Here is a 54,745-nt window from a genome sequence, read left to right as displayed (position 1 = left end):
GACGGTGCCTATCATGACGTCGATTCGTCGGCGCTGGCGTTCGAAATCTGTGCCCGCGGCGCAATGCGCGAAGCGGCCCAGAAGTCGGGCATCAAGCTGCTCGAGCCGATCATGAAGGTCGAGGTCGTGACGCCTGAGGATTATCTGGGCGACGTCATCGGCGACATGAACAGCCGTCGAGGCCAGATCCAGGGCACCGACAGCCGCGGCAATGCGCAGACGGTCGACGCGATGGTCCCGCTGGCCAACATGTTCGGCTATGTGAACTCGCTCCGCTCGTTCACCCAGGGCCGCGCGCAGTACAGCATGCAGTTCTCGCATTACGACGAAGTGCCCGCAAATGTGGCCGACGAAGTGAAGGCCAAGCTGGCGTAACCCCAAATGACTCGCTAAGGGGCCCCGTTCGCGTGGCGCCCTGAAGGCCGCGAATCAGATTCCAGAAGGTAGGAAATAATGGCGAAGGCAAAATTTGAGCGGAACAAGCCGCATCTCAACATCGGCACCATCGGTCACGTCGACCATGGCAAGACGTCGCTGACGGCCGCCATCACGAAGGTTCTGGCAGAGACCACCGGCGGCACCGCCGTCGACTTCGCCAACATCGACAAGGCACCGGAAGAGCGCGAGCGCGGCATCACCATCTCGACCGCGCACGTCGAGTATGAGACCGACGCACGGCACTATGCGCACGTCGATTGCCCGGGCCACGCCGATTATGTGAAGAACATGATCACCGGCGCGGCGCAGATGGACGGCGCGATCCTGGTCGTGTCGGCCACCGACGGCCCGATGCCGCAGACCAAGGAGCACATCCTGCTCGCAAAGCAGGTCGGCGTTCCCACCATGGTCGTCTTCCTGAACAAGGTCGATCTGGTCGACGACGAGGAAATCCTCGAGCTGGTCGAAATGGAAATCCGCGAGGAGCTCTCCAAGCGCGAATTCGACGGCGACAACATTCCGATCATCCGCGGTTCGGCAACCTGCGCGCTTTCGGGCTCGAACGACACGTTCGGCAAGGACGCGATCCTGGCGCTGATGAAGGCGGTCGACGAATCGATCCCGCAGCCCGAGCGTCCGCTCGACAAGCCGTTCATGATGCCGATCGAGGACGTGTTCTCGATCTCGGGCCGCGGTACGGTCGTCACCGGTCGCGTCGAGACCGGCATCATCAAGGTTGGTGAAGAAGTCGAGATCGTCGGCATCCATCCGGAAGTCCGCAAGACCGTCGTCACCGGCGTCGAGATGTTCCGCAAGCTGCTCGATCAGGGCCAGGCTGGCGACAACGTCGGTGCGCTGATCCGTGGCGTTGGTCGCGACGAAGTCGAGCGTGGCCAGGTTCTCTGCAAGCCGGGCTCGATCAAGCCGCACACCGACTTCCAGTCGTCGGTCTATGTCCTCTCGAAGGACGAGGGTGGCCGTCACACGCCGTTCTTCGCCAACTATCGTCCGCAGTTCTACTTCCGCACCACGGACGTGACCGGCACGATCGATCTGCCTGAGGGCACCGAGATGGTCATGCCGGGCGACGAAGTTGCCCTCGGCATCAAGCTCATCGCACCGATCGCGATGGACGTTGGCCAGCGCTTCACGATCCGCGAGGGCGGTCGTACCGTCGGCGCCGGCGTCGTCAGCGCAATCGACAAGTAAGCTTCGCCCGCAAGGGCTGAGTTCGATAAGCCCGGTCTCCGCAAGGAGGCCGGGCTTTTTCGTGTCTATCCGGCGCGAGGTTGAGGCTGGGTGGCTGATATCGTACTGTGGATATCTCGATGCGACGCTATGCCACCTTATTGCCGCTGGTCCTGCTTGCGAGTTGCGAAGAGCGGCGAAAGCCGCCCGCGGCGCTCTGGTTCGAGGGGCTGCCCGTACGCGGAAGCGCGGCCGAAGCGCAGGCTGCGGGGTTCACCCGCTGCGGCACGGTCGGACGGTCCTTGCGGTGCCGCCGGGAGGGCGTGATGGTGGCGGGGAAGGGGCCTTACGCCGCGGCGGTCGACCTGCTCTACAGCGACGGCAGCGGCGGCTTCGATCAACTGACCGTCTGGGACGACCGCGACCAGAGCGCGGTGAATGCCGTCGGCACGCTGCTCGAATCGCAGGGCTGGCAGCTCTGCCGCACCGGCCTGGACGATAATCGCGGCGACCAGGCGATCTACACAAAGGCGGGGGTGCCGGTCCGCTTCTCGATCGACTTGAGCTATTGGGGCAAGCGCCGGCTGCGGATCCTGCCCGAGACGAACCAGCCGAAGGGCAAATGCTGGTGACCACATATGCTAGGGAAAAATCCCGGGCGCATACTTGATTCGATCGGCGCACGCGTGTAGTGGCCCGCCTCCAGTTTTAGTATCAACACAGCAAGAGCGCCGGCAACGGCGCCCGCTCTTTCGCATCGGTAGGGTCCATGGAAACGCAGAATATCCGCATTCGCCTGAAGGCGTTCGATCATCGGGTGCTCGATCAGGCTGCCGGCGACATCGCCGACACCGCGCGCCGCACCGGTGCGCTCATCCGTGGTCCGATCCCGCTGCCCACGCATATCGACAAGTTCACCGTCAACCGCGGCCCGCACATCGACAAGAAGTCGCGCGAGCAGTTCGAGACGCGCACCTACAAGCGCATGCTCGACATCGTGCAGCCGACCCCGCAGACGGTGGACGCGCTGATGAAGCTCGACCTCGCCGCTGGCGTTGACGTGGAGATCAAGCTGGCTTAAAGGCCCGCTTCCACACGAGATTCGCGTCTCTCTTTTTGAGATTCGCGCAGGCCGCTCGACCGGATCGATCCCGATCCAACGCAAGTGGCCAGAGGGCGCAGATCGCGCACTCAGGCATGAGATAGGGATACCGCCGAGCTTGCTCGGGTCTGCGTCCCCCGTCACCCCGGCTTCGGCCAGGGTTCAGCCCAGACGGGGGCTCGCATCATATTTTGGGCTGAGGCACGCACCCGAGGGAATGGTCCCGAGGGTGCCTCTGTATAGGAGCAACAGATCATGCGCACTGGCGTGATCGCGAAGAAGTTGGGGATGACCCGCCTGTTCCAGGACGACGGCCGCCACGTGCCGGTCACGGTCCTGGCGCTCGAAGGGCTGCAGGTTATCTCCATCCGCGAACAAGATCGTGACGGCTATACCGCCGTCCAGCTCGGCGCCGGTACGGCGAAGAGCAAGAACGTGTCCAAGCCGCAGCGCGGCCACTTCGGCAAGGCCGAAGTCGAGCCCAAGGCGGTGGTCCACGAATTCCGCGTCGACGCCGATGGCCTTCTCGAAGTGGGCGCCGAAATCTCGGCTGCGCACTACGTGGCCGGCCAATATGTCGATATCCAGGGCAAGACCCAGGGTAAGGGCTTCCAGGGCGGCATGAAGCGCTGGGGCTTCGGCGGTCTGCGCGCAACCCACGGCGTCTCGGTCTCGCACCGTTCGCTCGGTTCGACCGGTCAGCGCCAGGATCCGGGCAAGGTCTTCAAGAACAAGAAGATGGCCGGGCACATGGGCGACAAGTATCGCACCCAGCAGAATCTCGAGATCGTCGGCACCGACGTCGAGCGCGGCCTTCTCTTCGTCAAGGGTTCGGTCCCGGGCTCGAAGGGCGGCTGGCTGTTCGTCAAGGACAGCGTGAAGATCGCGCGCCCCGAAGGCGCGCCGTTCCCCGCAGGCATCCGCGATCCGGAGCATAAGGGCGAAGAGCATCACGTGGCCGAGGTCGAGCCCGGCGCGGTCCACGAGCTCGAGCCGTTGCCCGGTGCAGAAGAAGTTGCTGCCGGCGTTGCCGAAGCCGACGCGCACGGCGCCGGTCAGAGCGATGCCGAGATCGACGTGCCCCAGGGCGACACCACCGGCCAGGAGGGCTGACCATGAAGATCAAGGTTCAAACCCTCGACGCGGCCGAGAAGGGCGACATCGAGCTCAACGACGAGATCTTCGCCGTCGAGCCGCGTGCCGACATCCTGCACCGCGTCGTCACCTGGCAGCTCGAAAAGCGTCGCGGCACTGCCCGCGGCACCCGCGAGCGTTCGGATGTCGCGCGCACCGGCAAGAAGTTCGGTCGCCAGAAGGGCGGCGGTACGGCACGTCACGGCGATCGCCGCGCTCCGATCTTCATCGGCGGCGGTAAGGCGCACGGCGCCCGCGTCCGCGACTTCAATCCGTCGCTGAACAAGAAGATCCGCGCGCTCGGCCTCAAGATGGCGCTTTCGAGCCATGCCAAGGCGGGCTCGCTGGTCATCATGGACAGCCTGGCGGTCGCCGAGAACAAGACCAAGACGCTGGTCGGCAATCTCGAGAAGCTGAACTTCGGCAAGACGCTCGTCATCGACGGCGACATGGTCGACAACAGCTTCGCGCTGGCAGCGGGCAACCTGCACAAGGTCAACGTGATGCCGGCCGTAGGCGCCAACGTCTATGACATCCTGAAGCACGACACGCTGGTCCTGACCCGCGCTGCCGTCGAAAAGCTGGAGGCGCGCTTCAATGGCTAAGAAGCAACAGGCCGCGATCGATAACCGTCATTATGACGTGATCCTCGCGCCGCACATCACCGAGAAAGCCACGATGATGTCCGAGCACAACGCCGTTGTGTTCAAGGTCGCTGGCGACGCCACCAAGCCCGAGATCAAGGCCGCCGTCGAGGCGCTGTTCTCGGTCAAGGTCACCGGCGTCAACACGATCGTCCAGAAGGGCAAGACCAAGAAGTGGAAGGGCGCTCCCTACAAGCGCTCGGACATGAAGAAAGCGATCGTGACGCTCGCCGACGGCGACCAGATCGACGTGACGACGGGAATCTGAGGCGATGGCACTCAAAAATTATAATCCGACGACCCCGTCGCAGCGCGGCCTGGTCCTCATCGATCGTTCGAACCTGTTCAAGGGTCGTCCGATCAAGGCGCTTACCGAAGGCAAGAGCAAGTCGGGCGGCCGCAACAACAAGGGCCATGTCACCTCGCGCGGCATCGCCGGCGGTCACAAGCAGCGCTATCGCATCGTCGATTTCAAGCGCCGCCTGTGGGACGTGGAAGGCACCGTGGAGCGGATCGAATATGATCCCAACCGCACCGCCTTCATCGCGCTGATCAACTATGGCGATTCGCCCGAGGGCAAGTCGAACGTCGCCTACATCATCGCGCCGCAGCGCCTCGCCGTCGGCGACAAGGTGATCGCCGCGAAGAAGACCGACGTGAAGCCGGGCAACGCCATGGAGCTCGCATCGATGCCTGTCGGCACCATCGTCCACAATGTGGAGATGAAGCCGGGCAAGGGCGGTCAGATCGCCCGTTCGGCAGGCACTTATGTGCAGGTCGTCGGTCGTGATCGCGGGATGGTGATCGTTCGCCTGAACTCGGGCGAGCAGCGCTACATCCACGGCAATTGCATGGCGACGGTCGGTGCGGTGTCCAATCCGGACAACCAGAACACCAACCTCGGCAAGGCAGGCCGCAACCGTTGGCTGGGCAAGCGCCCGCTGACGCGCGGTGTCGCCAAGAACCCGGTCGACCATCCGCACGGCGGCGGCGAAGGCCGTACCTCGGGCGGCCGTCATCCGGTCACGCCGTGGGGCAAGCCGACGAAGGGTGCTCGCACTCGTCACAACAAGTCGACCGACAAGATGATCATCCGGTCGCGTCATTCGACGAAGAGGAAGGGCTAACATGGCTCGCTCAGTCTGGAAGGGTCCGTTCGTGGACCTCCATCTGCTGAAGAAGGCGCAGACCGCGCAGGAAACCAACGCGCGTGCGCCGATCAAGACCTGGTCGCGCCGCTCGACGATCCTGCCCGATTTCGTCGGCCTGACCTTCAGCGTCTATAACGGCCGCAAGTTCGTGCCGGTCTCGGTCAACGAGGACATGGTGGGCATGAAGCTCGGCGAGTTCGCGCCGACCCGTTTCTTCCCCGGCCACGCCGCGGACAAGAAGGGCAAGCGCTGATGTCTAAGCCTAAGGCACCCCGTCGCGTCGCCGACAACGAGGCTCTCTCGGTCGGCACGCAGATCCGCGGTTCGGCGCAGAAGCTCAACCTGGTTGCGGGCCTGATCCGCGGCCGCAAGGCTGGCGACGCGCTCAACATCCTGGCCTTCTCCAAGAAGGGCATGGCCGAGGAAGCCCGCAAGGTTCTCGCGTCGGCGATTGCGAACGCGGAAAACAACCACAACCTCGATGTCGACGCGCTCGTCGTCGCCGAGGCGTCGGTCGGCAAGTCGATCACGATGAAGCGCTTCGCGACCCGCGGCCGTGGCAAGTCCACCCGCATCCTGAAGCCGTTCAGCCGTCTTCGCATCGTCGTCCGCGAGCAGGAAGAAGCATAATGGGTCAGAAGAGCAATCCGATCGGCCTGCGCCTCCAGATCAACCGGACCTGGGACAGCCGCTGGTTCGCCGAGGGCGCCGACTATGGCCGGCTCCTCCTGGAAGATCTGCGCATCCGCAAGTTCATCGTCGATACGCTGCCGCAGGCGGCGATCTCGAAGGTCGTGATCGAGCGTCCTGCCAAGCTGTGCCGCATCTCGATCTACGCAGCCCGCCCCGGTGTCATCATCGGCAAGAAGGGTGCGGACATCGAGAAGCTGCGCAAGCAGATCGGCAAGATGACCTCGTCGGACGTCAGCCTGAACATCGTCGAGATCCGCAAGCCGGAAGTCGATGCCAAGCTCGTCGCGCAGGGCATTGCCGACCAGCTCGAGCGCCGTATCGCCTTCCGCCGCGCCATGAAGCGTGCGGTGCAGTCCGCCATGCGCCTCGGCGCTGACGGCGTTCGCGTCGCGTGCGGCGGCCGCCTCGGCGGCGCCGAGATCGCGCGTTCGGAAAGCTACCGCGAGGGCCGGGTGCCGCTGCACACGCTGCGCGCCAACATCGACTATGCGGAGGCGACCGCGCACACCTCCTACGGGGTTTGCGGCGTCAAGGTCTGGGTCTTCAAGGGCGAGATTCTCGGCCATGACCCGATGTCGCAGGACCGCCTCAACATGGAAGCTCAGACTTCCGGCGTGCGCCCCGCGCGCGACGATCGCCGCTAAGGCTAGGACAGAGACATGCTGCAACCGAAAAAGTTCGCGCACCGCAAGCAGTTCAAGGGCCGCATCCATGGCGATGCCAAGGGCGGCACTTCGCTGAACTTCGGATCCTATGGCCTGAAGGCCATGGAGCCCGACCGGATCACCGCGCGTCAGATCGAGGCGGCCCGCCGCGCGATCACGCGTCACATCAAGCGCGCTGGTCGCTTGTGGATCCGCATCTTCCCGGACGTGCCGGTGTCGTCGAAGCCGGCGGAAGTCCGCATGGGCTCGGGCAAGGGCTCGCCGGAATTCTGGGTGGCGCGCGTCAAGCCCGGCCGTATCCTGTTCGAGCTCGACGGCGTTCCCGGCCCGCTCGCGGCAGAAGCGTTCGAGCGTGCGGCGATGAAGCTGCCGATCAAGGTCAAGGTCGTCGCCCGTCTTGGCGACACCTCGCACCTGGAGGGTTGATAGACATGACCAAGGCAACCGATCTTCGTGCGAAGACCGAGGACCAGCTGGGCGAAGAGCTCGGCAACCTGAAGCGCGAGGCATTCAACCTGCGCTTCCAGGCCGCGACCAGCCAGCTCGAAAAGCCGAGCCGGGTTCGCGAAGTCCGTCGCGACATCGCCCGCATCAAGACGCTGCAGAACGAGCGTTCGCGCTCGTCTGCGAAGTAAGGAAGAGACCATGCCGAAGCGCGTGCTGACCGGGAACGTGGTTTCCGACAAGGGCGACAAGACGATCGTCGTGCTGGTGGAGCGTAAGGTGAAGCACCCGCTCTACGGCAAGATCATCCGTCGCTCGAAAAAGTATCATGCCCATGACGAGGGCAACGAGTATAAGGCGGGCGAGACCGTGCGGATCGAAGAGACCGCGCCGATTTCCAAGCTGAAGACCTGGAAGGTGATCGATCGGGTGAACACCCGCGCGACTCCCGAGCAGACTGCGGCGGAAGCTTAAGTCACAAATTAACGGGAACCCCCGGGCCAGTGTTGGTCCCGGTAGGCCAAGAGAGAAGGAACGGATCCTATGATCCAGATGCAGTCCAATCTCGACGTCGCTGACAATAGCGGCGCGAAGCGGGTGCAGTGCATCAAGGTGCTGGGCGGCTCGAAGCGTCGCGTGGCCGGTGTCGGTGACGTGATCGTCGTCAGCATCAAGGAAGCAGCACCCCGCGGCAAGGTGAAGAAGGGTGACGTGCATCGCGCGGTCATCGTTCGCACCGCCAAGGACATCCGCCGCGCCGATGGCACGGTCATTCGCTTCGACGGCAATGCCGCGGTGCTGGTCAACAAGAACGAGGAGCCGATCGGCACCCGTATCTTCGGGCCGGTCGTCCGCGAGCTGCGTGCGAAGGGCTATATGAAGATCATCAGCCTTGCGCCGGAGGTGCTCTGAACATGGCTTCCGCTAAGATCAAGAAGGGTGACCAGGTCATCGTCCTGTCCGGCAAGGACAAGGGACGCACCGGTGAAGTCACCCAGTCGCTTCCGAAGGACGGCAAGGTCGTCGTCTCGGGCGTCAACGTCGCCGTGCGCCACACCAAGCCGAGCCAGGGCGATCCCCAGGGCGGCCTGAAGCGTTCGGAAGCGCCGATGCATGTCTCGAAGGTCGCGCATGTGACCGCCGACGGCAAGCCGACGCGCGTCCGCTTCGAAGAGCGCGACGGCAAGAAGGTCCGCGTCGCCGTAAAGACCGGGGAGGTCATCAATGGCTGATTCCTATACGCCGCGCATGCGGACGAAGTACGACTCCGAAATCGTCAAGGCGATGACCGAGAAGTTCGGCTACAAGAACGTCATGGAAATTCCGCGGATCGAAAAGATCGTGCTGAACATGGGCGTCGGCGAAGCCACGCAGGACAAGAAGAAGGTCGAGCAGGCTTCCCAGGAAATGGAGCTGATCGCCGGTCAGAAGCCTGTCGTCACCAAGGCGAAGAAGTCGATCGCGCAGTTCAAGCTGCGTGAAGGCATGCCGATCGGCTGCAAGGTCACCCTTCGCCGCGAGCGCATGTACGAGTTTCTCGATCGCTTCATCACGATCGCGCTTCCCCGCGTTCGCGATTTCCGTGGGCTGAACCCGAAGTCCTTCGACGGTCGCGGTAATTATGCCTGCGGCATCAAGGAGCAGATCGTGTTCCCCGAGATCAACTATGACCGCATCGACAAGGTGCGCGGCATGGATATCATCGTCACCACCACCGCAAAGACCGACGACGAGGCTCGCGAGCTTCTCCGTCTCTTCGGCTTCCCGTTTCCTCTCGAGGATGACGGCGAGCAGAAGCAAGCCGCGTAAGAGAAGAGAGCTTAAGTCCCATGGCGAAACTGAGTTCGATCAACAAGAATGAGCGTCGCAAGCTTCTGGTGAAGAAGTATGCGCCGAAATATGCGAAGCTGAAGGCGATCGCGAACGATGAGAGCCAGGATGAGACCGAGCGTCTCATTGCGCGCCTCAAGATGGCGGAGATTCCCCGCAACGGTAACCCCACCCGGGTTCGCAACCGTTGCGAGATCACCGGCCGCCCGCGCGCTTACTATCGCAAGTTCCGTCTCGCACGCGTCATGCTGCGCGATCTGGCCAACAAGGGCCTGATCCCCGGTGTCACGAAGTCGAGCTGGTAAGGACCATATAGATGGCTTTGACCGATCCCCTGGGTGATATGCTCACCCGCATCCGCAACGGGCAGCGCGCGAAGAAGGACTCCGTCCTGACTCCCGCCTCCAAGCTGCGGGCCCGCGTGCTCGACGTGCTCCAGCGCGAAGGCTATATCCGTGGCTATAGCGAAGAGCAGATGGGCCCTGCCAACGGCATCCGCATCGAGCTGAAATATTTCGAGGGTCAGCCCGCGATCAAGCATGTCGCGCGCGTCTCGAAGCCCGGCCGCCGCGTCTATAGCGGTTCGCAGGAACTGCCGATCGTCCGCAACGGCCTCGGCATCACCATCGTCTCGACGCCACGCGGTGTTCTGTCCGACGCGGAAGCGCGCGAGCAGAATGTCGGCGGCGAAGTGCTCGCGGAGGTCTTCTGATATGAGCCGCATCGGCAAGAAGCCGGTCCCCGTACCGGCAGGCGTCACCGCCTCCATCGACGGTGGCACGCTCAGCGTGAAGGGCCCCAAGGGCACCCTCAGCCTCGTGCTGCGCGAAGAGATCAGCTATGAAGTCGAGAATGACGGCATCACCGTGAAGCCGGCGAACGACTCCAAGTCGGCGCGTGCCTTCTGGGGCATGCAGCGGACGATGGTGCAGAATCTGATCACCGGCGTGACCGAGGGCTTCACCAAGAAGCTGCTCATCACCGGCGTCGGCTATCGCGCGAATTCGCAGGGCAAGGTGCTCAAGCTCCAGCTCGGCTACTCGCACGACGTCAATTTCGACATCCCGGAAGGGATCGACATCAAGACCCCGGATACGACCACGGTCGAGATCTCCGGGATCGACAAGCAGAAGGTGGGCCAGGTGGCCGCCGAAATCCGTCGTTGGCGCAAGCCCGAGCCCTATAAGGGCAAGGGCATCAAGTATGACGGCGAGTTCATCTTCCGCAAGGAAGGGAAGAAGAAGTGATCAACACCAAGGGTCTTTCGCTTTTCGCCAAGCGCCGTCTCCGCAACCGCACTGCGCTCCGCAGCCGCGGTGCTGGCCGTCCGCGCTTGTCGATCCACCGGTCCGGCCGGCACATCTATGCCCAGGTGATCGACGACGCGGCGGGCAAGACGCTCGCTTCGGCATCGACGCTGGAGAAGGACGTGCGCGGCACCGCCGGCGCGACTGTCGCTGCGGCGCAGGAAGTCGGCAAGCGCGTCGCCGAGGCCGCCAAGGCCGCCGGCGTGACGCAGGTCGTCTTCGACCGCGGTGGCTTCCTCTATCATGGCCGCGTCAAGGCGCTGGCCGATGCCGCTCGTGAGAGCGGATTGGAGTTCTAAGACATGGCTGACGAGAACAACACGCCTGAAGGCGCTCCCGTCGAGGCCAGCGCTCCGGCGCCGGAGAGCACGGGTTATCAGGGCGGCGGCGGTGGTCGCGGTCGTGGCGGTCCCGGCGGCGGCGGTGGCCGTGGTCGCGGCGGTCCCGGCGGCGGCGGTGGCCCCGGCGGCAATCGTGGCGGTCGTGACAGCCGTGGCGGTCGCGACAATCGCGGCGGTCCGCGCGGCGCCGACGACGGCGGCGAAGAGCTGATCGAGAAGCTGGTCCACATCAATCGCGTCTCGAAGACGGTCAAGGGCGGCAAGCGCTTCGGCTTCGCGGCGCTGGTCGTGGTCGGCGACGGCAAGGGCCGTGCAGGCTTCGGACATGGCAAGGCGCGCGAAGTGCCGGAAGCCATTTCGAAGGCGACTGCGGCTGCCAAGAAGGCGATGGTCCGCGTTCCCCTGAAGGAAGGCCGCACGCTGCATCATGACGGCAACGGCCACTTCGGTGCCGGCCGCGTGACGCTGCGCTCGGCGCCGCAGGGAACGGGCATCATCGCAGGTGGCCCGATGCGCGCCATCTTCGAGAGCCTGGGCGTTGCCGACGTCGTGACCAAGTCGGTCGGCACGTCGAACCCCTACAACATGATCCGCGCAACCTTCGAGGCGCTGACCGAGCAGACTTCGCCGAAGTCGGTCGCTCAGCGGCGTGGCAAGAAGATCGCCGACCTGCTCGGCCGTGGCGGTTCGTCGACCGCCGAGGCCGATGCCCTCGCGATCGCGGAGTAAGCGACAATGGCTACCATCAAGATCCAGCAGATCGGTTCGCCGATCCGCCGTACCAAGGACCAGCGCGCGACTCTGATCGGCCTGGGCCTCAACAAGATGAACAAGGTTCGCGAGCTCGAGGACAGCCCCGAAGTTCGCGGCATGATCCGCAAGCTGCCCCACATGGTGAAGGTGCTCGAAGGCTGAGCCTTCGCCTTTTCCAGGTGACAGATACGGGGAGGGGGGCTAATGGCCCCCCTTCCATTTTCCAGCGCGACAAAAGCGAAAGCGAGTGCACGACATGAAACTCAACGACATCCGCGACAACCAGGGTGCCCGCAAGAGCCGCGTTCGCGTCGGCCGGGGCATCGGCTCGGGCCTGGGCAAGACCGCCGGCCGCGGCCAGAAGGGCCAGACGAGCCGCTCGGGCGTCTCGATCAACGGGTTCGAAGGCGGCCAGATGCCGCTCCACATGCGGATCCCGAAGCGCGGCTTCAACAACATCTTCGCCAAGGATTATTCCGAGGTGAATATCGGCGCGATCCAGAAGGCGGTCGACGAGGGCAAGCTCGATGCATCTGCGGTGATCGACCAGGCGGCGCTCGACGCAGCCGGCCTCACCCGCGGCGGCAAGAACGGCGTCCGCCTGCTCGGCAAGGGCGAGCTGACCTCGAAGCTGAGCTTCCACGTCGCCGGCGCGTCGAAGGGCGCGAAGAAAGCCGTCGAGAAGACCGGCGGTTCGCTCGACATCCCCGAGCTGGTGCCCGCCGCCGAAAAGCACAAGGCGAAGCATCGCGTCGCGCAGAATGCCCGCAATGCGGACAAGGCCGACAAGATCGCCAAGGCCAAGGGCTGAAACCCGCTGGCCCCCGGCTCCGGCCGGGGCCAGTTTCGGGCCGCTCGCATCTGGATCCCGGCCTCGCCGGGAAACTTGGCGCATGAGAGGTTAGACAAGCTCTCAAGCGTGCCTATATGAGCGGCGGGGGGCGGCAAACGCTCTTCCGCCGTTTTTGTTTCCGGGACGAACACACACATGGCATCCGCAGCCGACCAACTCGCCTCCAGCATCAGCTTTTCGAAGTTCAGCAAGGCGACCGACCTCAAGAAGCGCCTGTGGTTCACGCTGGGCGCGCTGATCATTTTCCGGATGCTGAGCTATGTGCCGCTCCCGGGCATCGATCCCACCCAGCTCAACCTGCTCGCGACCCAGACGTCGGGCGGCGTCCTCGATTTCTTCAACAGCTTCACCGGCGGTGCGCTCAACCGCATGTCGGTCGTGGCGTTGGGCGTGATGCCCTACATCACGGCGTCGATCGTCGTGCAGCTCGCGACGTCGCTCAGCCCCCAGCTCAACGCCATCAAGAAGGAAGGCGAGAGCGGCCGCAAGCGGCTCAACCAATATACCCGCTACGGCACCGTCGGCCTCACTGCGATCCAGGGCTGGTTCATCGCGGTCGGGCTCGAGAGCTTCGGCGCGAGCCAGGGGCTCCAGGCGGTCATCGAGCCGGGCCTGCTGTTCCGCGTCGGCGCGGTCATCAGCCTGGTCGGCGGCACCCTGTTCCTGATGTGGCTGGGCGAGCAGATCACCAGCCGCGGCATCGGCAACGGCATTTCGCTGATCATCATGGCGGGTATCGTCGCCGGGCTTCCCGGCACGATCGTGCAGCTGTTCGAGAGCGGCCGTACCGGCTCGGTCGATCCGATGCGGCTCGTGCTGATCATCGCGGTGGTCGTCGCGCTGGTGCTGTTCATCTGCTTCATGGAGCGCGCCCAGCGGCGCATCCTGATCCAATATCCCAAGCGCCAGACCGCAAGGGGCGTCCAGGCCGAGCGCAGCCATCTGCCGCTCAAGCTCAACACCGCCGGCGTGATCCCGCCGATCTTCGCCTCGTCGCTGCTGTTGCTGCCGCTGACGATCACCCAGTTCGCCGGCCAGGCGCCTGCGGGCGAGAGCTGGTGGGGCGATCTCGTGATCAGCCTCAACACCTATCTGCGCCACGGTTCGCCGCTCTACATGGCGCTCTATGGCGCCGGGATCATCTTCTTCTCCTTCTTCTACACGGCGGTCGTGTTCAATCCGGAGGAGACCGCGGACAATCTGAAGCGCTATGGCGGCTTCATCCCCGGCATCCGTCCCGGCAAGAATACCGAGACCTATTTCGATTATGTGCTGACCCGCATCACCGTGGTCGGGGCGGCCTATCTGACGGTCATCTGCCTGCTGCCCGAATATCTGGTGCTCTCGATGGGCATCCCGTTCCTGATGGGGGGCACTAGCCTTCTCATCGTGGTCAACGTAACGATGGACACGGTGACGCAGATCCAGTCGCATTTGCTGGCGCACCAGTATGGCGATCTGATCAAGAAGGCGAAGCTGAAGGGCCGCACGCGCTAAAGCGCGGCATGTTGTTAGGGGAGCCTGCGTTGAATATCATCCTGTTGGGCCCGCCGGGAGCCGGCAAGGGCACCCAGGCCAGCCGGCTCGAATCGGCACGCGGCATGGTCCAGCTCTCCACGGGCGACATGCTGCGCGCGGCGGTGAAGGCCGGCACGCCCACCGGCGTCAAGGCCAAGGCAGTGATGGAATCGGGCGGCCTCGTGTCCGACGATATCGTCTCGGGCATCATCGGTGAGCGGCTCGACATGGCCGATACCGAAAAGGGCGCGATCTTCGACGGTTACCCGCGCACCGCGGCGCAGGCCGAATCGCTCGATTCGTTGCTCGACGAACGCGGCCGTCAGCTCGATTTCGTGATCGAGCTGCAGGTGAACGAGGATGCGCTGGTGGATCGCGTCACCGGCCGCTTCACCTGCGCCCAATGCGGTGCGGGCTATCACGACAAATTCAACCTGCCCAAGGTCGCCGAGACCTGCGACGTCTGCGGCAGTCACGAGTTCAAGCGCCGCCCCGACGACAATGCCGAGACGGTGCGCACCCGCATGGCCGAATATCGCGCCAAGACTGCGCCGATCCTGCCGATCTACGAAGCCCGCGGGCTGGTCCGCCGAGTCGACGGCATGGCGGACATCGACGATGTCACCGCGCAGATCGCGGCGATCCTGGACGGCCGGGACTAGACTCACTTTATTTCTCGCGGCCAATGGTTGGGGGCACCGCCCCCGGCTCGTCGAACAGCGCGCAGCTCGTCTACAAGCTCCCACCCCGGCGGAGGCCGGGGCCCAGTTACGATCCACCCTCGAGGACCGGCTGCTGCCGCGGACTTCGTCGATGCCGGGCCCCGGCCTTCGCCGGGGTGGGATTAGAACTGGCCCCACCAGCAGCTGCGAAACAGTGGTTCCTGACAGGTGCTGGGCGAAAGAGAGGAGTGGGTTTCAGGAACGCCGGCCGTTATGATCCGCCGCCGCGATGAAGCCATGCCGCCACCGCTTGGCGGCGCCCGAATGATCGTGTATGGATTTGGTTCCGCCGATTGCGGCCACAGCGCTTGACAGCGCCCGTGCGGCTGCATATGTCGCGGCTCTTCCGAAACACCGGTTGCTCCGGCGACGCTAGAACGCGTCGTCGTGCTACTGCATTTTCGGCGCAACGCTATGAGATGGGGTGCAGGCAGCCATGCGGCGCCCCGTGGAGCTGGGAGAAAATATTCATGGCTCGTATTGCGGGTGTCAACATCCCGACCAACAAGCGCGTCGTTATCGCGCTTCAGTATATCCACGGCATCGGTCCGACCAAGGCCAAGGAAATCACGACCAAGCTGGGCATCGTCCCCGAGCGTCGCGTCCAGGACCTGACCGATCAGGAAGTCCTTCAGATCCGCGAAGCGATCGACGCCGATTATACGGTCGAGGGCGATCTGCGCCGCACCGTGGCGATGAACATCAAGCGTCTGATGGATCTGGCTTGCTATCGCGGCCTCCGTCATCGCAAGGGCCTTCCGGTCCGTGGCCAGCGCACGCACACCAATGCGCGCACCCGCAAGGGCAAGGCCAAGCCCATCGCCGGCAAGAAGAAGTAAGGGGGCGCTGAGAAATGGCACGTGAACCGCAGCGCATTCGCCGTCGCGAGCGCAAGAACATCACCTCTGGCGTCGCGCATGTGAACGCCAGCTTCAACAACACGATGATCACCATCACCGATGCGCAGGGCAACGCCATCTCCTGGTCGTCCGCCGGCATGATGGGCTTCAAGGGGTCGCGCAAGTCGACGCCTTATGCGGCCCAGGTTGCCGCCGAGGACGCCGGCAAGAAGGCCGCCGAGCACGGCGTGCGCACGCTGGAAGTGGAAGTGAAGGGTCCGGGTTCGGGCCGCGAGTCGGCGCTTCGCGCGCTGCAGGCGGTCGGTTTCCAGATCACGTCGATCCGCGACGTGACTTCGATCCCGCACAACGGCGTTCGCCCGTCCAAGCGCCGCCGCGTCTGATTTTCAATTTCGGCCCGATCGCGGGCTCGCGGGAGCGGGTTCGGATCGGGTCGGCTATATCGGCAGGATAGCCCCCTCCTGCCCAACTCAGGGGAAGCCCGTGTCTGTCAACTCAAAGAACTGGCAGGAACTCAAGAAGCCCAACGGCCTCGAGAAGAAGCCTGGTGGCGATCCCAAGCGCAAGCTGACCTTCGTGGCCGAGCCGCTCGAACGCGGTTTCGGCCTTACGCTTGGTAATGCGCTTCGTCGTGTTTTGCTGTCGTCGCTTCAGGGCGCCGCGGTCACGTCGATCAAGATCGAAAACGTGCTTCACGAATTCTCGTCGCTCGCCGGCGTGCGTGAGGACGTGACCGATATCGTCCTCAACGTGAAGCAGATCGCGATCCGCATGCAGGGCGAAGGCCCGAAGCGGCTCCAGCTTTCGGTGACCGGTCCCGCCGACGTCAAGGCCGGCGACATCGCCGTCTCGGGCGACATCGAGATCATGAACCCCGATCTGCTGATCTGCCATCTCGACGACGGCGCGACGCTCAACATGGAGCTGACCGCCGACACCGGTAAGGGCTATGTCCCCGCCGCGTCGAACCGTCCGGTCGATGCGCCGATCGGCCTGATCCCGGTCGATGCCCTGTACAGCCCGGTCCGCCAGGTTTCGTACAAGGTCGAGAATACCCGCGTCGGCCAGGAGCTCGATTACGACAAGCTCACGCTTTCGATCGAAACCGACGGCACGATCACGCCCGAGGATGCCGTAGCCTATGCCGCGCGCATCCTGCAGGACCAGCTGGCCCTGTTCGTTCACTTCGACGATAGCGCGATGACCCGTCAGGCGCCGGTCCAGCAGGGCGGAATGCCCGCCGCTGCGCCGACCGACATCGGCGACACCGCGCAGATCAACCGTTACCTTCTCAAGAAGGTCGACGAGTTGGAGCTGTCGGTCCGTTCGGCCAACTGCCTCAAGAACGACAACATCATCTATATCGGCGACCTGGTCCAGAAGACCGAAGCCGAGATGCTGCGCACGCCGAACTTCGGCCGCAAGTCGCTCAACGAGATCAAGGAAGTCCTCTCGTCGATGGGTCTCCGCCTGGGTATGGAAATTCCCGGCTGGCCGCCTGAAAACATTGAGGAAATGGCCAAGAAGCTCGAGCAGGAGATCATGGGGTAACACCGCTTTTGGTGCGACTTTCTGTGACTTTCGGGTTTTGGGCGGTGGCCCGTTTCGCACCGCCTGCTACGGGGTACCTCATACGGCCCCCTAACGAACGAAGGATCTAATCATGCGCCATCGCGTAGGCGGCCGTAAGCTTCAGCGGACCTCGGCCCACCGCATCGCTCTGTTCCGCAACATGAGCGCCGCGCTCATCAAGCATGAGCAGATCACCACGACCGTCGCCAAGGCGAAGGAACTGCGTCCCTATATCGAGAAGCTGATCACGCTGGCGAAGAAGGGTGGCCTGTCCAACCGTCGCCTCGCGCACGGCCGGCTGCTCGACGATGCGCAGCTGATCAAGCTGTTCGACGTGCTGGCGACCCGCTACGCCGATCGCAACGGCGGCTATACCCGCGTGATCAAGGCCGGCATCCGCAAGTCGGACGCCTCGCCGATGGCGATCATCGAGTTCGTCGACCGCGACGTCAGCGCCAAGGGCCAGGATTCGGGTCCGGTCTATAGCGACGACGATTTCGCCGACGCGGCCTGATTCTAAATCCTCCCGGCACGGGGAGGGGACCAGCGAAGCTGGTGGAGGGGGCTCGCCACAGGCGGGCCCTTTTCGTTTGAGAGGAGCACCTATGACGATCCGCTATCCCGACACCCGCCGCGAGGATCTGGTCGAGGAGCAATTCGGGCTGTCGGTCGCGGATCCCTATCGCTGGCTCGAAAACGACGTTCGCCAAGACGCCGAAGTCGCCGCCTGGGTCGCATCCCAGAACCAGGTCACCAACGCCTATCTCGCCACGCTGCCCGCGCGCGACTGGTTCCGCACCCGCATCCAGCAGCTCTTCGACTATGAGCGCTTCGGCCTGCCCCAGAAGAAGGGCAGCCGCTATTTCTACATGCACAATAGCGGCCTGCAGAACCAGGCCGTGCTCTTCGTCCGCGACCGGCTCGAAGGCGAAGGCCGTGTGTTGATCGATCCCAATGGCTGGTCGCAGGACGGCGCCACCGCGCTCGCCGAATGGAGCCCGTCGGAGAATGGCGCGCAGCTGCTCTACGCGATCCAGGACGGCGGCAGCGACTGGCGCGTCGCCAAACTGCTCGACGTCGCCACCGGCGAAGACACAGGCGACGAAGTCCATGGCATGAAGTTCGCGCTCACCGCGGCCTGGGCGAAGGACGGCAGCGGCTTCTTCTACGCGCGCTATCCCGAGGTCGCCGAGGACGAGAAGTTCCAGGCGCTCAACCAGAACCACCGCATCTTCTTCCACCGCATCGGCACGCCACAGAGCGCCGACCGGCTGGTCTACGAGACCCCCGCGGAGCCCAATCGCAGCCACTATCCGCAGATCAGCGACGACGGCCATTGGCTGGTCATCACCACCAGCGAAGGCACCGACGACCGTTACCAGATCACATTGGTCGACCTGAACGACCCGGCCTGGCCGACGCGGACGATAATCCATGGGCTCAACCACCACTGGTCGCTCGCCGGCAATGTCGGCACCCGCTTCTTCTGGACCACCAATCAACACGCCCCGCGCATGCGCATCGTCACGATGGACGTGGCGGAGAGCGACCATCCCGAGACGCACGAACTCGTCTCCGAGGATGAGGCCACGCTGGAAGGCGCCGCAATTGTCGGCGGCGTGCTGGTGGCGAGCTATCTGGTCGACGCCCGCACCGAGATCCGCCGCTATGGCCTCGACGGCAGTCCGATGGGCCTGGTCGAACTCCCCGGCATCGGCACCGCATCGGGCTTCGGGGGGGAGCCCGACGATCCCGAGACCTTCTTCGCCTTCACCAGCTTCAACGAGCCGACGACGATCTACCGGCACAATATCGCTACCGGCGAAAGCATCCCCTGGGCCGCGCCGCGCCTGCTGTTCGATCCCGTCGACTATCATGTCGAGCAGCGCTTCTATGCGTCGAAGGACGGCACGCGGGTCCCCATGTTCCTCGTCCACCGCAAGGACGTGACCGGCCCCGCGCCGACGCTGCTCTACGCTTATGGCGGCTTCGGCATCTCGATCACGCCGGCATTCTCCTCGTCGCGGATCGCCTGGATGGAGCAGGGCGGGGTGATCGCAGTCGCCAACATTCGCGGCGGCGGCGAATATGGCAAGGCGTGGCACGACGGCGGCCGCCTGGGGAACAAGCAGAACAGCTTCGACGATTTCATCGCCGCGGGCGAATATCTGATCCAGCAGGGCATCACCGGCCCGGGCCAGCTTGCGATCCAGGGCGGATCCAACGGTGGGCTGTTGGTCGGCGCGGTCGTCAACCAGCGCCCGGACCTGTTCGCCGCCGCCACCCCCGCGGTGGGTGTGATGGACATGCTCCGCTTCGATCGCTGGACCGCCGGCCGCTACTGGGTCGACGATTACGGCCGCCCCTCCGAGGAAAAGGACTATAAGCGTCTTCACGGCTATTCGCCGTATCACAATGTCCGCGAGGGGCAGGACTATCCGGCGATCCTGGTCACCACCGCCGACACCGACGATCGCGTCGTCCCAGGCCACAGCTTCAAATATACCGCGGCCATCCAGGCGGTCGACCTCGGGGCCAAGCCCCGCCTCGCCCGCATCGATACCCGCGCCGGGCACGGATCGGGCAAGCCGACCGACAAGGTGATCGAGGAGGCGGCGGATATGTGGGCGTTTCTGGCGGAATGGACGGGGCTGAAGGTCGGCTGACCCAATCCTTCTCCCGTGGGGAGAGGGAGGGAGCAGCGAAGCTGCGGAAGGGTGAGGGTGGCCGCTCACCCTCACCCTTCCCACGCCTGCGGCGCGGGCCCCTTCCCTCTCCCAAGGGGAGAGGGACACTCTACTTTACACCGCCAACCTCGGTATCTATCGCCCACCCATGTCGATCGAGCACAGCGAATCCATCCTCATCGTCGATTTCGGCAGCCAAGTGACTCAGCTCATCGCGCGCCGCGTGCGCGAGGCGGGGGTCTATTCCGAGATCGCACCTTTCACCACCGCCGCCGAGGCTTTCGAGCGGATGAAGCCCAGCGGCATCATCCTCTCGGGCTCGCCCGCGTCGGTGCTCGAAGAGGGCAGCCCGCGGGTGCCGCAGGTCATCTTCGATTCGGGGCTGCCGATCCTCGGCATCTGCTACGGCCAGCAGGTGATGATGGAGCAATTGGGCGGCACCGTGCAGCTCGGCGACTCGGGCGAGTTCGGCCTCGCCTTCATCGAGATCCAGGATAGCTGCGTGCTGTTCGACGGCCTGTGGGCCGAGGGCGAGAAGCATCAGGTGTGGATGAGCCACGGCGACAAGGTGACCGAGCTCGCCCCCGGCTTCCGCCCGGTCGCGGTCAGCCCCGGGTCGCCCTTCGCGGTCGTCGCCGACGATGCGCGACGTTATTATGCCACCCAGTTCCACATGGAGGTGGTCCACACCCCCGACGGCGCGAAGCTGCTGGCCAATTTCGTCCGCCACGTCTGCGGGCTGGAGGGCCAGTGGACGATGGCCGAGTTTCGCGCCGCCAAGGTGGCCGAGATTCGCGAACAGGTCGGCGACTGCAAGGTGATCTGCGGCCTCTCCGGCGGCGTCGATTCCGCGGTTGCCGCGGTGCTGATCCACGAAGCGATCGGCAGTCAGTTGACCTGCGTATTCGTCGATCATGGGCTGATGCGCTCGGGCGAGGCCGATCAGGTCGTCAGCCTGTTCCGCAACCATTATAATATCCCGCTCGTCCACGTGAATGCCGAGACCTTGTTCCTGAACGGGCTGGCCGGGCTCACCGACCCCGAGCTCAAGCGCAAATTCATCGGCAAGACCTTCATCGACGTGTTCGACGACGAAGCCCGGAAGATCGGCGGCGCCGAGTTCCTGGCGCAGGGCACGCTCTATCCCGACGTGATCGAGAGCGTCAGCTTCACCGGCGGGCCTTCGGTGACGATCAAGAGCCACCACAATGTCGGCGGGCTGCCCGAGCGGATGAACATGAAGCTCGTCGAGCCCTTGCGCGAACTGTTCAAGGACGAGGTCCGCGCGCTTGGCCGCGAACTGGGGTTGCCCGAGATTTTCGTTGGCCGGCACCCGTTCCCGGGGCCGGGCCTGGCGATCCGGATCCCCGGCGAAGTCACCAAGGAACGCTGCGATATCCTGCGGAAAGCCGACGCCATCTATCTCGAGGAGATCCGCAACGCCGGGCTCTACGATGCGATCTGGCAGGCGTTCGCGGTGTTGCTGCCCGTGCGCACCGTCGGCGTGATGGGCGACGGGCGGACCTATGATTACGTCCTGGCGCTGCGCGCGGTGACTTCGACCGACGGGATGACCGCGGTCGCCTTCCAATTCCCCGGCGATTTCCTGCCGCGCGTGGCAACCCGAATCGTCAATGAGGTGCGCGGGATCAATCGCGTGACCTACGACTATACCTCCAAGCCCCCGGGCACGATCGAGTGGGAGTGACGATGACCAGGCTGCCGCTGCTCACCGGACTTTGCGCGCTGGCCCTACTGGCCGGCTGCGACGCGACTGAACCTTCGCCCAATCCGGTCGACGACGTGACCAGCAACGAAGCGCCGGAAATCATCGCGCCCGTGCCTGCTGCGACTGCGGTCAACCTCTCGAGCGGCACCGGCGATGCGATGCCCGCGCTCAACCTTGCGCCCGACGGCGTCTCGGTGGTGCTGGACAGCGGTTCGGCCCGACACGCCACGTTCGGGATGGAGCAGGCGCTGGCGACGCAGATCGTCGAAGCCTCGCTTGGTAATCCGATGGAAGAAGGGGACAGCCAGGACTGCGGCGCGGGTCCGCTGAGCTTCGCCAGCTTCCGTGGCGGACTGACGCTCTATTTCCAGGAAGCCAAATTCGCCGGATGGGATGTCGACGGCCGCGACGGCGGCAAGTTCGCGACCGCCAACGGCATCGGCATCGGATCGACTCGTACGGCGCTCGAGGCAGCGGGTCCGCTGACGGTCGAGGATTCGTCGATCGGGATCGAGTTCGTGTCGGGCGAGATGTCCGGTTTGCTGAGCTCGCGCGCGCCCGAGGGAACGGTCACCAATATCTGGGCCGGGGTGAACTGCATCGCGCGTTAGCTGATTCCGCCGGCAATCCCTTCGACGACGTAAAGGGGGCTCAGGCCCGAAACCCGTCCGCCACCGCCGACTCGTTATACCGCAGCGCCTTCAGCACCGTCGCGACGATCGCATCGGCATCCAGCCCGGCATCGGCATATTGCTTGTCGGGCTTGTCCTGATCCTGGAAGATGTCGGGCAGCCGCAGCGTGCGCAGCTTAAGCCCGGCGTCGATCAGCCCCTGGTCGCTCGCCATCGTCAGCACATGCGCGCCCATCCCGCCGATCGCGCCTTCCTCGATCGTGACCGCCACTTCGTGGCTGGTCAGCAGCCTGCGGATCAAATCTTCGTCGAGCGGCTTGGCAAAGCGCAGATCGGCCACCGTCGTCGAAAGCCCGCGCGCTTCCAAAGCATCGGCCGCTTTGAGCGCCTCGGCGAGCCGGGTGCCCAGCGATAGGATCGCCACGGTCTTGCCCTCGCGCACGATCCGCCCCTTGCCGATCTCGAGCCGTTCGGCGACCTGCGGCAGCGCCACGCCGGTGCCGTTGCCGCGTGGATAGCGCAATGCGATCGGCCCGTCGTCATAGAGCGCGGCGGTGTGGGTCATATGAACCAGCTCAGCCTCGTCGGCCGCGGCCATCACGACGAAGTTCGGTAGCGTCGCTAAATAGGTGACGTCGAAGCTGCCGGCATGTGTCGCGCCATCGGCGCCAACGAGTCCCGCACGGTCGATCGCGAAGCGCACCGGCAGGTTCTGGATCGCCACATCGTGGACGACCTGGTCATAAGCGCGCTGGAGGAAGGTCGAGTAAATCGCGCAGAAGGGCCGCATGCCCTGCGCGGCGAGGCCCGCGGCGAAGGTGACGGCGTGCTGCTCGGCGATACCCACGTCGAAGGTGCGATCGGGGAAGGCCTTGCCGAAGCGGTCGAGCCCGGTGCCCGAGGGCATCGCCGCGGTGATCGCGACGATCGTGGAATCGCGCTCGGCATCCTTGATCAGCTGGTCAGCGAACACATTCTGGTAGGCGGGCGGCCCCGGCGGCGCCTTGTCCTGGGTGCCGGTGATGACGTCGAACTTCTGGACGCCGTGATATTTGTCGGCCGACGCCTCGGCCGGGCCGTAGCCCTTGCCCTTCTTGGTGACGACATGGACCAGGATCGGGCCATGCTCGCTGTCGCGGACATTTTCGAGCACCGGGATCAGATGGTCGAGATTATGCCCGTCGATCGGCCCGACATAATAAAAGCCGAGCTCCTCGAACAGGGTCCCGCCGGTCGCGAGGCCGCGCGCGAATTCCTCGGCCTTCTCGGCGGCATTATGCACCCGCTTCGAGATCTTGCGCATCGCCCGTTTGGCGAAGCTGCGCAGCCCGAGATATTCGGAAGACGACACCGTCCGCGCCAGATAGGCCGAGAGCCCGCCCACCGGCGGCGCAATCGACATGTCATTGTCGTTGAGGATCACGACCAGCCGGTTGCCCGCGGCCTCGGCATTGTTCATCGCCTCATAGGCCATGCCTGCGCTCATCGCGCCGTCGCCGATGACGGCGATCGCCTTGCCGGGCTTGTCGTTGAGCTTGTTGGCGATCGCGAAGCCCAAAGCGGCCGAGATCGAGGTCGACGAATGCGCTGCGCCGAACGGGTCATATTCGCTCTCGCTCCGCTTGGTGAAGCCCGAGAGCCCGCCGCCCATCCGCAGCGTGCGGATGCGGTCGCGCCGCCCGGTCAGGATCTTGTGCGGATAGCATTGGTGCCCGACATCCCAGATTAGCCGATCGCGCGGCGTATCGAAGACATAATGGATCGCCGTGGTAAGCTCGACGACGCCGAGGCCCGAGCCCAGATGCCCGCCGGTGACTCCCACCGCCGCAATCGTCTCCGCGCGCAGCTCGTCGGCAAGCTGTCTGAGGTCTGCGGGCTTGAGCTTGCGGAGGTCTTCGGGGGTGCCGGCCTGATCGAGCAGCGGCGTTTTCGGAACATCAGCCATTTAACCGTATTACTCCAGCACCTTCACGGTGTCGATTGCTAGCATGCCGATTGGCAAGATGCTGGAAGTTAGCTGCGGCCCGCGCCTCTCGTCATGAGCAAAGGATGAGCCTTTGCGGTGCCGCGCTCAGCTGTCGCAGTCGGCGCACCTGCCCCGGACTTCGATCACCGGGCGCACGGGCGCGAAGCCGGCGCTGCGGGCTGCCGAGCGCACGCCCTTGGTGATGACGTCGTCGTCGAGATGGGTGGTCTGGCCGCAGCTGTCGCAGACCAGGAAGATGCAGTCGTGCAGGCAATCGGGATGCGCGTTGGCGACATAGGCGTTGGCGCTCTCGACTCGCCGCGCGAGGTTCGCACCGACGAACAGATCGAGGATGCGATAGACGCTGTTGGCCGCGACACGCCGGCCTTCGGCCTTCGAGACCGCCTCCGCGATGTCGTACGCCGAAGCTGGCTTCGTGAACCCGGCCAGCGCCTCGAACACGCGTTCGCGCATCGCGGTCCATTGCTCGCCCGATCTCTCGAGCGTGGATTGCGCAGCGCGGGTAAGGTGTATGCCCTCATGCTCGTGATGGTCGTGCGCGTGCATCATTGCGATTTAGGGGCCCGCGACCGCCGCGGCAAGCTCAGCGGGTCGCGCGGCGGTTGAGGTCGTGGCCCAGTGCCACGAGGCTGACGCCGACCAGCGTCCAGAAAATCTCGAAATCGCCATGCGGCAGGGTCAGCGCTCCGCCCATAATGCCGATGCCGAACGCACCGACCAGCACGGGGGCCATATAGCCGTGCGACAAGAGTCCCTTGCCCAATGCGATGATGCCGAAGACGATCGCCAGGCTCAGCCCCACTTCATGGATCGCAGGATCGAGCAGCGCGCCGGCCGACGAAATCACCGTCAGCAAGATCGTCGTCGTCAGGCAGTGGACCAGGCACAGTCCGCTGAGTCCGATCGCGATGCGATCGAAACGTGCGTCGACGCCGCCCCAGAAGCGGGTGAGTGAAAGACTCGCTGGCATGGCCGCTATATAGGCTGGCGGAGGTGAAGGTACAACATATCATCGGCTCTTTTCGTCGCGTGGTCGTTCCGTACCATTGCGGCTAGGCCCGGGTCAGTAGGAGCCACCGATGCAATTGCTCACCCTCGCGCCGCTGGCACTCGCCATGCTCGCCTTCGCCGGCCCCGCCTGCGCCGACGAGGCCTATACCGGCTGCATGTCCACCGCGCGCACCAACATGGATTTTGCGACCTGCGGCCAGGCGATGCTCGGGCGTCGCCGTCGTGCTCAATCGGCTATGGAAAATCGCCTATGCGAGCTTGATGCGCCCACCCGCGCGGCGTTGCTGGCCGAGCAACGGCTATGGATCGCCTTCAAGGACAAGAGCTGTGTGTATTGGAGCGGCGGCGCCTATGGCCGCAAGGCCAGACCGGCCATTGCTTCACTTGCGGTGAACGCGTGATCGACGAACGGGTCGGCAATCTCGAAAAGGTCGGGGGTAAGCGATAGGCCGAGTGGCGCTCTAGGGGACGCCACTCGGCCACGCCCGCTGTTAATCTATGTAAGCAACTTTGCGCAGGGTTCCAACCCCATCTGCGTCGCCTTTGCCATCATCGTGCGGCACTCTTCGCCGCTCATGCGCCGGCCCCTAGATAATGCGCCTGCGCCGCATTGGTCGCGCTGATCGCGAGCAGCGATCGTGCATCGGCGGCGGAACGGAACTTGCCGGTCCGGTCCGATGCCGCGTCGAGCACCCGATCGAGCAGCGCTTGGCCTTCCTCCCACCAGCCGATCCCGCTGGCAGCGTTGAGGTGTCCCTGCGGTCCGGCATCGACGAAGAAGCTTCCCCACGCCCCGGCCAGTTCGCGCGCTTTCTCGGGGGCCACCCAGGGATCGTCGCTGCTGGCGACGACGATCGACGGGAAGGGCAGGGGCTTGGTCGGCGTGGGGTGGAACGCCGCCAGTTCCGGAGGCGCATTGCTACGGTCTACGTCGGCGGGAGCCACCAGCAGCGCGCCTGCTACCGGCCAGCCGAACGGTTGCGGCGAGAGTTCGGCCCACCAGGCGACCGCAAGGCAGCCCAGGCTGTGCGCGACCAGCACCACCGGTGCCTGCGCCTGGCGAATCGCCTGGTCGAGCTTGGTGACCCAGCTGTTGCGATGCGGGGTGTTCCACATGCCCAATTCGACTCGCAGCGTGTCGGGGCGCGATTGCTCCCACAGCGTCTGCCAGTGCGAGGGACCAGAGCCGCCCAGGCCTGGCACGGTGAGGACGATCGGCGAATGTTCGTCATGCGGCGAGAAGATCGACATGGAATCAGCTCCTGCTGAAAGGCCGGGCCATCAATTTATTCCCACTAAATTAGTATGCAATAGATTCGCGGCGGATCGACGTCCCGCTGCGACAGTGCGAGCGGACCGTTGCCGCGGCCCGGCGCACCTCCTATGCGGCGGCATGGCCAAGCAGCGCGCCGATCAGATGCTCGTCGACCGGGGGCTGGCCGAAAGCCGCACCCGTGCGCAGGCGCTCATCATGGCAGGACTGGTCTTCGCAGGCGACCGCAAGATCGAGAAGCCCGGCCAGTCGCTGACTGAGGAGACGATCCTCGATGTGCGCGGCCGCGATCATCCCTGGGTGTCGCGCGGCGGGATCAAGCTTGCGCACGCGCTAGACCATTTCGGCTGGGACGTGACCGACATGGTGGCGATCGACGTAGGCTCGTCGACCGGTGGTTTCACCGACGTCTTGCTCAGCAGGGGTACGGCGCGCGTTTATGCGGTGGATAGCGGCACCAACCAGCTCGCCTGGAAGCTGCGCCAAGACCCGCGCGTGATCGTCCACGAACAGACCAGCGCGCGCGTGCTGACCGACGCACATATTCCCGAGCCGGTCGATCTGATCGTCTGCGATGCAAGCTTCATCGGCCTTGCAAAGGTTCTGGAGGTGCCGCTCGGCTTTGCCCGTCCCGGCGCGCGACTGGCGGCGTTGATCAAGCCGCAGTTCGAGGCTGGGCGCGAGGAAGTGGGGAAGGGCGGGGTGGTGCGCGATCCGGAAATCCACAGCCGCGTATGCCGTGAAGTCTCAGAATGGATCGCTGCGAGGGGTTGGCGCGTCATCGGCGTGACTCAAAGTCCGATCACCGGCCCTGAAGGCAATGTCGAGTTCCTGATTGGGGCAATCGCCCCCTGACTGTCGCTTTGCTGCAACGCAAACTTTAGACTAGGGACCGTGCAAGTCGCCAACACGGATTTGGTGTTGATCGAGGAGATACGGGTTTTGAGGGAAATCGCGTCTAAGGGCCAGTTGCGGCTCGCTTTTCTTCGCTGGGCGGTGGTCACGGTACCTTTCATCCTGCTGCTCGGCTTCACTGCGGGCCGGCTAGCGCCGAGCGGCGACGACAATCCCTGGTTCGTCGCATTGACCAAACCCGACATCATGCCGCCCGGGATTGCCTTCCCGATTGCCTGGGCGATCATCTATGTCCTGCTGGGACTCGCGCTGGCGATGGTGATCAATGCCCGCGGATCGCGCTTCCGTGGTCCGGCGCTGCTGGCCTTCGCCCTCCAGCTCGTCATCAACCTCGCCTGGGCTCCGGTCTTCTTTGGCCTGCATCAGGTAGTGACCGCATTGTTCATGATCGCGGCGCTGATCGTGCTGGTGCTGCTGACGTTCCTTTTGTTCTGGCGCGTGCGCAAGGGCGCGGCGCTCCTTTTGCTGCCTTATTTCGCCTGGCTGTGCTTCGCCTTCGCGCTGCTATATCAGCTGCATATGCTCAATCCGAACGCCAGCTCCCTTGTACCGTCGCGTTCGGCGGACCAAATCCGTATCATCTGAAGTCGCTTAGGAATTCGAAATGCAGACCGACAACCGCCTGTTCGACGATTTCGTGAAGTTCGTGAACGGCGCGGCGGGTACCGCAGCCGGCATGGCGCGCGAGGCCGAGTCCGCAACGCGCGAGCGCGCCCGCGAGTGGCTGGGCGGGTTGGATTTCGTCGCCCGCGACGAGTTCGAAGCCGTGAAGGCGATGGCCGCCGCCGCGCGCGACGAGGCCGATGCGCTCAAGCTGCGTATCAATGCGCTCGAGGCCCAGCTCGCTGCAAAAGCAGCCAAGCCCCCCAAGCCGCAGGCCCCTGCTTGAGCCGCAGAATGAACCGATTGTCCACAGCTTTTAGACAGGGTTGCCCACCCCGCGCTTGTGTGGCTGCTGCGCGCTTGGCAGGAATCGGCACCGCCAATTCCGGCGCGTGGAGGTCGTGATGCTCGACGAGGCGGAGTATGACCGCGACGACGCCGCGCCCATCGACATGCTCGAGAATTATTTCTCGGCGCATGGCTGGACCCACACGCGCGAAGACGAAGAGATCGTCGCCAAGGTAAAGGGCAGCTGGACCGAATATGAGCTGCGCGCGATCTGGCGCGAGGATGACGGCGTCCTCCAGTTCCTGGCCTTCCCCGACATCCGCGTTCCGGACGAGCGCCGCGCTGCGCTTTACGAGACCATCGGGCTGGTCAACGAGCAGCTCTGGATCGGCCATTTCGAGCTCTGGTCAGCCAGCGGCATCCTGTTGTTCCGCCACGCCGCGATGGTGGACGGTAGCGGCGAACCGACGCTGACGCTCGCCCAGGCCGAGCTGCTGGTCGAGAGCGCGATCGACGAGTGCGAGCGCTTCTACCCTGTCTTCCAGTTCGTCCTGTGGGGCGGAAAGAGCCCGGCCGACGCGATTGCCGCCGCGCTGATCGAGACGCAGGGCGAGGCCTGATCGTGGCCGCGCCGCTGCGGCTCTGGCTCGTCGGGTGCGGCAACATGGCCGGGGCGATGCTTCGACGCTGGATCGAAAGCGGCACGGTCGCTCCCGCGAACGTTTTCGTCGTCAACCGCCACGATCGCGAACTTCCCGTCGGCGTCCGCCAGGGCAGGACCTTTCCGCGCGAACCCGCCCCGGACCTGCTCCTGCTCGGGGTTAAGCCGCAGCAGCTCGGCGAGATCGATCCGCTCCCGGCGGGTGAGTATCCGCTGATCTCGATCCTTGCCGGCGTCGATCTCGGGACGCTGCACGCGCGTTTCCCCGGTCACCCCGTCGTGCGCGCGATGCCGAACCTGCCGGTCGCGCTCGGCAAGGGCGTGGTTCCGTTGTACGGCGCACGCGTGCCGGGTGTCGATGCGCTGATGGCGCCGCTCGGCCTGGTCGAATGGGTGGCGAGCGAATCGCTGTTCGATCGGGCGGGTACGTTGTCGGGCTGCGGTCCTGCCTTCGTCTACCGCTTCATCGATGCGCTGGCCGAGGGCGGAATTGCCATGGGCCTGTCGGCCGATCAGGCGCGTCGCCTTGCCTTGGCGACGGTCGAAGGCGCGGGGCTGCTCGCGGCGCAGGCCGACGTTTCGCCCGCGATGCTTGCCGATCGCGTCGCCAGCCCCGGCGGATCGACGCGCCAGGGACTCGATGTCCTCGACAAGGAGGAGGCGCTGCGGCGGCTGCTGCGCGAAACGCTTGCCGCATCGGAGCGCCGCACCGCCGAAATGGCCGCCGAAGCCCGCAAATAGCTGCGACTCGGAACGCCTGCGTCTCCAGTTGGTTATCCAGCCGACTCGAAATTCAATGGAGGCGGAAATGGCGACCAGCACGGCGACGCGCGACAGCAAGGGACGGTTCAAGGGCTCGGAGTCCGAAAAGGGCGGCAGCAACTTCGGCATGGTCGCAGGCGCCGTCGCCGGCGGCGCGGCGCTCGGCATCCTCGCGATGTTCGGGCGCAAGGCCGCGGTGCAGGCGCCGACCATGCTCGCGGGGAATTGGGACGAGGCGCTCGCGGCCGAGCATGCCGCCACGCTCAAGGTGTTCGACGCGATCGAGGCGACCGATGAGAAGGCTAGTGTCCGCCGCAACATGCTGCTCGCGCATCTCAAGCATGCGTTGATGAAGCATGCGATCGAGGAAGAGAATGTGATCTACCCCGCGCTGCGCGAAATCGGGCAGATCGAGGCCGCGGACGAGCTCAACAAGGAGCATGGCTATGTGAAGCAGTATCTCTACGAGCTGGAGAATACGCCCACCGCCTCGCCCGAATGGATCGCCATCGTTCGGAAGTTCCGCGCGGATATCGAGGAGCATATGCAGGAGGAGGAGATGAAGCTCTTCCCGATGCTCCGCGCGCAGCTGAGCGAAGAGAAGAACAAGCATCTCACCGCGACGATGAACAAGGAAGGCTTCAAGGTCGCCTGACCCGATTGCGTCGTCCCGGCGAACGCCGAATCTCGTGCCGCAAGCGTTTCGGTTTGTGGGATGAGGTTTCGGCTTCGCCGGAATGACGTTTTGGCCTAGCGCCCAGCTCCCGAAACCCGCCCGCGCTCGCTTTCGGGCACGAGTCCCTCCAGCACCGCCCAGAAGCCGCCGACCGCGCCTTGGCCCGCGCTGCTATAGGCGGCCGACATATTCTCGCGCAGCGCGTCGAACAATTCGCCCTCCAGCGCCGTACCCGCCGCGGTCAGCCGCAGCAGCCGCTGGCGCCGGTCCCGGTCGCCGGTGCGCGTCTCGACCAGCCCGCGCTCGGACAATTCGCCCAGCACCCGCCCCAACGACTGTTTGGTGATCGCCAGGATCGCCAGCAATTCGCTTACCGTCAGATCGGGCTTGCGCGCGATAAAATAGAGTGCGCGGTGGTGCGCGCGGCCCAGCCCCTGCGCCGCCAGCCCGGCGTCGATCGAGCGCGTCAGATTGGCGTAACCGAAATAGAGCAATTCGATCCCGCGGCGGATTTCGGGCTCGCGCAGGAAGAGGGGCGAGGCGGGAATTGGGGCAGCCATGTTGACCATTCTAGCCCTGCGCCCTAGTCCACGGCAACCCGCTCCGACACAGCCTTCAGGGACGCCATGATGCACGACGCCACGATCCTGGATTTCGAGTTTGAGGCGCATGCCAGCCCGGTCGCCGATGCCGACCGCGCCGCGCTCCTCGCCAATCCCGGCTTCGGTAAGGTGTTCACCGATCATATGGTCGTGATCCGTTACACGGCCGATCGCGGCTGGCACGATGCGCGCATCCAGCCGCGGGGCCCGATCCTGATCGATCCCGCCTGCGCGGTGCTCCATTATGCCCAGGAAATCTTCGAGGGGATGAAGGCCTATCGCACCCCGGATGGCGGCGCCTCTTTGTTCCGTGCCGACGCCAATGCCCGCCGCTTCGCCGAATCGGCCGAGCGGATGGCGATGCCGCCGGTGCCCGACGATCTGTTTCTCGCCTCGATCCGCGAGCTCGTCAGCGTCGATCGCGCCTGGATCCCGGAAAGCGAAGGCGGCTCCCTCTATCTTCGCCCCTTCATGTTCGCGAGCGAGACCTTCCTCGGCGTGCGGCCCGCGCAGGAATATCTCTATATGGTCATCGCCTCGCCCGCCGGCGCCTATTTCAAGGGCGGCGCGCCTTCGGTGACCTTGTGGGTCTCCGAACATTATACCCGCGCCGCGCCCGGGGGCACCGGCGCAGCCAAATGTGGCGGCAATTATGCCGGCAGCCTCGTCGCCCAGGCCGAGGCGATCCGCGAGGAATGCGATCAGGTCGTCTTCCTCGACGCGGTCGAGAATCGCTATGTCGAGGAACTTGGGGGCATGAATGTCTTCTTCGTCTTCGAGGACGGCTCGATCCAGACCCCGCCGCTGGGCGGCACGATCCTCCCGGGTATCACCCGCGAATCGCTCCTCACGCTGGCGCGCGACAGCGGCGTGACGGTGCGCGAGGAGCGCTACAGCATGGCCGACTGGCAGGCCGACGCCGAGAGCGGCCGCCTGCGCGAGGCCTTCGCCTGCGGCACCGCGGCGGTGGTCACGCCGATCGGCCGGGTGCGTGGCCGCGGCATGGATTTCGCGATCGGCAATGGTGGTCCGGGCATCCTTACCGAGCAGTTGCGCGAGCAACTCGTCGCAATCCAGCGCGGGACCGCGCCGGACCCACATGGCTGGGTTGAACGCCTCTTCTAAGTCCCTATAAGCGCGCTTCGCGCTGGGGCGTCGCCAAGTGGTAAGGCAGCGGCTTTTGATGCCGCCATTCGCAGGTTCGAACCCTGCCGCCCCAGCCAGTTCCGCCGATCGGCGGCCGACCTCCCGGGCGCTTGCTGCGCGAAGGGAGATTCGGTACCCGCGGGCGATGGATCGCCGCACCTTGCTAGCTTCGGGACTGGCCCTCGGGCTTCCCTGCTCCGCCCGCGCGCTGGAGTCGCCCGCGATCGAACGCGTACCGCTATGGCCCGGCATCCCGCCCGGCGGCGACGACAGTGTGCGCGACGAGACCGTGCTGCGTAGCCCCAACGGCGACCCCGACGACATTGCCTGGCCGCATGTCGGAACCCCGGCGATGACGGTCGCGCGGGCGCCCAAGCCCAATGGCGGGGCGATGCTGATCATTCCGGGCGGCGGGTTTGCGCGGGTTGCGATCGGCCGCAAGCCTGGGCGGATCGCGCAATTCTTCGCCGCGCGCGGCGTTACCGCGTTCGAACTCCTCTATCGCCTGCCGCACGACAAATGGCGCGACGGCCCGGCGACGCCGCTGCAGGACGCGCAGCGCGCGATGCGGCTGATCGGGGCAGGGGCCGCCAAATGGCGGATCGATCCGGCGCGGATCGCTGCCGCGGGCTTTTCGGCGGGCGGGCATGTCGTCGGGCAACTTGGCCGCGCCGCCGCATCGGCATATGCGCCGGTGGATGTTGCAGACGCATTGCCGACGCGCCCGAAGGCGATCGGCATGTTCTTCCCGGTGGTGACGATGCTCCCCCCGCTCGCGCATGGCCAGTCGCGCCGCGAACTGCTCGGGCCCGCGCCGTCCGACTCGCTGGCCCGGGCTTATTCTCTCGAACTCGACGTGCCGGCCGACATGCCGTCGACGCTCGTCTGTCATTCGGCCGACGACAAGACGGTGCCAATGGGGAACAGCCTCGCCATGTTCGCCGGGCTGCAGGCGGCGAAGATCCCCTCCGAGCTGATGATCGGCGAGAAAGGTGGCCACGGCGTCCCCTTGTTCGGCCCCGATGGCAAGCCGCATGTCTGGATGGAGCAATATTTCGCGTTCGCCGCGCGCCATGGCATGCTCGTTGCCTGAGAGGAGGGGGTGATGAAGGTCAGCAGGCGCGGCGCCTTTGGCGCGGCACTGGCAGGCGGCACCGCCGCGATGCTGCGCCCCGCCGCGGCCCTTTCGACGTCTGCCACGCTGGATTGGAAGCGCGGCTTCGACAACCAGCGCGTCCCCGATCTCGGCAACGGGAGCTTTCTCAACCCGCTCGTATCGGGCGACCGCGCCGACCCCGCCATCCTGAAGGACGGCGCCGATTATTACATGACCTTCTCGAGCTTCGATTCCTATCCGGGGCTCACCATCTGGCACAGCCGCGACCTTATCCACTGGCAGCCGCGCAAGGCTGCGCTCAGCCGGAACATCGGCTCGGTCTGGGCAGTCAGCCTGGAAAAGCATGGCAGCCGATACTTCCTCTACATTCCGGTCAAATCGAAGCCGAACTCGATCTTCGTGATCTGGGCCGATCATATCGACGGGCCGTGGAGCGATCCGATCGACTTGAGGCTGCCCAACCATATCGATCCCTGCCACGTCGTCGGCGAGGACGGCTCGCGCTGGCTGTTCCTCTCCGGGGGTGACCGCATCCGCCTTGCGGACGATGGCCTCTCGACGGTCGGCGCGGTCGAGCATGTCTACGATCCCTGGCGCTATCCCGACGAATGGGACGTGGAAAGCTTCTCGCCCGAGGGCCCCAAGATCCACCGCCACGGCGGCTGGTTCTACATGATCACCGCGGTCGGCGGCACCGCCGGCCCGCCCACCGGGCATATGGTGATCGCCGCCCGCGCGCGCTCCATCCACGGCCCCTGGGAACAGCATCCCGGCAATCCGATCGTGCGCACCGCCAGCGTCGGCGAGAAATGGTGGTCGCGCGGCCATGCCTCGCTGGTCGAGGCGCCTGACGGCAGCTGGTGGTCGATCTATCACGGCTTCGAAAACGGCTATTGGACGCTCGGCCGCCAGACGTTGCTCGATCCGATCGAGTGGACCAAAGACGGCTGGTTCAGGATGACGGGCGGCGATCTCTCGCAGCCGATCCGCAAGCCGAAGGGCGGCACCGCGCTCCCCCACGGCCAGCCGCTGTCGGACGATTTCAGCAAGCCGCTCGAGCTCGGCCAGAAATGGAATTTCTTCAAGCCGGGCCCCGACGAGGCGGGCCGCGCCCGCGTCGAGGGCGGTGCGCTTATCCTCAAGGCCAGCGGCGTCGCGCCCAGCACCTCCTCGCCGCTGCTGCTCATCGTCGGCGACCAGGCCTACCAATTCGAGTGCGACGTCGAGATCGCCCCCGGCGGCACCGCGGGGCTGCTGCTTTTCTACGACGAGAAGCTCTATTGCGGGCTCGGCTTCGACGAAAAGCGCTTCGTCACCCACCAATATGGCATCGAGCGCGGCCGCCCCGCCAATCCCAACGGCCGCCGCATGCGGATGCGCGTCACCAACAACCGCCACATCGTCGCCTTCCACACCAGCGCCGACGACGGGCGGACCTGGAAGCGGTTCGATCGCGGCATGGAAGTCTCCGGCTATCACCATAATGTCCGCGGCGGATTCCTGATGCTGCGGCCCGGGCTTTATTCGGCGGGGGAGGGCGAGGCGCGCTTCCGCGACTTCCGCTTCCGGGCGCTCTGAGCCGTGGAGCGCTACGAGGTCCTGATCGTCGGCGGCGGCCATGCCGGGGCGCAATGTGCGATCGCGCTGCGCCAGAACGGCTTTGCCGGCACGCTCGCGATCGTCGGCGAGGAGCCCGAATTTCCCTATGAGCGCCCGCCGCTCTCGAAAGACTATCTCGCCGGCGAAAAGCCGTTCGAACGGATGCTTCTGCGCCAGCCCGCTTTCTGGAGCGAGCGGAACGTGGAGATGCTGCGCGGGCGCCCCATCGTCTCGGTCGATCCGGCTGCGAAGGTCGTCACGGACGCTGACGGCAACCCGCTGACCTACGGCTCCCTCGTCTGGGCCACCGGCGGCAGCCCGCGCCGGCTGACCTGCGGCGGCGCCGATCTGCGCGGCGTTCACGCGATCCGCACCCGCGCCGATGTCGACCAGCTCCGCACCGAGCTTGCCGCCGCCGCGCGGATCGTAGTGATCGGCGGCGGCTATATCGGGCTCGAAGCCGCGGCGGTGCTGTCCAAGCTCGGCAAGCAGGTCGTCATCCTCGAAGCGCAAAATCGCGTTCTTGCCCGCGTCGCCGGCGAGGCGCTTTCCTATTTCTACGAATCCGAACATCGCGCCCACGGCGTCGAGATCCGCACAAGGTGCGCTGTCGAATGCCTCGAAGGCGAGGGCAGGGTGCAGGCTGTCCGCCTCGCCGGCGGAGAGCGCATCGCCGCCGATCTGGTAATCGTCGGCATCGGCATCGAACCCGCGGTCACACCTCTGATCGCCGCCGGCGCAACCGGCGGCAACGGCGTCCGCGTTGACGCCGAGTGCCGCACCTCGCTCGCCCACATCTTCGCGATCGGCGACTGCGCGCTGCACGAAAACCGCTACGCCGGCGGCGCCGCGATCCGCTTGGAGTCGGTCCAGAACGCCAACGACCAGGCCAATGTCGTCGCCAAATTGCTCACCGGCCAGGACGCGCATTACGACGCCGTCCCCTGGTTCTGGTCGAACCAATATGACCTCAAGCTCCAGACCGTCGGCATTTCCGCCGGGCATGACGCAGCAATCCTCCGCGGCGATCCCGACGGCCGCGCTTTTTCGACTGTCTACCTCAAGCAGGGCAAGGTAATCGCGCTCGACTGCGTCAATATGGTGCGCGACTATGTTCAGGGCCGCCGGCTGGTGGTGGAGGGATTGTCGCCTGATCCCGCAGCGCTCGCCGATCCGGCGGTGCCGCTAAAGGAGCTGACATGAACCTTGACGATCAGCTCAGCCGCTATTTCGGCACCACCGATTTCGCCGCGATCCCCCCGGATGCACTGGCGGCGGGGATCGAACGGATGCAGGTCGATTTCGGGCTGGAGTCCGATCGCGGTCGCCGTTTTGCGCTGTGGGCGCTGATGCAGATTTTCGGCGCCGCCCCCGCGCTCGACGTGGCCTTCAAGAACGAAGCCGATCGCGAGGCGGCGCGCAATTTCATGGACCTTTCGAGCGCCGCCTCCGAGGACTGAGCCTCACGCCTCGGCGGGCAGCGCCTCGCGCGTCTTGCAGCCCCATAGCGCGTAGAAGAGGACGTAAAGCTCGCACACCGCCGGGATCAGGAACGAGGTCTGCAACCCATAGGCGTCGGCGAACTGGCCCTGGAAATAAACGAGCGCGCCGCCCGCGATCGCCATGATCAGCAGTCCCGACCCTTCCTCGGTAAGCGGGCCAAGCCCCTTGATCCCCAGCGTGAAGATCGTCGGGAACATGATCGAGTGGAACAGCCCGACCGAGATCAGCGACCACAAGGCGATCGAGCCATGCGCAAAGCTGGTGATCATCATCACCACGAACGCCAGCGCCGCCGCCCAGGCCAGCACCGTCTCGGGCGCGACCGAGCGCATCAGATAGGCGCCGATGAAGCGACCCACCATCATCCCGCCCCACAGCAGAAACAGATAATGGCCGGCCTGCTCATGGGTTAGATTGCCGATGTCGGGCTGGGAAACGAAATTGACGAACAGATTGCCGACGCCGATCTCGGCGATCAGGTAGATCGCGATGGCCGGTACGCCGAACACCAGGTTGCGGTGCTGCCAAAGCGAATGGCCCTTGCGCTCCTCGCGCGAGTGACGCGAGGTAGCATTGCCCATCGCAGGCAGGTTGAAGCGGGCAATGACGATCGCGAGCACCACCAGCACCCCGGCGACGATCAGATAGGGCAGCTGGACGGTCTGTGCGTCGATCAGCCGCTGCTCCATGCTCAGCGTCGCGGCGCCGCCCTCGGTGGTGCCCGAAACGCTGCGCCCCAGGATCAGATAGGCGCCGAACAGGGGCGCGAAGGTTGTCCCCATCGAGTTGAACGCCTGGACCAGGTTCAGTCGCGACGAGGCGGAGTCCGCAGGCCCGATCACCGCGACATAGGGGTTGGCGGCGACCTGGAGCAGCGTGATGCCAGATGCGATCACGAACATCGCCGCGAGCACGATTGCATAGCTCAGATACATCGAAGCCGGGATCATCATCAGCGCGCCGACCGCCATCACGATTAGCCCGGTGACGAGAGACTTCTTGTAGCCGATCCGCTCGATGATCTTGGCCGAGGGAATCGAGGCGACGAAATAGGCGATAAACCACACGCTCTCGATCAGCGTGGTCTGGCTATAGCTGAGCACCATCACGCTGCGCAGATGCGGCAGCAGCGTGCCGTTGATGACGGTGATGAAGCCCCACATGAAGAAGAGCGTGGCTAGCATTGCGAGCGCGCCGCCATAGGCGCTGGGGGCCCCCGGTGCGCGGTGCGTGGCGGACGGTTCGACAGGAATACCGGCTGGCATCAGGGCTCCTCACCTCATTTTTTTACGGACGCTCAGGGTACCACCGGCGACGGTTTGATTATAAGTCTGACTAATCTGAAACATCAAGCCGGGAGAGGAACCGCGATGCGGCTCGTACAATTTCGTGATTCGGACGGGACCCGTGGCGTCGCTGCGCTGGAGGAGAGCGGCGCCCGTCGCCTGGACTCGGTACACAGCACCTACGACCTGGCGCTTGCTGCGATCGAGGAAGGCATTTCGCTCGATGCCGCCGCACAGGCACGGCTGGGCCGGCCCGTGGATCTCACCGCCGCGGAGGCAGAGGGCCGACTATTGTCGCCGATCGATCATCCCGATCCCGCGCACCTCTACATGACCGGCACCGGCCTCACCCATCTCGGCTCGGCGCAGGGTCGCGATCAGATGCACAAGGCCGCGGCCGGCGGCACGCTCACCGATTCGATGCGCATGTTCAACATGGGGCTCGAAGGCGGCAAGCCGACCGACGGCCAGCCCGGCGTGCAGCCCGAATGGTTCTACAAGGGCGACGGCTCCTCGCTGATCGGCCCGGGCGAACCCCTGCCTTCGCCCGATTTCGCGCTCGACGGCAGCGAAGAGCCCGAGATCGCCGGCATCTACATCATCGACGGCCAGGGCCGCCCGCGCCGGCTGGGATTCGCGCTCGGCAACGAATTCTCCGACCACATCACCGAACGTGGCAACTATCTCTGGCTCGCCCACTCCAAGCTGCGCGTCGCGTCGCTCGGCGCCGAGCTGCTCACCGGGACGCTGCCCGACGATGTCCGCGGCACCAGCAGAATCTATCGCGGCGGCCAGCTGCTCTGGGAAAAGCCGTTTTTGTCGGGCGAGGCGAACATGTCGCACGCGATCGCCAATCTCGAGCATCACCATTTCAAATATGGCCTGTTCCGCCGTCCCGGCGACGTCCATGTCCACTTTTTCGGCACCGCGACGCTGTCGTTCGCCGATGGGGTGAAGACCGAGCAGGGCGACGTCTTCGAGATCGCCGCCGCGCCCTTCACCATCCCGCTGCGCAACCCGCTGGGCGCGGAGACGCCTGGCGACTCGACGGTCATCCCGCTCTAACCGGTCGAAGCCGTTAGGGCGCGGAAGGGCGTCCTAACGGGCTTTGTCACCCTTCTCTCCTTGCTTGTCATTGGGCTTTGCCCGCCGTCCCCCGCATCTTCGCGTGCGAAACGAACTTGGGGACGGCGATGCTTGGAACGCGGACATTGGCACTGGCGCTGCTGGCCGGCACGGCGAGTTTGCCGGCCGTCGCACAGACCGATCCGGTAGGGGAGGCGCGCGCACTTCAGGGCCAGGGCAAGGCCGAAGAAGCATACCAGCTGCTCAAGCCGCTCGAAGGCGCCCGCGCCGGCGATCCGGCCTTCGACTATGCGCTCGGCGTCGCTGCGGCGGACAGCAATCGGCCTGGCGAGGCGCTGATCGCGCTCCAGCGCGTCCTCGCGGTCGAGCCGGGCAACGCACCCGCTCGCGCCGAACTCGCCCGCGTCTATGCGCTGATGGGCGATATCGATACGGCCCGCGCCGAGTTCGACACCGTCGTCGGCGATCCCACGGTCCCCGATCCGGTCCGCGAGCGCTTCACCCGGCTGATCCGCGGCTTCGATCGCCAGATCGCGGGCGGTGCAAACGAGGTTACCGGCTTCCTCGATCTCGAAGGCGGCTGGGACAGCAATATCAACGCCGCGACCGACGAGACCTCGATCCTCCTGCCCGCCTTCGCCTTCCTCGGGCCCGCGACGCTCAACGGCGCGGCGACCGAGCGCGGCGAGCCCTTTGTCCAGCTCCAGGGCGGCGTCTCCGCCTCCACGCCGCTCGGCCGCCAGACCCGCTTGTTCGGCTCGCTCCTCGGCAGCTGGCGCGACAATCTGGAATCGAGCTTCGTCGATCAGGGTTCGATCGTTGGCTCGGCGGGGGTCGCGCATACGCTCGGCAATCGCGACGTCATCTCGCTGGCTGGCCAGGCGCAGGAATTCCTGCTGGATGGTAAAAGCTATCGCACCAGCTTCGGCGCGATCGCGCGCTACACGATGCGCCTTCCCGGCAATGCCGCGCTGTCGTTCAGTGGCGACTATTTCCGGCTGAACTATGACAACAACCCGCTGGCCGACGCCAATCGCTTCGGCGCCAGCGTCACTTATTCGGGCCGCGAGATCTTTGCCGGCATCGGCGCGGGGCGCGAGCAGACGGTGCGCGCGCCGTTCGATCATCTCAGCAACAGCTTCATCAGCGCCCAGGCGGGCGGCGAATTCCTCGTTATGGAGCAGCTGTCCGTGATCGGGGGCATCGGCATCGAGCATCGCAACCATGACGGGGTCGATCCGCTGTTCCTCGCCGAGCGCAAGGACACCCGCTTCGACGCCAGCCTCGGCTTCCGAGTGCTGCTGACCGAGCGCGTCAGCCTCCGCCCGCGCCTCACCTACAGCCGCAACGAGAGCAATCTCGCGCTTTACGATTATGACCGCTGGACCGCTTCGGCGGGCCTCCGGTTCGAATTCTGACGGGAGCCCTAGCCCATGAAGACGCTTTCCAAAATTGCGATGCTCGCCGCCACCAGCGCGATCGCGCTGCAGCCGGTGCCCGTGCTCGCGGACGACGCCATCCTTTTCTCTACCGCCAGCGGCCCGAAGAGCGGCCCGATTCCCGCGGGCGAGCAGAGCCTGCCCGCCGGTCTTGTCCAGCTCCGCCTCAACGACGGTTCGATCGTCAGCATCATGGGGCCCGCCACGTTCGAGATGGTCGCTGGCCAGCTCGCGGTCCGCAGCGGCTCCTTCACGGTCATCTCGGCCCCGCGCAGCCAGACCTCGATCGTCGCCGGCAACGGCGTGCTGCTGCAATTCCACCAGAACAGCACCGGCAATTTCCAGGTCGACGCAGGCGGGGGCGTGAAGGGTTTCACCGGCGCGGGCCAGGTCAATGTCTCCAGCGGCGGCAGCGCCCCGCGCGCCTTTAGCTCGGGCATGTTCCTCAACGCCAACGCCGGCGGCACCAGTCAGATCGTCAGCGCCGGCGCGCAGCCGAGCCCCAGTCTGACCCAACAGGTCAACCAGCAGACCCAGGCCGCCAGCCAGTATCTGAGCAACCCCGGCCTGACCAACCCGGCGCTCCAGGGTTTCGCGGGCCTGTCGCTCGGCCAGAACCCGTCCCCGGCCGCGCTCCAGAATGCGGGCAATCCGGCGCAACTGCTCAACCTCCTCGGCAGCGTTCCGGGCTTCGGCTCGGTTGCCGGCCTGTTGTCGCGGCTCGCCAGCTATACCGGCAGCGGGCCCGTTCCGCTCAGCGATGCTGAAATCCAGACGCTGATCCGCACGCTCGAAACCTATGGGTTTCCGCCCGGCGTCGACGCCGCCCTTGGCGCGCAGATCACCCAGTGGCTTCGCACCGCAGGCTATTCGGTCGGCACGATCCCGGTAAACCAGGCCCTGACGCCAACGCCCACGCCAACGCCCGCGCCGACGCCAACGCCCACCCCGACGCCAACGCCCACGCCCACGCCCACGCCAACGCCAACGCCAACGCCAACGCCCACGCCCACGCCGACGCCCACGCCGACGCCAACGCCGACGCCGACGCCCACGCCGACGCCCACGCCGACGCCCACGCCGACGCCCACGCCGACGCCGACGCCAACGCCCACGCCGACGCCAACGCCCACGCCGACGCCCACGCCGACGCCGACGCCGACGCCAACGCCGACGCCGACGCCCACGCCGGCGCCGACGCCCACGCCAACTCCGACGCCGACACCAACACCAACGCCGACGCCTACACCTACGCCGAGCACCTATGTGCCCAACGGCGCCCGGCCCCCGGAGAGCAACAAGACCCAGACGATCGCCTACGCCATCCTCACCGAAACCGGTGACGAGACACGCATCTCTCCGGTCTATGATGCCAACGGGAAGTTCGTCGGCTGGGACAAGAATTACGACGCGACGAACACCTTTCGCCACGGCTTTGCCGGACGCACCGAAGTCGACGGCGGCGGCGACAAGAATCTGATCGGCTGGGCGCGCCTGGTCGGCGGTACCAGGGCGCTCGGCTTTGCCCGCGGCCCTGAGAGCGGCGATCATTTCGTCTGGGGCGTTCCGGCCACCAGCATCCCCACGGGGGGCACGGCATTGTTTGAGCTGATCGGTTCGACGCGTCCGACGATTCGCGACGAAAGCGTCGCCGCAGGCAGCTTCACCGGCCGGTTGGCGATCGCCTTTGCCAGCTCACGCATGGGAATCGACGCGACCGTGACGATGGGCGGCACAGCAATCCCGATCCTGTCGGCGGGCGGGCTGGCGGCGCCTTCGATGGGGATGACCAGCGGCACGATCAACCTGACGAACGGGGGACCCGCCTGCACCACCGGCGGCTGCCGCTTCATCTACAACGGCTTCCTGGCCGGCCCCGGCGCGGCTTATTACGGCATGGCCTATACGATCCGCGACAATGCCGCGAACACCTTCAAGTTCGTCGATGGCGTTGCGGTGTTCGGCAATCCCGGCCCGCTTCCCGGCACCGGCGGCAACTTCGCCACCGCCTATCGCGGCGTTAGCGTCGGCAGCGGCTTTGCGCAGCCCACGACCAGCTATCCCGGCCTGTCGACCATCGGCCTGATACGCGAAGTGGGTCAGAATGTGAGCAGCGACGGGACCGCGCTCCGGCCAAATGACGCAACGCGAGGCGGAAATGGCTTCACCCCCACCCTGACCGAGGTCCGCGTCAATGCGGGTGCGGGCCAGTCCAACCGCGGCATCGGCACCGCCAAGAATGCCGATACCGGCGGCCTGGGCAACGCGATCGGCTGGACGCGCTGGACCGAAGGCACGATCACCATGCTCAACACGCCGGGTCGAACGCTGACCGGCTCGACGTCGATCCATATGGTCTATGGCGGCAATCCTAGCGGCACCTTGCCCACCGGCAAGGCCAGCTACGCGCTTGCCGGCGGCACCCAGCCCACCCGCGCCGATGGCGTGGGGATGCCCGGATCGATCAAGGGCGAGCTCGCGATCGATTTCTCGACCAGCAAGGTCGGCTGGGACGTGCTGATCGCGATCGCCGACGATCGCTTCAACTTCGTCTCGTCGGGCGGTCTCACCACGCCGTCGGTCGCGCTCGGCGTGGTTTCAGGCAGCACAGTCTTCAACGGCGAAGGCGCGGTGCATTCCGAAAAGGGCCGATGCGGCGGCTGCACGGGTACCGCCAGCGGCTTCGTCTCTGGTGAAGGCGCGCGCTACGCGGGCCTCGCCTACAATATCGGCACCTTTGATTTTGGCGCGGTCCACGGCGTCGCAGTTTTCGACAAGATAAATCCATAAGCAGCTGAAACCAGGGGAAAATGCGATGAACAGGCAGGATCTATTGAAGATGAGCTGTGCGTTCGTTGTCACGATGTTCGTGGCATCGCCAGCCGCCGCCGACGACAAGGACGTGCAGCTCTCGAAATGCGAGAGCTCCATGGGCACCGTCGCCATCACCGAGGGCGATCAACAGGGCTGGAACCAGTTCAAGCTCGCCAGTCCGCGCGGCATGCTCGGCACGCTCATTGAGCAATCCGGCTGCTTCACGCTCCACAATCCTGCCAGCGGCGCGCCGGCCGACTATCTGATGAGCGCGATCGCCGGCTCGAAGGAGGATATCGATCAATCGATGAATATCGCCAAGGGCGCGCTGACCGAAGGGTTGGTGCGCTCGGGCGCTGCGGGCCAGTTGCTGACCAAGGTGCCGATGGGCGGCGCACTGTTTCGCGCCTTCGGCGGGCTCGGCGGCAAGAAGAAGACGATCCTCGCCGGGCTGCGCATCATGAGCCCCGGCACTGGCCAGACGCTGATCAGCGGCACCGGCGAGACCAAGAAGTCGTTCATCAAGATCATCGACACCGGCGGCTGGGGCGGGGCTGCAACCGGCGAAGATATGGGCGGCTACGCTTCTTCGTCCGACGGCAAAATGCTCACCGGCGCCTTCATCCAGGCCTATAACGGGCTGGTCGCCCAGCGCAGCATGCTCGCCACCGTCCGGCCGGCCCGCGCAGCGGCTGCTGCGGCGCCTGCCGGCTACACCGTCGCGGTCGACACCAAACTATGGGCCGCCCCCGCCGCTACCGGTGCCCCGCTGCGCGCGTTGCGTACCGCGACAACGCTGACCCCCACCGGCGCGCCGCGCCAGGGCATCTTCGTCCAAGTGACCGACGGTTACGGGACCAAGGGGTGGGTATCGGTAGAGGACCTGCGCTGACGCGACCCCTGCGCAGGTCCTTGAGGGGGCGTCGTCCGTGAAGGCGGGCGGCGCCCTTTTTTTTATTGGCCGACGATTACGAAGGGTGCCCACACCGCGGGATGCGATCCGCCCGGAACCTGCTTGTCGTCGATCAGCGACACCATCGCCGCTTGCAGAGCCCGTGCGCGGCTGAGCTGCCCGTTCTCAGAGTTGCGCACCGTATCGACCGTCAATCGCGCCGCAGCATCGTCGCGCACCGCCCAGTGGGAGAGGAGCAGCGATCGTCCTCCGGCGTGCAGAAACGCGCGCGCCAGTCCAGAGTAGCTTGGGCTGCCGCCGTTCGCTCCTGCGGCGGTGTTGCAGGCGGAAAGGATGATCCAGTCGGCGCTTAGGCGCAGCAGCGAGATCTCCGAGGCGGTCAGCAGGCCATCGTCTGCGCTGGAGGACGAGGCGGGAGGGGTGAACACGAGCGCGGGCTCGCCCAATCCATTCATCTCACCATTCACCAGACCGTGCGTCGCGAATGCGATCACCGATACATTTTCCAGATCGAGCCCCTTGACGGCCGCTTCGGTGGCCTGGTCGCCCACGATCACCCGGCTGTCCCCGCCGAATGCGATCGCCATGCTGCGCAACTCGCGTTGCGCATTGGGCAAGGAGGGCAGGTTGCGCACGGCCTCGAGGTTCACCGCCCCACCCCGAAAGAGGCTTGCAACTTCGAGCGGCGCCGAGGCCGGGGCGAGGGTCGGGCCGCCAATGCCTAGGAACTTGGTGTCTGCGATCGCGACGTGCTCTGGAGAGCGGGCGAGCGTCATCGGAATCGCCACCGCTTTGTCGCGAATCAACCACGCCGTCCGCCGCAATGCGGCCGGATCATCGTCGCGGCCCGAAGGTGTCCGAGTCACTAGTAGCCCCAGGGGCACCGAAGCCAATGCCTCGCCGCCATATAGCAGCAGCGTATCGCTCAGGGCGACATCGCGTTCCAGCGTCCGGGGCAACAGGTAGGTGTAAAGCCGGTGCGCCGCCCGGCGATCAAACGTCGCGAGGGCCCCCGCCTGGTCCACCGACGCGCGGATTGCACGGATCGCGTCCGCGACATCGCGTTCGGTACCTTCGCTTCGCGCCCAAGTCAGCCCATTGCGAGTAACGGCAACGGTTACGAGCCGTCCGTCGACAGTGAATGGCGCGATCAACGCGCTGCCCGGATCGAGCGTCGCCTGATACGCGGTGAGCTCGATCGGAGCAGGCCGGCTGAGCGCGCGATATTCCGGGAAACGAGTATCAAGCGCAGCTTCGGCACCGAGCAGCAGGGTGTCGTTGGCAGCAATCTCTCCCGACAGCCGCTCGATCGAGGCCTGACCCTTCGCGACCAGCGCTTTGCTGTGTTCCGATCGGAGTTGCTGACCCCGCCGCGCGCGGTCCTGCAGCGCTCGCGCCAGGTCTGCAACCTGCGGATCGCGCGTCGCCGCTCGCGCCGCCACGGCAGAGAGCGTGGCCGCTGTCTCGGTGAGATTTGCGAGTTGTAGCGCTTTGAAAGCGGCCTGTGCATGCCCTGTCTCGAGCGCGAAGGCTGCGAACCGACCCAAGTGGCGACGGTTGACCGGCCCCAGCGTGACCGCATCCTTGCTGGACGCTGCCGCATCAAGCATTCGCCGTTCAATTGATCGAGCCGCCGTCTCGGCCTGAGCAAAGCCGGCTGCAGTGTCACCCTTCGCCGCGACCAGCCGCGCATGGACGATTATTGCCCCGGTTCGATCCACATGGTCCTCTGGATACCCGGCTCGGGCTATATCGTTTGCCCGCGCGGCGAACGGCAGCGCCTCATCGACCTTGCCCTGAAGAAAGAGCAGGTTCGCGATTTCGGTGATCGGATCGACAAGCGCGACATGGCCCGCACCGGCGTTTTTCTCGAGCGTCGCAATCGCGGCGCGCAGTCGCGTCTCCGCTAGCGTCACGTCGCCCCGCGCGCTCGCCATCGTCGCGGCGCTGGAATAGATGACGCCCAGCGCGGTCGGGTCCGCCGTCTCCTTCGAGGCAACGTAGATCTCCGCCGCTCGCATCAGCAGCGCCTCTGCCTCTTCTCCTCGCCCGATTGCGAACAAGGGCGACGAGAGATTCTTCAGCGCGATTGCCGTGCTCGGATGCTGCTCACCATGGGCAGCCACCCGCACCTCCAGCGCGCGGCGAAACACGCCAACGGATTCGGCGAACTGGCCGCTCTCATTCAGTGCCTTCCCCAGATTGTTTAACGCGATTCCCAGCGTCGGATGATTCTTCGGCAGGTGGATCTCGGCATGATCCGCAGCCTTCCGAGCAGCCGCGATGGACTCCTCATATCTTCCCGCGGTCCCGAGCACCGATGCATAGGACGTCTGGCGCACCACCCCGAGCGGGTTCTCCGGTGCTCCAAACTCAAGCTGCATTTCCGCTCCGCGGCGCAGCCAATCGAGCGATTCCTCGACCTTGCCTTGTCGAAACAAAACGTAGCCGATGCCAAAGGTCGAGCTGCCGACCTCGAGGCTACGCTCACCCTGAGCCCTTTTACGGATCGCTAGCGCCATGTAATGCCGCTCGAGCGCTCCCAGATAATCGCCGCGGTCGGCCAATATCGTGGCGGTATTGGAAAGAAGAGAGGCGGCTTCTTCGCCATTGCCGAGCCCGGCACGGTTGAGGATCGCGCCGGCCGCGTCGAGCGCCTCCACCGCCTCGCCATATCGTCGTAGATAGAAGAGTGCTCCGCCGATATTGGCTTGAACCGTGGCAAGGGTCGCCGGAGCTACCTTCGGCGCGGCCTGCGCTTCCGCGAGCAGCGCCTTCATCTCGGCAAGCTTCGCTTCAGGATTTTCGGAAAGGTCGATCGCGTCGAGCGCTTTCAACCGAGTGTCGAGGCTCTCCCGCGGTGCCGGAACCTCCTGTGCAACTGCAGCGCCTTCAGCGTGCCCGGTTGCCAACAATGCGACCGCCAACAGTATATGCATGGTGCCCCCTGTGCCCGCCCTCATGCTAACCAAAGGCGAAGCAGACGCAAGTTTGCGCAGGCACAGATTTGCGTCGCCTAACAGCCTTTTTCACTGCAAAGCGTGCCGGACCTGATGTAGCTTCGCCAGAATGTCCGGGCTCAACCTCCTTTATGTCGAAGACGATGCCCGGCTTGCGCAGGATGTCGCCCAGCTGATGGCGGCGGAGGGCAACCGCCTGTCGTGGACCGCGAGTGGAGAGGAGGGGCTCAAACGCGCCGGCACCGAGGCATTCGATGTCGTGATCCTCGATCGCATGCTCCCCGATCTGTCGGGCATCGAGATAGTCCGCCGCCTGCGCGATGCCGGCATCGCCGCGCCGGTGCTGATGCTCTCCGCACTGGGCCGCGCCGAGAACCGGATCGAGGGACTCGACGCAGGGGTCGACGACTATATGGCCAAGCCGTTCGATCCACCCGAGCTCGTCGCCCGCGTCCGCGCGCTTCAGCGCCGCGCGGCGGGGCAGGCGCATAGCGCCGTCATTCTGTTCGGCGACCTCGAATGCCATATAAAGGCACGCACCGCGCATCGCCGTGGCCGCCACCTTGCGCTCAGCCCGAAGGAATTTGCGCTCTTCCGTTACTTCATGGAAAATGCCGGCGAAGTCGTCACGCGTGAGATGTTGCTGCGCAACGTCTGGAACCTCTCCTTCGACCCCCAGACCAACGTGATCGACGTCAATGTCGGTCGCCTGCGCCGCAAGCTCGAGGAAGGCTTCGACGCGCCGGTGCTGGAGACGATCTGGGGTACCGGCTATCGATTGGTGGCGGCTTGAACGAAAAGGATCGGATGCGGCGCCGAACTTCCTTGGTGGCCCGCGCGGCGCTGGCGGTGGCGGGTCTCGCGCTCGTCGCCATCGCCTTGCTGTACGCCGTCACCGTCTGGGTGGTGCGCCATGAAAGCGATGCGGCGCTCCAGCGCGCGGTCGATGTCGAGATCGCGGCGCTGGCCGATATCCATGCGTCGGGAGGGCGCCGCGAGCTGGTTGCGCGCATCCGCGATCGCCTCGCGATGCGCAACCAGGATCCCGATCAGACCCATTATCTCCTCGCCGATACCAGCGGCACCCGCATCGCCGGCGATATCGCGCGCTGGCCCTTGCTCTCGGCCGAGAACAGCCAAGCCGGCTTCGTCACGCTCGACGGGGGCACCCCCGTCTTCGCCCGCGCAACCCAGCTCGATCCGCAGCTCCGGCTGGTCGCCGCGCGCGAATATGGCGGGCGCAGCGACCTGCTCCGGCATATCGGCCTGGCATTCCTGCTCGCCGGCCTCGCCGTCGTCGCCGCAGCGCTTGGGCTGACGGTCCTCGCCGCCGCCCGGTTGCGCGCCCGGGTCGAGGGAATGAACGCCGCGTTCGACGCGGTCGAGCAGGGGGACTTGCAGGAGCGTATCCCGGGCGCTGATCACAGCGACGAGCTCGGCCAGCTCGCTTTGCACGCGAACTTGCTGCTCGATCGCCTCGGCGCGGTGATCCACGCCCAGCGCGACGTCACCGATCAGGTCGCGCACGAAATCCGCACCCCGCTGGTGCATCTCGACACGCGTCTGCTCCGGCTGATCGATCGTGCCGTCGATCCCGCGCTCGTCGCCGCGCTGGGCGCGATCCGGCAGGAGGGGCGGCGGATCGGCGAGCTGCTCGATTCGCTGCTCGACATCGCCGCCAGCGAAGCGCGCCGCGGCGATCGGACCGGGTTCGTCCCGGTCGATCTGTCCGAAATCGCGCGCTGCCTTGCCGATCTCTATGCCGATAGCGCGGTCGATCTCGGTCTCGATTTCCATACTGAGATCGCAGCCGACGTCACCTTGGCCGGCGACGCGATGCAACTCACCCGCGCCATCTCGAACCTGCTCGACAACGCATTCAAATATTCGGGGGCCGGCGCGCGCATCTTGCTCGCCGTCCAGCCCGGCCCGCGTATCATCGTCCGCGACAACGGACCCGGCGTTCCCGAAGCCCTCCGCGCGCGCATCTTCGAACGCTTCCAGCGCGGCGAAGCGGACCAGGACGGCCACGGCCTCGGCCTCGCATTGGTTCGCGCCATCGCCCGCCGCCACGGCCTCGAAGTCACCTGCCGCGATGCGCATCCCGGCGCCGAATTCACCATCGCGCAGGAGAAAGTGCAGTGAACCCGTTGCTTGCGCTCGCAGCCCCGATGCTGCTCGCCGCCGCGCATCCGCAGGAGCCGGTCGACGCGGTCTCGCTCGCGGTCGCCCGCGGCGCCGCAGCCGAAGCGGCCGGCGACGGCAGGGCGATGCTGGATGCCGCCCGAACGCTCGAAGCTCTCGGCGCCCGGCCCGACTCCGAGGGGGCGGACCTGGCCAAGCATTGGCGCGCCCTCGCCCAGGCGCAGGGCGTGCGCGACAAGGCGCCGCCCTTCCGCGGCCGTGCGCTCGGCCCGGCCTACCGCCAGGGGGTCCTCGCCCCCGGGGCCTCGCTCGCCACCGAACAGGTGTTCCTCGCCGGGCAGAAAGCCGTCGTCGCGCTCGTCCCGGAGCCCGCGCGTGCGCTGAACATACGCATCCAGTCGCGCGACCGCAAGAATATCTGCGAACGCGCCGCAGCGGCACCCCGCGTCAGCTGCGCCTGGCTGCCGCTATTCACCAGCCGAGTCGAAATCCGAGTCGTCAATCAGGGGCCGAGTTCCGCGCGCTACTATCTGGTCAGCAACTAGCCACCATGCACCGAGCGCCGCCACGGATTGAGCCTGCGGGCAAGGGCATCCACGTTCGACCTGCTCAGACGCCTTCGCGGATCAAGGTGCCGGGCTGCCCCGCGACACTGACCTCAAATTCGAACAGATCGCCGGCATGCGGCTCCTTGCTGAGGTCTGCCGAGGCGACATGCTTGTTCGCGGTGGTGGCGAAGACGGTCTTGAGGTCGGGTCCCCCGAAGGCTATCTTGGTGATCGCGCTGACCGGGAACTTGACAGTCTCGAGCAATTCCCCGGCGGCCGAATAACGGCGGACAGCCCACCCCATATAGAGCCCGATCCAGACGCAGCCTTCGCTGTCGACCACCGGGCCGTCGGGAAAGCCTTCGCTATTGGGGATGCGGACGAATTCGCGGCGATTGGCAAGCATGCCGTCTTCGTCGATGTCGGCGGCATAGACGACGCCGCCCAGCGTATCGACATGATAGAGGGTGCGGCCGTCGGGGCTGACCGCGGGCCCGTTGGTGATCGGCACCATCGGGGTGAGGGGGACGCAGCGGCCGTCGGCGGCGAGGCGATAGATGGTGCCGGTGGTGGCGGCCTCGCCATCGTCCATGCTGCCAAACCACAAGCGGCCCTTGGCGTCGACGGTGGCGTCGTTGAGGCGATTGCCGGGCTTGTCGGCCTCGGGCGTGACGATGGGCGTGAAGCTGCCGTCGCGCTCGTCGAAGCGGGCGAGGCCGCTCTGGAGGCCGGCGACGAAGCCGCCGCTTTCCACCGGCAGGATGAAGCTGACCTGGCCGGGTGTGTCCCAGCTGCGCGTGCCGCCGGTGGCGGGATCGTAGCGGTGGATCTTGTGGCTCTTGATGTCGACGAACCAGAGCGCGAAATCGCGCTCGACCCAGACCGGTCCTTCGCCGAGCGGCGCCCCGAGCTGCCAAATGCTGACCGGCTCGGAAGTCACCACGTCGCTCATTTCATCGCCATCCTGCATCCACGAAATATTCGTGGCCCGTTATCAGCCGGGCGTCGTCCGATGCAAGGAACAACGCCATCGCGGCGATATCGTCGGGCACCAACCGGCCCTTGAGGCATTGCGCGGCGACGATCTCGGCCTCGCCCTCGGGCGTGTACCATTTCTCCTGGCGCGGCGTCTTGACGTTGCCGGGGACGATGCAGACCGATCGGATGTTGTGGGGGCCCAGCTCGCGCGCGAAGCTGCGGGTGAGGCCCTCGATGCCGGCCTTGCAGGTCTGGTAGAGGACCAGTCCCTCGAGCGCCAAATGCCAGGAGATCGAGCCGAGATTGACGATCACGCCGCCGCCCTGCGCCTTCATCCCCGGGATCACCGATTGGGCGGAGAAGAACAGGTGCCTGAGGTTCACCGCGATGCGATCATCCCAATAAGCGGGAGTGACCTCCTCGATCGTGTGGCGATCGTCGCTGGCGGCGTTGTTGATGAGGATATCGAACGGGCCATTCTCGTCGATCAGCGCGGCGATCGCGGCCTGGACTGCCGCGACGTTGGTCAGGTCGCACTGCTGGAAGCTCGGAGGGCTCTCGGCGCTGGCCAGGCTTTCGACCAGCGCGCGGGATTCGGCTTCGGCGATGTCGAAAAATGCGACTTTTGCGCCCTGGCGCACGAACCCTTCGACGATGCCCGCGCCGATCCCCGAGCCCCCGCCGGTGACGAGAACGCGCTTGTCGCGCAAACTCGGATAGCTGGCCCGCTGGTCGCGCGCGAGAGGCTTTGAGGTGGGATCAGCTTCCGACATGGGACGTGTAAATTCCTGAGTGCCCGTGGGCGCGTGTGAAAAGTATGCGGAAAACGGGCAGGGGGCCTCAGGCGAAGGCCGGCTGCGCGAGCAGACCGCGCTCCGCCAGGTTTCGCATGAGATCGCGGATGCCATACTCCCAAGGCGCCGCCGCCTTGGAGGTTGTCACGCGGTTGACAAGGCTGCCCAGCTTGGGAGTCGAGATGCGGACCACGTCACCTTCCTTGTGGGTAAAGCCGCGGCCCGGATGGTCGCGGTCCTGCACGGGCGCAAACAAGGTGCCGAGGAAGAGCGCGAACCCGTCGGGATACTGGTGCTCGCTGAGCGTCTGGCGGATCAATTCCTCAGGATCGCGGCTGATCTCGCTCATCCGGTTGGTGCCCGTCAGGCGATAGCCCTCGGGACCCTCGATCTCGAGGTTCACCACTGCCGAACGAACGTCGTCCATAGAGAAATTCTGGTCGAAGATCCGGATGAAGGGTCCGAGCGCGGTCGAGGCGTTGTTGTCCTTTGCCTTGCCAAGCAGGAGGGCGCTGCGGCCCTCGAAGTCGCGCAGATTGACGTCGTTGCCGAGCATCGCACCGCGCGGCTTGCCCGCGCTGTCCGCCACCAGCACCACTTCCGGCTCGGGATTGTTCCAGTCGCTGTCCGAGCGGATGCCGATATCGGCGCCCCAGCCGACCGTCGAAAGCACCGGGGCCTTGGTGAAGACCTCCGCATCGGGGCCGATCGCGACTTCGAGATATTGCGACCACATGCCGGCATCGATCAAGGCGGCCTTGAGGCGCATCGCTTCGTCGCTGCCCGGCACGACCGAGCGTATGCCGGAGCCGACCTTGGCCTCGAGATCGCCACGGACCTCGGCGGCGCGGGCGGAATCGCCCCGCGCGCGCTCCTCGATCACGCGTTCGATCGCCGAGAGCGCGAATGTGACGCCGCACGCCTTGATGACCTGGAGATCGACCGGGGCAAGCAGGCGCGGGCCGTCTCGGGTGCCGAGCGCCTCGGTCGCGCAGATCGCTTCGCCGCGGAGGGAGGCGGGATCGACCTCTAGCAGATCCGACACAGTGGCAGCAGCGCGCGAGACGTCGAACACGCTTCCGTCGCGAACGACGACCGGAGTCGGGCCCGCATCCAACAGGAGACGGCCGACCAGGATCGCTTGTGCATGGTCAGATGGCAGCAATTCAGCCGCGGTTGCTTCCAAGATCCCCTCGCACCATTACGCTATTGATAGCGCTACCATGACGCTCGGCGGCGGAAAATGTCAAGGCGATGCACCCGCATTGCCGGTCAGATTTGTCCGAGCATCTCGGTGACGATGGCTTCGCGACGGCGCATCTGTCCGTCTTCGCTAGCCCGGACGACTTGCCAGGGCCCGAGCAGACTGGCCGCGACGATCGTTTCGTAATTTCCGCGGACGCGCTGCTGGAGGGCGATGTCGGCCTCATATTCGTCATAGGCGCGGTCGGTGTAGCTGCGCTGTGCCTTCTCCAGGATCAGCGCGCGGGCCAGGTCCCAAGGCGTGTCGAGATAGAAAGACAGATCGGGCGCGGGCAAGGCGAACTGGCCGGTTTCCAGCGACAGGATCCAGTCCATCATCGCGCGGACGTCGGTTTCCTCAAGGCGCGCGGCCTGATAGGCCATGTTCGAGGCGATGTAGCGATCGAAGATCAGCACGTCGTGGTGCTCGATCGCCTCCAGGATGCGGGGACGCCATTCGTAGCGATCGAGCGCATAGAGGATCGCGGCGGCGCCGGGCTTAACCGGCACGGGCATGTCGCCGGCGAGGAAGCGGCCGATCGTGACTCCGCCCACCGTCTCGCCATAACGCGGAAAGCCGATCACCACGGCCGTGCGGCCGGCGGCGTTCAGCGCGTCGCACAGCCCCTTGGCCGCAGTATTCTTGCCGACGCCGTCCGCGCCCTCGATCGCTACGATCTTGCCCATGGCTCCGCGTTTAGCAGGACCGTGGCTCGAGTCACGGCCGATCCGGCCCCCCCCGGCGAAGACCGGAACCGCGCACGAAGCGCCCGCTAACCTATGCAGCGCTAGACAGGGGCGTCGATTTTTGGAGTAACCCCTCGTGGCGCAGCTTCCGATGCTGGTCGTGTTGATCGTTCGAGACGAGACGCTGCGCAGCGTTTTGGCCGGGAGGCTTGCGCGCGCGGGAATCAACCTGCTCACGGCCGACAGCGGCGACGAGCGGCTGTTCCGGCGACGGATGGTGCGCGGCCCGACGATGCTGGTGATCGACGAGGCGGGGATCGCCGGGAACCCGGGGCAGTGGATCGAGGCGCAGTGGCGCAAGGGTTCGTGGCGGCGGATCGCCGTGCTCACCACGGTCGCGCCGATCCCCGCCAATGACGAGGACTGGCTCGTCTATGTCGACCGCGACTCGGCGACGAGCGAGCTCAATGCGCTGATCGATCGCTGGGCGAAGGTCGACGAGGGCGGCGCTATCCTGCCCATGCCGCCCTTTCCCTACGCGCCGCAGCCGATCAGTCCGGAATGATTCCCGCCGCGAACGCGATCCGTAGCGCTTCCGAAAGCGTCCGGACCTCAAGCTTGTCCATCAGGTTCGCGCGATAGATTTCGACCGTGCGCGGGCTGATGTCGAGCTCATAGGCGATAATCTTGTTGGAGCGGCCCTCGATCAGGCCGCGCAACGTATCGGTCTCGCGCGGGGAGAGCTTGGCGATCTTGGCCTTGGCGGCGGCGGTGCGGCGCTCGACCTCGCTCGCCTGATCGAGCCTGGTGAAGGCCGCGTCGATCAGCGTGAGCAAGGCATCGGGCACATAGGGTTTCTCGATGAAATCAAATGCGCCTGCCTTCATGCAATCGACCGCAACGGCAACATTGCCCTCGCCAGTGAGCACGATCGGCACGAGCCGGACATGGGAGGGAATTGCCTTCAGCACATCAAAACCGCCCGCACCGGGCATCTGGATGTCGAGCAGCAGCACGCCGGGATCCACTTCCCCGACTTCCTGGAGAAACGCATCTCCAGAGCGATAGCTTCGTACGATCAGGTTGGGGCGCAACGACAGCAGGCTGTGCAGCGATGCGCGGACCGCGTCGTCATCATCGACTATATAGATGGTCCTGCCCATCGATTTCTCCCCGTTTACGCCACAAGCGCGAGGACTTGCCGGCTCTCCCCCGGGAGGTTAGCCCCAAACTCCTGCGTCATTTCGGGGACGCTACGACGACTTGATGGAGGGTTCCATATCTTTATTGCACCAACATAGGTGAATGTCGGAGTCCAACATCTGTTTGGGCGTCCTGACGGGATGGTTACCAAACCACAGCCGCCGTCGCGGATTACGGAAATCGCCTCGAAACGACCACCGCTTCTCTTTCGCATAGTTTTGCAATCGTGCAGAATACTTGCTTT

General features: G+C 65.4%; 65 protein-coding genes and 1 tRNA gene (1 of these 66 only partly in view). 54 read left to right on the top strand and 12 right to left on the bottom strand.

Features of this window, described 5'->3' with window-relative positions:
* The 33 genes from fusA to OKW87_RS06680 all read left to right on the top strand — a co-directional run.
* On the top strand, positions 1-375 hold the end of the coding sequence (gene fusA, locus OKW87_RS06840) for an elongation factor G (protein ID WP_265543358.1). The gene continues 1,722 nt to the left of window position 1, outside the view; only the last 375 of its 2,097 coding nucleotides appear in the window; the start codon falls outside the window, past its left edge; it ends in the stop codon at positions 373-375.
* Positions 376-453: 78 nt separating this feature from the next.
* Positions 454-1,647: an elongation factor Tu gene (gene tuf / locus OKW87_RS06835; protein WP_265543356.1), complete on the top strand. Its 1,194-nt coding sequence runs from the start codon at positions 454-456 to the stop codon at positions 1,645-1,647.
* A gap of 119 nt (positions 1,648-1,766) precedes the next feature.
* Complete coding sequence (locus tag OKW87_RS06830; RefSeq protein WP_265543354.1) at positions 1,767-2,258, top strand: hypothetical protein; 492 nt, start codon at positions 1,767-1,769, stop codon at positions 2,256-2,258.
* Between the two features lie 137 nt (positions 2,259-2,395).
* Entirely contained in the window at positions 2,396-2,707 is a 312-nt protein-coding gene (gene rpsJ, locus OKW87_RS06825; protein ID WP_010545719.1) for a 30S ribosomal protein S10, read from the top strand.
* Positions 2,708-2,983: 276 nt separating this feature from the next.
* Complete coding sequence (rplC, locus tag OKW87_RS06820) at positions 2,984-3,841, top strand: 50S ribosomal protein L3 (RefSeq protein WP_265543351.1); 858 nt, start codon at positions 2,984-2,986, stop codon at positions 3,839-3,841.
* Between the two features lie 2 nt (positions 3,842-3,843).
* Positions 3,844-4,467, top strand: coding sequence for a 50S ribosomal protein L4 (gene rplD / locus OKW87_RS06815; RefSeq protein WP_265543350.1), 624 nt, complete (start codon positions 3,844-3,846; stop codon positions 4,465-4,467).
* Positions 4,460-4,774, top strand: coding sequence for a 50S ribosomal protein L23 (locus OKW87_RS06810; protein ID WP_265543348.1), 315 nt, complete (start codon positions 4,460-4,462; stop codon positions 4,772-4,774). The genes rplD and OKW87_RS06810 overlap by 8 nt, the downstream gene beginning before the upstream one ends.
* A gap of 4 nt (positions 4,775-4,778) precedes the next feature.
* Entirely contained in the window at positions 4,779-5,633 is an 855-nt protein-coding gene (rplB, locus tag OKW87_RS06805) for a 50S ribosomal protein L2 (protein WP_265543346.1), read from the top strand.
* Position 5,634: 1 nt separating this feature from the next.
* Complete coding sequence (rpsS, locus tag OKW87_RS06800; RefSeq protein WP_029936458.1) at positions 5,635-5,910, top strand: 30S ribosomal protein S19; 276 nt, start codon at positions 5,635-5,637, stop codon at positions 5,908-5,910.
* Positions 5,910-6,287 (top strand): 50S ribosomal protein L22, encoded by a 378-nt coding sequence (gene rplV, locus OKW87_RS06795; RefSeq protein WP_265543341.1) that lies wholly within the window; start codon positions 5,910-5,912, stop codon positions 6,285-6,287. The genes rpsS and rplV overlap by 1 nt, the downstream gene beginning before the upstream one ends.
* Positions 6,287-6,994, top strand: a complete 708-nt coding sequence (gene rpsC / locus OKW87_RS06790; RefSeq protein ID WP_265543339.1) for a 30S ribosomal protein S3 — start codon at positions 6,287-6,289, stop codon at positions 6,992-6,994. The genes rplV and rpsC overlap by 1 nt, the downstream gene beginning before the upstream one ends.
* A gap of 15 nt (positions 6,995-7,009) precedes the next feature.
* Positions 7,010-7,441 (top strand): 50S ribosomal protein L16, encoded by a 432-nt coding sequence (rplP, locus tag OKW87_RS06785; RefSeq protein ID WP_265543336.1) that lies wholly within the window; start codon positions 7,010-7,012, stop codon positions 7,439-7,441.
* A 5-nt stretch (positions 7,442-7,446) separates the two neighbouring features.
* Entirely contained in the window at positions 7,447-7,650 is a 204-nt protein-coding gene (gene rpmC / locus OKW87_RS06780) for a 50S ribosomal protein L29 (RefSeq protein WP_265543335.1), read from the top strand.
* 10 nt (positions 7,651-7,660) lie between these two features.
* Positions 7,661-7,933 carry a 30S ribosomal protein S17 gene (rpsQ, locus tag OKW87_RS06775; protein WP_265543333.1) on the top strand — a complete coding sequence of 91 codons (273 nt, stop codon included), beginning with the start codon at positions 7,661-7,663 and terminating at the stop codon, positions 7,931-7,933.
* Positions 7,934-8,002: 69 nt separating this feature from the next.
* Complete coding sequence (rplN, locus tag OKW87_RS06770; protein WP_265543331.1) at positions 8,003-8,371, top strand: 50S ribosomal protein L14; 369 nt, start codon at positions 8,003-8,005, stop codon at positions 8,369-8,371.
* A gap of 2 nt (positions 8,372-8,373) precedes the next feature.
* Entirely contained in the window at positions 8,374-8,691 is a 318-nt protein-coding gene (rplX, locus tag OKW87_RS06765; protein ID WP_265543329.1) for a 50S ribosomal protein L24, read from the top strand.
* Positions 8,684-9,268: a 50S ribosomal protein L5 gene (gene rplE / locus OKW87_RS06760; protein WP_265543327.1), complete on the top strand. Its 585-nt coding sequence runs from the start codon at positions 8,684-8,686 to the stop codon at positions 9,266-9,268. Before rplX ends, rplE begins: the two co-directional genes overlap by 8 nt.
* Before the next feature lie 20 nt (positions 9,269-9,288).
* On the top strand, positions 9,289-9,594 hold the full coding sequence (gene rpsN / locus OKW87_RS06755; RefSeq protein WP_265543325.1) for a 30S ribosomal protein S14: 306 nt from the start codon (positions 9,289-9,291) through the stop codon (positions 9,592-9,594).
* 11 nt (positions 9,595-9,605) lie between these two features.
* Entirely contained in the window at positions 9,606-10,001 is a 396-nt protein-coding gene (rpsH, locus tag OKW87_RS06750; protein ID WP_265543323.1) for a 30S ribosomal protein S8, read from the top strand.
* A gap of 1 nt (position 10,002) precedes the next feature.
* Positions 10,003-10,536, top strand: coding sequence for a 50S ribosomal protein L6 (gene rplF, locus OKW87_RS06745; protein ID WP_265543322.1), 534 nt, complete (start codon positions 10,003-10,005; stop codon positions 10,534-10,536).
* On the top strand, positions 10,536-10,895 hold the full coding sequence (gene rplR / locus OKW87_RS06740) for a 50S ribosomal protein L18 (protein WP_265544030.1): 360 nt from the start codon (positions 10,536-10,538) through the stop codon (positions 10,893-10,895). Before rplF ends, rplR begins: the two co-directional genes overlap by 1 nt.
* Positions 10,896-10,898: 3 nt before the next feature.
* A complete protein-coding gene (gene rpsE / locus OKW87_RS06735; RefSeq protein WP_265543321.1) occupies positions 10,899-11,666 on the top strand; it encodes a 30S ribosomal protein S5 in 768 nt (255 codons plus the stop codon).
* A 6-nt stretch (positions 11,667-11,672) separates the two neighbouring features.
* Positions 11,673-11,852: a 50S ribosomal protein L30 gene (gene rpmD / locus OKW87_RS06730; RefSeq protein ID WP_265543318.1), complete on the top strand. Its 180-nt coding sequence runs from the start codon at positions 11,673-11,675 to the stop codon at positions 11,850-11,852.
* A gap of 94 nt (positions 11,853-11,946) precedes the next feature.
* Positions 11,947-12,501: a 50S ribosomal protein L15 gene (gene rplO / locus OKW87_RS06725; RefSeq protein ID WP_265543316.1), complete on the top strand. Its 555-nt coding sequence runs from the start codon at positions 11,947-11,949 to the stop codon at positions 12,499-12,501.
* 177 nt (positions 12,502-12,678) lie between these two features.
* Positions 12,679-14,040 carry a preprotein translocase subunit SecY gene (gene secY, locus OKW87_RS06720; RefSeq protein WP_265543315.1) on the top strand — a complete coding sequence of 454 codons (1,362 nt, stop codon included), beginning with the start codon at positions 12,679-12,681 and terminating at the stop codon, positions 14,038-14,040.
* Positions 14,041-14,069: 29 nt separating this feature from the next.
* Entirely contained in the window at positions 14,070-14,723 is a 654-nt protein-coding gene (locus OKW87_RS06715; RefSeq protein ID WP_265543314.1) for an adenylate kinase, read from the top strand.
* Positions 14,724-15,253: 530 nt separating this feature from the next.
* The gene (rpsM, locus tag OKW87_RS06710) at positions 15,254-15,622 is read left to right on the top strand and encodes a 30S ribosomal protein S13 (protein ID WP_265543312.1); all 369 of its coding nucleotides are present in this window, start codon (positions 15,254-15,256) and stop codon (positions 15,620-15,622) included.
* Between the two features lie 14 nt (positions 15,623-15,636).
* Positions 15,637-16,026, top strand: a complete 390-nt coding sequence (rpsK, locus tag OKW87_RS06705; protein WP_114687585.1) for a 30S ribosomal protein S11 — start codon at positions 15,637-15,639, stop codon at positions 16,024-16,026.
* Between the two features lie 100 nt (positions 16,027-16,126).
* Entirely contained in the window at positions 16,127-17,194 is a 1,068-nt protein-coding gene (locus OKW87_RS06700) for a DNA-directed RNA polymerase subunit alpha (protein WP_265543309.1), read from the top strand.
* Positions 17,195-17,306: 112 nt separating this feature from the next.
* A complete protein-coding gene (rplQ, locus tag OKW87_RS06695; RefSeq protein WP_265543307.1) occupies positions 17,307-17,729 on the top strand; it encodes a 50S ribosomal protein L17 in 423 nt (140 codons plus the stop codon).
* A gap of 91 nt (positions 17,730-17,820) precedes the next feature.
* Positions 17,821-19,881, top strand: a complete 2,061-nt coding sequence (locus OKW87_RS06690; RefSeq protein ID WP_265543306.1) for a prolyl oligopeptidase family serine peptidase — start codon at positions 17,821-17,823, stop codon at positions 19,879-19,881.
* Between the two features lie 169 nt (positions 19,882-20,050).
* Complete coding sequence (gene guaA, locus OKW87_RS06685) at positions 20,051-21,610, top strand: glutamine-hydrolyzing GMP synthase (protein WP_265543304.1); 1,560 nt, start codon at positions 20,051-20,053, stop codon at positions 21,608-21,610.
* A 2-nt stretch (positions 21,611-21,612) separates the two neighbouring features.
* The gene (locus OKW87_RS06680; RefSeq protein WP_265543302.1) at positions 21,613-22,242 is read left to right on the top strand and encodes a hypothetical protein; all 630 of its coding nucleotides are present in this window, start codon (positions 21,613-21,615) and stop codon (positions 22,240-22,242) included.
* 40 nt (positions 22,243-22,282) lie between these two features.
* On the opposite strand, the gene dxs is transcribed toward OKW87_RS06680, so the two are convergent.
* The 3 genes from dxs to OKW87_RS06665 all read right to left on the bottom strand — a co-directional run bounded on the left by dxs (position 22,283) and on the right by OKW87_RS06665 (position 25,220).
* Positions 22,283-24,208, bottom strand: coding sequence for a 1-deoxy-D-xylulose-5-phosphate synthase (gene dxs, locus OKW87_RS06675; protein WP_265543300.1), 1,926 nt, complete (start codon positions 24,206-24,208; stop codon positions 22,283-22,285).
* Positions 24,209-24,334: 126 nt separating this feature from the next.
* Positions 24,335-24,796, bottom strand: a complete 462-nt coding sequence (locus tag OKW87_RS06670; RefSeq protein WP_265543298.1) for a Fur family transcriptional regulator — start codon at positions 24,794-24,796, stop codon at positions 24,335-24,337.
* 37 nt (positions 24,797-24,833) lie between these two features.
* On the bottom strand, positions 24,834-25,220 hold the full coding sequence (locus tag OKW87_RS06665; RefSeq protein ID WP_265543297.1) for a MerC domain-containing protein: 387 nt from the start codon (positions 25,218-25,220) through the stop codon (positions 24,834-24,836).
* Between the two features lie 109 nt (positions 25,221-25,329).
* On the opposite strand from OKW87_RS06665, the gene OKW87_RS06660 reads away from it, so the two are divergent.
* Positions 25,330-25,662, top strand: a complete 333-nt coding sequence (locus tag OKW87_RS06660; RefSeq protein ID WP_265543295.1) for a lysozyme inhibitor LprI family protein — start codon at positions 25,330-25,332, stop codon at positions 25,660-25,662.
* 172 nt (positions 25,663-25,834) lie between these two features.
* On the opposite strand, the gene OKW87_RS06655 is transcribed toward OKW87_RS06660, so the two are convergent.
* The gene (locus OKW87_RS06655) at positions 25,835-26,512 is read right to left on the bottom strand and encodes an RBBP9/YdeN family alpha/beta hydrolase (RefSeq protein WP_265543293.1); all 678 of its coding nucleotides are present in this window, start codon (positions 26,510-26,512) and stop codon (positions 25,835-25,837) included.
* A gap of 142 nt (positions 26,513-26,654) precedes the next feature.
* Here OKW87_RS06655 and OKW87_RS06650 point away from each other — a divergent pair, with 142 nt between their 5' ends.
* The 6 genes from OKW87_RS06650 to OKW87_RS06625 all read left to right on the top strand — a co-directional run bounded on the left by OKW87_RS06650 (position 26,655) and on the right by OKW87_RS06625 (position 30,418).
* Positions 26,655-27,389 carry a TlyA family RNA methyltransferase gene (locus tag OKW87_RS06650; RefSeq protein ID WP_265543292.1) on the top strand — a complete coding sequence of 245 codons (735 nt, stop codon included), beginning with the start codon at positions 26,655-26,657 and terminating at the stop codon, positions 27,387-27,389.
* Between the two features lie 87 nt (positions 27,390-27,476).
* Positions 27,477-28,034, top strand: a complete 558-nt coding sequence (locus OKW87_RS06645) for a TspO/MBR family protein (RefSeq protein ID WP_265543291.1) — start codon at positions 27,477-27,479, stop codon at positions 28,032-28,034.
* Between the two features lie 19 nt (positions 28,035-28,053).
* Positions 28,054-28,338, top strand: coding sequence for an accessory factor UbiK family protein (locus tag OKW87_RS06640; protein WP_265543289.1), 285 nt, complete (start codon positions 28,054-28,056; stop codon positions 28,336-28,338).
* Between the two features lie 115 nt (positions 28,339-28,453).
* Positions 28,454-28,960, top strand: a complete 507-nt coding sequence (locus tag OKW87_RS06635) for a YbjN domain-containing protein (protein WP_443025098.1) — start codon at positions 28,454-28,456, stop codon at positions 28,958-28,960.
* Positions 28,957-29,742 (top strand): pyrroline-5-carboxylate reductase family protein, encoded by a 786-nt coding sequence (locus OKW87_RS06630; RefSeq protein WP_265544028.1) that lies wholly within the window; start codon positions 28,957-28,959, stop codon positions 29,740-29,742. The genes OKW87_RS06635 and OKW87_RS06630 overlap by 4 nt, the downstream gene beginning before the upstream one ends.
* Before the next feature lie 67 nt (positions 29,743-29,809).
* A complete protein-coding gene (locus OKW87_RS06625) occupies positions 29,810-30,418 on the top strand; it encodes a hemerythrin domain-containing protein (RefSeq protein ID WP_265543285.1) in 609 nt (202 codons plus the stop codon).
* A 95-nt stretch (positions 30,419-30,513) separates the two neighbouring features.
* Here the strand turns inward: OKW87_RS06625 and OKW87_RS06620 are convergent, their stop codons facing one another.
* A complete protein-coding gene (locus OKW87_RS06620) occupies positions 30,514-30,999 on the bottom strand; it encodes a MarR family transcriptional regulator (protein WP_265543283.1) in 486 nt (161 codons plus the stop codon).
* A 69-nt stretch (positions 31,000-31,068) separates the two neighbouring features.
* On the opposite strand from OKW87_RS06620, the gene OKW87_RS06615 reads away from it, so the two are divergent.
* The 6 genes from OKW87_RS06615 to OKW87_RS06590 all read left to right on the top strand — a co-directional run bounded on the left by OKW87_RS06615 (position 31,069) and on the right by OKW87_RS06590 (position 36,363).
* Positions 31,069-32,166, top strand: a complete 1,098-nt coding sequence (locus OKW87_RS06615) for a branched-chain amino acid aminotransferase (protein ID WP_265543281.1) — start codon at positions 31,069-31,071, stop codon at positions 32,164-32,166.
* A gap of 23 nt (positions 32,167-32,189) precedes the next feature.
* A tRNA-Gln gene (locus OKW87_RS06610) sits at positions 32,190-32,264 on the top strand.
* Between the two features lie 68 nt (positions 32,265-32,332).
* Positions 32,333-33,280 carry an alpha/beta hydrolase gene (locus tag OKW87_RS06605; protein WP_265543279.1) on the top strand — a complete coding sequence of 316 codons (948 nt, stop codon included), beginning with the start codon at positions 32,333-32,335 and terminating at the stop codon, positions 33,278-33,280.
* Between the two features lie 12 nt (positions 33,281-33,292).
* The gene (locus OKW87_RS06600; protein WP_265543277.1) at positions 33,293-34,882 is read left to right on the top strand and encodes a family 43 glycosylhydrolase; all 1,590 of its coding nucleotides are present in this window, start codon (positions 33,293-33,295) and stop codon (positions 34,880-34,882) included.
* Positions 34,883-34,885: 3 nt separating this feature from the next.
* Positions 34,886-36,106: an NAD(P)/FAD-dependent oxidoreductase gene (locus OKW87_RS06595; protein WP_265543275.1), complete on the top strand. Its 1,221-nt coding sequence runs from the start codon at positions 34,886-34,888 to the stop codon at positions 36,104-36,106.
* Positions 36,103-36,363, top strand: a complete 261-nt coding sequence (locus OKW87_RS06590) for a hypothetical protein (protein WP_265543273.1) — start codon at positions 36,103-36,105, stop codon at positions 36,361-36,363. Before OKW87_RS06595 ends, OKW87_RS06590 begins: the two co-directional genes overlap by 4 nt.
* A gap of 3 nt (positions 36,364-36,366) precedes the next feature.
* Here the strand turns inward: OKW87_RS06590 and OKW87_RS06585 are convergent, their stop codons facing one another.
* On the bottom strand, positions 36,367-37,671 hold the full coding sequence (locus OKW87_RS06585) for a sugar MFS transporter (RefSeq protein WP_443025083.1): 1,305 nt from the start codon (positions 37,669-37,671) through the stop codon (positions 36,367-36,369).
* A 105-nt stretch (positions 37,672-37,776) separates the two neighbouring features.
* Between OKW87_RS06585 and araD1 the strand changes: the two genes are divergently transcribed.
* The 4 genes from araD1 to OKW87_RS06565 all read left to right on the top strand — a co-directional run bounded on the left by araD1 (position 37,777) and on the right by OKW87_RS06565 (position 43,923).
* Positions 37,777-38,757 (top strand): AraD1 family protein, encoded by a 981-nt coding sequence (araD1, locus tag OKW87_RS06580; RefSeq protein WP_265543270.1) that lies wholly within the window; start codon positions 37,777-37,779, stop codon positions 38,755-38,757.
* Between the two features lie 146 nt (positions 38,758-38,903).
* Positions 38,904-40,196, top strand: coding sequence for a tetratricopeptide repeat protein (locus tag OKW87_RS06575; protein ID WP_265543268.1), 1,293 nt, complete (start codon positions 38,904-38,906; stop codon positions 40,194-40,196).
* Positions 40,197-40,211: 15 nt separating this feature from the next.
* Positions 40,212-43,007, top strand: a complete 2,796-nt coding sequence (locus OKW87_RS06570) for a hypothetical protein (protein ID WP_265543267.1) — start codon at positions 40,212-40,214, stop codon at positions 43,005-43,007.
* Between the two features lie 73 nt (positions 43,008-43,080).
* A complete protein-coding gene (locus OKW87_RS06565; RefSeq protein WP_265544024.1) occupies positions 43,081-43,923 on the top strand; it encodes an SH3 domain-containing protein in 843 nt (280 codons plus the stop codon).
* A gap of 62 nt (positions 43,924-43,985) precedes the next feature.
* Here OKW87_RS06565 and OKW87_RS06560 read toward each other — a convergent pair whose 3' ends face one another.
* The gene (locus OKW87_RS06560; protein ID WP_265543265.1) at positions 43,986-46,883 is read right to left on the bottom strand and encodes a CHAT domain-containing protein; all 2,898 of its coding nucleotides are present in this window, start codon (positions 46,881-46,883) and stop codon (positions 43,986-43,988) included.
* A gap of 130 nt (positions 46,884-47,013) precedes the next feature.
* Here OKW87_RS06560 and OKW87_RS06555 point away from each other — a divergent pair, with 130 nt between their 5' ends.
* From OKW87_RS06555 to OKW87_RS06545, 3 genes are read left to right on the top strand one after another with little or no spacing between them, the layout of a single operon-like run.
* Entirely contained in the window at positions 47,014-47,697 is a 684-nt protein-coding gene (locus OKW87_RS06555; protein ID WP_265543263.1) for a response regulator transcription factor, read from the top strand.
* 14 nt (positions 47,698-47,711) lie between these two features.
* Entirely contained in the window at positions 47,712-49,049 is a 1,338-nt protein-coding gene (locus OKW87_RS06550) for a sensor histidine kinase (protein ID WP_265543262.1), read from the top strand.
* Positions 49,046-49,594 (top strand): hypothetical protein, encoded by a 549-nt coding sequence (locus tag OKW87_RS06545; protein WP_265543260.1) that lies wholly within the window; start codon positions 49,046-49,048, stop codon positions 49,592-49,594. The genes OKW87_RS06550 and OKW87_RS06545 overlap by 4 nt, the downstream gene beginning before the upstream one ends.
* A gap of 64 nt (positions 49,595-49,658) precedes the next feature.
* Here OKW87_RS06545 and OKW87_RS06540 read toward each other — a convergent pair whose 3' ends face one another.
* The 4 genes from OKW87_RS06540 to OKW87_RS06525 all read right to left on the bottom strand — a co-directional run bounded on the left by OKW87_RS06540 (position 49,659) and on the right by OKW87_RS06525 (position 53,298).
* A complete protein-coding gene (locus tag OKW87_RS06540; RefSeq protein ID WP_265543258.1) occupies positions 49,659-50,549 on the bottom strand; it encodes an SMP-30/gluconolactonase/LRE family protein in 891 nt (296 codons plus the stop codon).
* Between the two features lies 1 nt (position 50,550).
* Entirely contained in the window at positions 50,551-51,348 is a 798-nt protein-coding gene (locus OKW87_RS06535; protein WP_265543256.1) for an SDR family NAD(P)-dependent oxidoreductase, read from the bottom strand.
* Between the two features lie 67 nt (positions 51,349-51,415).
* Positions 51,416-52,534 (bottom strand): fumarylacetoacetate hydrolase family protein, encoded by a 1,119-nt coding sequence (locus OKW87_RS06530; RefSeq protein ID WP_443025097.1) that lies wholly within the window; start codon positions 52,532-52,534, stop codon positions 51,416-51,418.
* A gap of 107 nt (positions 52,535-52,641) precedes the next feature.
* Positions 52,642-53,298: a dTMP kinase gene (locus tag OKW87_RS06525; RefSeq protein WP_265543254.1), complete on the bottom strand. Its 657-nt coding sequence runs from the start codon at positions 53,296-53,298 to the stop codon at positions 52,642-52,644.
* Positions 53,299-53,434: 136 nt separating this feature from the next.
* On the opposite strand from OKW87_RS06525, the gene OKW87_RS06520 reads away from it, so the two are divergent.
* The gene (locus OKW87_RS06520) at positions 53,435-53,863 is read left to right on the top strand and encodes a hypothetical protein (RefSeq protein WP_265543253.1); all 429 of its coding nucleotides are present in this window, start codon (positions 53,435-53,437) and stop codon (positions 53,861-53,863) included.
* Here OKW87_RS06520 and OKW87_RS06515 read toward each other — a convergent pair.
* Entirely contained in the window at positions 53,850-54,461 is a 612-nt protein-coding gene (locus OKW87_RS06515) for a response regulator transcription factor (RefSeq protein WP_265543251.1), read from the bottom strand. The genes OKW87_RS06520 and OKW87_RS06515 overlap by 14 nt on opposite strands.
* Between the last annotated feature and the right edge of the window lie 284 nt (positions 54,462-54,745).

The organism is Sphingomonas sp. M1-B02, assembly GCF_026167525.1.
Classification (GTDB): Bacteria; Pseudomonadota; Alphaproteobacteria; order Sphingomonadales; family Sphingomonadaceae; genus Sphingomonas.
This window is presented reverse-complemented; position numbering and strand designations above follow the sequence as displayed.

Bases quoted from the DNA above. Each gene is read 5' to 3' on its own strand.
- rplE (WP_265543327.1), top strand. From the start codon at position 8,684: ATGGCTGATTCCTATACGCCGCGCATGCGGACGAAGTACGACTCCGAA.
- OKW87_RS06640 (WP_265543289.1), top strand. From the start codon at position 28,054: ATGCAGACCGACAACCGCCTGTTCGACGATTTCGTGAAGTTCGTGAAC.
- OKW87_RS06665 (WP_265543297.1), bottom strand. From the start codon at position 25,220: ATGCCAGCGAGTCTTTCACTCACCCGCTTCTGGGGCGGCGTCGACGCA.
- OKW87_RS06585 (WP_443025083.1), bottom strand. From the start codon at position 37,671: ATGCCAGCCGGTATTCCTGTCGAACCGTCCGCCACGCACCGCGCACCG.
- OKW87_RS06810 (WP_265543348.1), top strand. From the start codon at position 4,460: ATGGCTAAGAAGCAACAGGCCGCGATCGATAACCGTCATTATGACGTG.
- OKW87_RS06690 (WP_265543306.1), top strand. From the start codon at position 17,821: ATGACGATCCGCTATCCCGACACCCGCCGCGAGGATCTGGTCGAGGAG.
- rplN (WP_265543331.1), top strand. From the start codon at position 8,003: ATGATCCAGATGCAGTCCAATCTCGACGTCGCTGACAATAGCGGCGCG.
- rplQ (WP_265543307.1), top strand. From the start codon at position 17,307: ATGCGCCATCGCGTAGGCGGCCGTAAGCTTCAGCGGACCTCGGCCCAC.
- OKW87_RS06570 (WP_265543267.1), top strand. From the start codon at position 40,212: ATGAAGACGCTTTCCAAAATTGCGATGCTCGCCGCCACCAGCGCGATC.
- rplF (WP_265543322.1), top strand. From the start codon at position 10,003: ATGAGCCGCATCGGCAAGAAGCCGGTCCCCGTACCGGCAGGCGTCACC.
- OKW87_RS06550 (WP_265543262.1), top strand. From the start codon at position 47,712: ATGCGGCGCCGAACTTCCTTGGTGGCCCGCGCGGCGCTGGCGGTGGCG.
- OKW87_RS06555 (WP_265543263.1), top strand. From the start codon at position 47,014: ATGTCCGGGCTCAACCTCCTTTATGTCGAAGACGATGCCCGGCTTGCG.
- rplX (WP_265543329.1), top strand. From the start codon at position 8,374: ATGGCTTCCGCTAAGATCAAGAAGGGTGACCAGGTCATCGTCCTGTCC.
- OKW87_RS06535 (WP_265543256.1), bottom strand. From the start codon at position 51,348: ATGTCGGAAGCTGATCCCACCTCAAAGCCTCTCGCGCGCGACCAGCGG.
- rplP (WP_265543336.1), top strand. From the start codon at position 7,010: ATGCTGCAACCGAAAAAGTTCGCGCACCGCAAGCAGTTCAAGGGCCGC.
- rpsE (WP_265543321.1), top strand. From the start codon at position 10,899: ATGGCTGACGAGAACAACACGCCTGAAGGCGCTCCCGTCGAGGCCAGC.
- OKW87_RS06625 (WP_265543285.1), top strand. From the start codon at position 29,810: ATGGCGACCAGCACGGCGACGCGCGACAGCAAGGGACGGTTCAAGGGC.
- OKW87_RS06660 (WP_265543295.1), top strand. From the start codon at position 25,330: ATGCAATTGCTCACCCTCGCGCCGCTGGCACTCGCCATGCTCGCCTTC.
- rpsH (WP_265543323.1), top strand. From the start codon at position 9,606: ATGGCTTTGACCGATCCCCTGGGTGATATGCTCACCCGCATCCGCAAC.
- OKW87_RS06600 (WP_265543277.1), top strand. From the start codon at position 33,293: ATGAAGGTCAGCAGGCGCGGCGCCTTTGGCGCGGCACTGGCAGGCGGC.
- OKW87_RS06670 (WP_265543298.1), bottom strand. From the start codon at position 24,796: ATGCACGCGCACGACCATCACGAGCATGAGGGCATACACCTTACCCGC.
- OKW87_RS06655 (WP_265543293.1), bottom strand. From the start codon at position 26,512: ATGTCGATCTTCTCGCCGCATGACGAACATTCGCCGATCGTCCTCACC.
- OKW87_RS06605 (WP_265543279.1), top strand. From the start codon at position 32,333: ATGGATCGCCGCACCTTGCTAGCTTCGGGACTGGCCCTCGGGCTTCCC.
- rplD (WP_265543350.1), top strand. From the start codon at position 3,844: ATGAAGATCAAGGTTCAAACCCTCGACGCGGCCGAGAAGGGCGACATC.
- OKW87_RS06540 (WP_265543258.1), bottom strand. From the start codon at position 50,549: ATGAGCGACGTGGTGACTTCCGAGCCGGTCAGCATTTGGCAGCTCGGG.
- rplV (WP_265543341.1), top strand. From the start codon at position 5,910: ATGTCTAAGCCTAAGGCACCCCGTCGCGTCGCCGACAACGAGGCTCTC.
- OKW87_RS06525 (WP_265543254.1), bottom strand. From the start codon at position 53,298: ATGGGCAAGATCGTAGCGATCGAGGGCGCGGACGGCGTCGGCAAGAAT.
- rplB (WP_265543346.1), top strand. From the start codon at position 4,779: ATGGCACTCAAAAATTATAATCCGACGACCCCGTCGCAGCGCGGCCTG.
- rpsS (WP_029936458.1), top strand. From the start codon at position 5,635: ATGGCTCGCTCAGTCTGGAAGGGTCCGTTCGTGGACCTCCATCTGCTG.
- OKW87_RS06620 (WP_265543283.1), bottom strand. From the start codon at position 30,999: ATGGCTGCCCCAATTCCCGCCTCGCCCCTCTTCCTGCGCGAGCCCGAA.
- guaA (WP_265543304.1), top strand. From the start codon at position 20,051: ATGTCGATCGAGCACAGCGAATCCATCCTCATCGTCGATTTCGGCAGC.
- OKW87_RS06615 (WP_265543281.1), top strand. From the start codon at position 31,069: ATGCACGACGCCACGATCCTGGATTTCGAGTTTGAGGCGCATGCCAGC.
- rpsJ (WP_010545719.1), top strand. From the start codon at position 2,396: ATGGAAACGCAGAATATCCGCATTCGCCTGAAGGCGTTCGATCATCGG.
- rpsQ (WP_265543333.1), top strand. From the start codon at position 7,661: ATGCCGAAGCGCGTGCTGACCGGGAACGTGGTTTCCGACAAGGGCGAC.
- rpsK (WP_114687585.1), top strand. From the start codon at position 15,637: ATGGCACGTGAACCGCAGCGCATTCGCCGTCGCGAGCGCAAGAACATC.
- OKW87_RS06830 (WP_265543354.1), top strand. From the start codon at position 1,767: ATGCGACGCTATGCCACCTTATTGCCGCTGGTCCTGCTTGCGAGTTGC.
- OKW87_RS06565 (WP_265544024.1), top strand. From the start codon at position 43,081: ATGTTCGTGGCATCGCCAGCCGCCGCCGACGACAAGGACGTGCAGCTC.
- dxs (WP_265543300.1), bottom strand. From the start codon at position 24,208: ATGGCTGATGTTCCGAAAACGCCGCTGCTCGATCAGGCCGGCACCCCC.
- rpmD (WP_265543318.1), top strand. From the start codon at position 11,673: ATGGCTACCATCAAGATCCAGCAGATCGGTTCGCCGATCCGCCGTACC.
- OKW87_RS06590 (WP_265543273.1), top strand. From the start codon at position 36,103: ATGAACCTTGACGATCAGCTCAGCCGCTATTTCGGCACCACCGATTTC.
- tuf (WP_265543356.1), top strand. From the start codon at position 454: ATGGCGAAGGCAAAATTTGAGCGGAACAAGCCGCATCTCAACATCGGC.
- rpsM (WP_265543312.1), top strand. From the start codon at position 15,254: ATGGCTCGTATTGCGGGTGTCAACATCCCGACCAACAAGCGCGTCGTT.
- rplO (WP_265543316.1), top strand. From the start codon at position 11,947: ATGAAACTCAACGACATCCGCGACAACCAGGGTGCCCGCAAGAGCCGC.
- rpsN (WP_265543325.1), top strand. From the start codon at position 9,289: ATGGCGAAACTGAGTTCGATCAACAAGAATGAGCGTCGCAAGCTTCTG.
- OKW87_RS06680 (WP_265543302.1), top strand. From the start codon at position 21,613: ATGACCAGGCTGCCGCTGCTCACCGGACTTTGCGCGCTGGCCCTACTG.
- OKW87_RS06560 (WP_265543265.1), bottom strand. From the start codon at position 46,883: ATGCATATACTGTTGGCGGTCGCATTGTTGGCAACCGGGCACGCTGAA.
- rpsC (WP_265543339.1), top strand. From the start codon at position 6,287: ATGGGTCAGAAGAGCAATCCGATCGGCCTGCGCCTCCAGATCAACCGG.
- secY (WP_265543315.1), top strand. From the start codon at position 12,679: ATGGCATCCGCAGCCGACCAACTCGCCTCCAGCATCAGCTTTTCGAAG.
- OKW87_RS06515 (WP_265543251.1), bottom strand. From the start codon at position 54,461: ATGGGCAGGACCATCTATATAGTCGATGATGACGACGCGGTCCGCGCA.
- rpmC (WP_265543335.1), top strand. From the start codon at position 7,447: ATGACCAAGGCAACCGATCTTCGTGCGAAGACCGAGGACCAGCTGGGC.
- araD1 (WP_265543270.1), top strand. From the start codon at position 37,777: ATGCGGCTCGTACAATTTCGTGATTCGGACGGGACCCGTGGCGTCGCT.
- rplC (WP_265543351.1), top strand. From the start codon at position 2,984: ATGCGCACTGGCGTGATCGCGAAGAAGTTGGGGATGACCCGCCTGTTC.
- OKW87_RS06650 (WP_265543292.1), top strand. From the start codon at position 26,655: ATGGCCAAGCAGCGCGCCGATCAGATGCTCGTCGACCGGGGGCTGGCC.